Source organism: Modestobacter sp. I12A-02662 (genome assembly GCF_041028325.1).
In the GTDB taxonomy this organism is placed as follows: domain Bacteria; phylum Actinomycetota; class Actinomycetes; order Mycobacteriales; family Geodermatophilaceae; genus Modestobacter.
In genome coordinates, this window is sequence record NZ_JABGDE010000007.1 from 167,612 (window position 1) to 225,282 (window position 57,671).

Consider the following 57,671-nt stretch of genomic DNA (forward strand, 5'->3'; position numbering starts at 1 on the left):
CCGGCGGGGACGGCGTTGGTCGCGCACGACCGTCGAGGAGCGGGTGCTCGGCGTCCTGCGGTGGGTCGTGATCGCCGGGCTGATGGTCTTCACCCTGTTCCCCTTCTACTACATGGTCCTGCTGTCCTTCCGTGACCTCGGCTCGCTGCTGCAGGAACCGGAGCGGGTGTGGCCGGCCGTCTCGGAGCTCACGACCAGCACGTACCGCAACGTGCTCGCCTCCACCGGTTCCGGCGGGCAGGGTTTCCTGCGCTTCATGGGCAACAGCGGTCTGATCGCGCTGGGCACCGTCGCCGTCACGCTGGCCTTCGCGATCCCCGGCGCGTACGCCGTCGCCCGGCTGCAGTTCCCGGGACGGCGCCAGGTCAGCGTGCTGTTCCTGTCGGTCTACCTGTTCCCGAGCATCCTGCTCGCCGTTCCGCTGTTCGTGTTCTTCACGCGGATCGGGCTGCGCGGCTCGCTGGCCGCGCTGGTCCTGGTCTACGTGTCCCAGACGGTGGCGGTCTCCATCTACATGCTCCGCAACTACTTCCAGACGGTGCCGGCCAGCATCGAGGAGGCCGCGGCGGTCGACGGCGCCGGCCGCGCGACGGTCATGCTCCGGATCACCCTGCCGCTGGCGATGCCCTCGATCCTGGCCAACGCCCTGTTCGTGCTCATGATCGCCTGGAACGAGTTCCTGTTCGCCCTGCTGTTCCTCGTGGAGAACCGGCCCCGCTGGACGGTCTCGCTGGGCCTGTCCCAGCTCGCGGGCAGCATCGAGATCCCCACCACCGTGCTGATGGCGGGATCGGTCGTGCTGACCCTGCCGATCGTCGTGCTGTTCTTCGCCAGCGAGCGCCTGCTCACCGGTGGCCTGACCGCCGGGGCGGAGAAGGGCTGAGCGGCCGGGTGCCCGGGGTCAGGCCCCGACCAGCGTGCGGACCGAGTAGAGCTCCGGGAAGAAGGTCAGGTCCAGCGCCCGCTTGAGGAAGTCCACCCCCGAGCTGCCGCCGGTGCCGGTCTTGAAGCCGATGGTCCGCTGCACCGTGCGCAGGTGCCGGAACCGCCAGAGCTGGACCGCGTCCTCGAGGTCGACGAGGTCCTCGCAGGTGGCGTACTCGGCCCAGTTGCCCGCGGTGTCCTCGTAGATCGCCTTGTACACCGGGAGCAAGGACGCGTCCTCCGTCCAGGCCCTCCGCACGTCGCGGTCCAGGACGTGCCGCGGGACCGGGTGCCCCCGGCGGGCCAGGAAGTGCAGGAACGCGTCGTAGACCGTCGGCGAGTCCAGCATCCCGGCCAGCACGTGGTGGGCCTCCGGCCGGGACGCGAAGACCGGGAGCATGCGCTCGTTTTTGTTGCCGAGGATGAACTCGACGGCGCGGTACTGGTGGGACTGGAACCCCGACGAGGTGCCCAGGACGCCGCGGAACTCGGCGTACTCGCTCGGCGTGAGGGTGGCCATCACCGACCACTGGTCGGTGATGGTGCGGAACACGTGCTTGACCCGGGCCAGCCCCTTGCGCGCCCGGGCGACGTCGTCGGCGTCCAGGCAGGCGCGGACGGCGCGCAACTCGTGCAGGGCGAGCTTCAGCCACAGCTCGGTGGTCTGGTGCTGGATGATGAACAGCGGCTCGTCGTGGTGGTCGCTGATCGGGCGTTGCGCCGACAGCAGCGTGTCGAGCGCGAGGTAGCCCGCGTAGTCCATCCTCGCGCTGAAGTCCGTGGTCACCCCGTCCTCGAGGGGACGGACGCCGTCCTCGATCGCCATGCCGCGGCTCCTCCCGTTCCCCGCGCACGCTATCCCGCGACGCCGAGCCGGTGGACTCGCCGTCGTCCGGTGCGGCCGCGCGTGAACCTGGTGACATCCGGATCGGCTCGGTACAGCATCGGGTCCAGCTTCGTGCGGGGCACGGCCCAGTCAGAGGCGGTTGGGCGGGGGTGGCGGCCGGTGACGGACCTGACGACCGAACGGGCGACCGACCGCGACGAGCACGGTCCCGCACCCGACCTCCCCGGACCTCCCGACCGGGCCGAGCGGCCGTCCGCCGGACCGCCGTCGGTCGCCGCGGGCGGCGTGGAGCTGACCCGGCTGGTCGGCCTGGCCCGGCTCACTCCCCAGCAGGCCCTCGAGCTCACCGCGAGCCTGCTGGCGGACCTGGCGGACCTGGCGGGCCGACCGGAGCCGGACACCGCGGCCCCCGGCAGCGATCCGGTGGCGAGCGGCCGGGTCGTCGTCGGCGCCGACGGGCGGGTGCGGCTCGTCCCCGCAGCGGGAGGCAGCCCCGCAGGCAGACCACTGGCGCTGGCTCCGCTCCTCGCCGACATCGCCGGTGCCGCCCGGCTCCGCGGTCGCCGCCCGGACCTCCGGGCCGAACAGCTGCTCGACGAGCTGGACCGGGCGAGGACGGCGCTGCCGGTCGCCGGCGTCCCGGCAGTCGCGCGGACGCTGCGCGCAGCGGCCGCGGGCATCGACCGCGGGGCCGTCCGCGCCGAGCTCGCCGCGCTGGTGCGGGCGGTCGGTGAGGGCGCGGCCCGGGTGGCCGGCAGCGCACCGGCCGGGAGCCCGCGCCCCGCGGCCCGGGCCGCCGGGGCTGCGGCCCGTGGCGCCGGGGCGGGGTCCCCCGCCGGCGGGGCGAAGAGCGCGGGGCGGCGGGCCGGCGCCTGGCTGCTGTCGGTCCTGGCCCTCGCCGCGGTCGTCGCGCTCGAGGTGGCCCTGCTGCGGGACGACATCAGCACCGACATCGACCTGCTCCTGGACGCCGGGCGCGGGGGGACGACGCCGTCCGCGGCGCCGGAGCCCGACGGCCTGCCCGTCCCGGCCCCCGCGCCCGCGGCGGCCGGGAACGTGGCCGCGGTCGACCTGCGTCCGCTGGCGGCGTGCGCGCCGGGCGCGCCGTGCACCGTGCGCCTCCTGGTGCGGCTCGTCCCGGCAGCCGAGCCGCAGGTGGTGACCTGGTCCTACCGGGTCGTGGACCGCTGCACGGGCGCCGCGGAGACCGCGCCGGGCGGCACGGTCACCGTGCCGCCCCAGGGCGAGCGGGCCGTGGCCGTCGGCAGCGTGCCGCTCCCGGCGGCGCCGGGCCTGGCGGTGCTCGCGGTCACCGACCTCCCGGCGGCCGCGGCGTCCGCCCCGGTGCTCATCGGCTCGTGCCTGTCCGACCGACAGGCGGGGTGAACCGGACCGAGGCGGAGGAGGACATGCCGATCGCCGGACCGGCCGCGTCGCCGACGGATGCGCGCAGGAGCTCCCGACGGACCCGGCAACAGCGCAGGAACCGGCGCAGCGCCGCGTTCGACCTGCTCGCCGTCGTCGCCGCGCTGGCGCTGGTCGCGCTGGGACTGGCGAACCTGTACCTGGTCGGCGCCGTCGAGCTCGCCACGCGGCAGGGCGCGATCGCCGCCGGCGGGCTGCTCGGCCTCGCGGTCTTCTGGCGGGTCCGGGTCCGGTATCTCGGCGCCCTCGGCTGGGGCGCCTACGGAGCGGCCGTCGTGCTGCTCGTCGGCGTCCTCACCGTCGGCCTGTCCGCGAACGGCGCCACCCGGTGGATCGCGATCGGCTCCCTGACCTTCCAGCCCTCCGAGCTCGCCAAGCTGGGGCTGCTGCTGGCCCTCGCCGCCGTCCTCGGCTCGGCCCGGCCGGCGTGGCAGCGCTTCACCGCGGCCGTGCTGCTCGCGGTCGTGCCGATCGGCCTCACCCTGCTCCAGCCGGACCTCAGCACCACGATGCTGCTCGTCGTCCTGGCCGGGACCATGCTGGTCCTCGGCCGGGTGCCCGCGCGGTTCCTGCTGCCCCTGGCCGCCGCCGCGGCGGTCACCGCGCCGCTGCTGATCGGCCTCCTGCGCCCCTACCAGCTCACCCGCCTGGGCAGCTTCCTGGTGGGTGCCTCCGAGTCCCCGACCGGCTCGGGCTGGGCCGTGCGGCAGGCGCACATCGCGGTGGGCTCCGGTGGGCTGTTCGGGCGGACCGACGACCCGCTCCGGGTCCTGCGCGCGCAGTACCTGCCCGAGCGGGAGACGGACCTGGCCCTGGCCAGCCTGGTCGGGCAGTGGGGCCTGGTCGCCGGCGCCGGGGTGGTGCTCGCCGCGATCGTCCTCGTGTGGCGGCTCGCGCTCGCCGGCCGGGCGTCGCGCACGCCGCACGGCGCCCTCGTCGGCGGGGGGCTGGCGGTCCTCCTGGGGACCGAGACCGTGGTGTCGGTGGGGGCCAACCTCGGGCTGCTCCCCCTGGCCGGCGTCCCGTTCCCCCTGCTCAGCTACGGCGGCACGGCACTGGTCGTGCACCTGGCCGCGATCGGGGTCGTGCTGGCCGTCCGCCGGGACGGCGCCAAGCGGCGGTTGTGGGCGTCGCCGGGTCGGCGCAACCCGCGGCCGCGGCTGGTCCGGTCGGCCGCGCTCGCGATCTCGGTGCTGCTGATCTCGTTCGGGGTCTACGGATGGCGGCTGCAGACCACCCAGGGGGAGGCCCTGCAGGTCGTGGGGCAGGAGCAGATGACCCGCTGCTTCCGGCTGCCCGCACCCCGCGGCGCGATCACCGACCGGCACGACGCGCCCCTCGCCGTGAACGCCGCGGACGTCGGCACCGGCGTGGACCGGGTGCTCGTGGTGCCCGCGCTGCTGCGCGCCCGGCCCGCCGGCATCGACCGGCTCGCCGATCTGACCGGTCGGCCGCGCGAGGAGCTGCACGCCGCGATCGCCGCGGCGGAGGGCCCGGTGCTGTCGCTGCCGGTGGCCGAGGTGCCCCGCGTCATCAGCGACGCGGTCGTCGCGGCCGGGATCACCGGGGTGTTCGTGGTGCCGGAGCCGCGTCGTGCCTATCCGCAGGGGGCGCTGCTCGGGCCGGTGCTCGGGTTCGTGGGGATCGCCACGCCCGAGGACGAGGAACGCTGGCCCGACCTGCCCTCCGGCGAGGTCGTCGGCCGCGCCGGCCTCGAACGGCAGTACGACGCGGCGCTGCGGGGGATCAACGGGCGGCAGTGCCTGTACGTCGACCCGCGCGGCGTGCCGGTCGCCCTCGGCGAGCGGGTGGACCCCGTGCGCGGCGCCGACCTGCGGCTCACGCTCGACCTGGGGCTGCAGCAGCGGCTGGACGCCAGCCTCGCCGCGGCCGTGCGCGCGCAGCCCCGGCCGGCCGGCCGGATCGGCGCCGCCGTCGCCATGGACCCGAGATCGGGGCAGGTCCTCGCCATCGCGAGCCACCCCTCGTTCGACAACAACCTCTACGGACCGCCGGTCGACGCCGGAGCGCTGCAGGCCGTGGCCGAGGCGCCGGGGTCGCCGATGCTCGAGCACGTGACCCAGGCGGTCGCGCCCCCCGGGTCGACGTTCAAGCTCGTCGTGGCCGCGGCCAACCAGGCCCACCGGGTCTTCGCGCCCCACCGGGCCATCCCCACCGGGGCGGACTTCACCTACGGCGGCCACACGTTCGGCAACTGGAAGCCGATGGGGCCGATGGACATGGTGGAGTCGATCGCGATCTCCAACGACGTCTACTTCTACAAGCTCGCCGTCGCCCTGGGGGCCGACGCGATGATCGACACCGCGCGGGCGCTCGGCGTGGGTCAGCCCACCGGCATCGACCTGCCCGCCGAGTCCGCCGGCCACCTGGGCACACCGGACTCCGCCCGGGCCGAGGGTGGCGCCTGGTACGGCGGGTCCACCGTCATCCTCGGCATCGGCCAGGGCGACCTGCAGGTCACCCCGCTGCAGAACGCCCGGTGGACGGCCGCCGTCGCCACCGGGGAGCTGGTCACCCCGCGGCTCGGCCTGGCGATCGGGACCGGCCCGGACGCGTACACCGCGCTCCCCGCGCCGGCCGCGACGCCGCTGCCGTTCGCCGCCGAGCTGGGGCCGGTCCGCGAGGGGATGCGCGCGGCCGTGACGGCCGGCACCGCGGTCCGGCTCGCCGACCTGCCCGTGCCGGTCGGCGGCAAGACGGGTACGGCGCAGGACGGCGGCCTCCCCGAGGGGCAGTACGACAACTGGATGTCGGCCGTGGCCCCGGTGGACGCCCCCGAGATCGTGATGACCGCGATGGTGCAGGGGCCGGGGACCGGCGGGAACAACGCGCGGAACGTGGTGGCCGACGGCCTGCGGCACTACCTGGAGCACCAGCCGGACGTCGTCGGCACCGGCCCGCTGCAGACGCCCTGAGGGTCAGCCGCGGCCGTAGGCGGCGAGCAGCGGGCGGTTGCGCAGCGCCCGGGCGGCCCCCTCGGCCACGCACGTCAGGGGCTGCTCGGCGAGCTTGACCGGCAGGCCGAGGGTCCGTTCCAGCTCCTGCGGGAAGCCGCTGACCAGCGAGGACCCGCCGAACACCAGCACGCCCTCCGCCATGACGTCGGCGATGGCCTGCGGAGGGAGGTCGTCCAGGGACGCGGAGAGCGTCCGGACGATCTCGTCGACGATCGGCCGCACGGCGTCGGCCACCTCGGCGGCCTGCACCGTCGCCAGCCGTGGCCGGCCGGTGGCGGCGTCACGGCCCTGCAGGACCAGCGGGCCGCTGCCGTCCGAACCGGAGCGGATCTTGAGGCTCTCCGCCTCGTGCTCGCCGACGAACAGCTGGTGCTGCTCGCGGAGGTACCTCGCGACGGCCACGGTCATCTCGTCCCCGCCCAGCTTGCTGGTCCGGGAGGCGAGGACCCCGCCGTAGCAGAACGCCACCGCCTCCGCCGTGCCACCTCCGACGTCGACCACCATGTGCACGCGGCGCTCCAGCGGGTCGAGGCCGCAGCCGACCGCGCCCGCGACCGCCTCGTCCAGCGTCGTCACCGGGCGGAGGCCCGCCTCGTCCGCGGCCTCGAGCAGCGCGCGGTGCTCCAGCGCGGTCGAGCCGACCGGGACCCCGATCACGGCGCGGACGGGGGCCCACACCCGGCGTCCGGCCTTGCGCAGGACCGAGCGGAGGTACACCCGGGCGGTCTCCAGATCGGTGACCACGCCGTCCTGCAGCGGCCGGACCGCGACGAACCTGGACGGGGTGCGCCCGAGCAGGTCGGCGGCCTCCTGCCCGACGGCGAGGACCCGATCCCGGCGGGAGCCGCCGCGGCGCAGCAGCATGACGGTCGGTTCGTCGAACACGATGCCGCGGCGGACGTCGCTGACGACGGTGTTGGCGGTGCCCAGATCGATGCCGAGTTCCACCCGTGGGCCTCCTGACCGGCGGCGGCCGGACCAGTCTGGGGCCGGGCCCAGCTCCGGTCCAGATCCGTCCGCGCGGTCCGCCGGTCAGCCGGTGGCCACCTCGTCGGCGGACGCCGGTGCCGGCGTCCCGGCCCGGCTGCGGTCGCGAGGCATGAGGAACACCGCGGCCAGCATCGCGGCGGCGAGGACCACGGTCCCCACGAACACCTGGTGCACCGCGGCGGTGAGCGCCTCCGGCGTCACCCGGTCGCTCTCCGCCCCGGCCGTGCCGAGGCTCGCGTTGACGATCGCGCCGAACACGGCGATCCCCACGGCGCTGCCGGTCGAGCGGGAGAACATGTTGAGGCCGGTGACCACCCCCCGCTCCTGCCACCGGACCGCCGACTGCGCGGCGATCAGGGTCGGCGCGGCGGTGAAGCCCATGCCCAGGCCGATCACGAACGACGTCCCGCCGACCAGGTACACGCTCGAGGACTCGTCGAGCAGGAGCAGCAGGGCCGCGCCGAGGACGACGACGGTGGCGCCGATCAGCGCGGTGGACCGGATGCCGATCCGCAGGTACACCCGGCCGGCCTGGGACGCCGAGATCGGCCAGCCCAGCGTGAGGGCGGCCAGCGCGAACCCGGCGACCAGGGGGCCGGTGCCCAGCACCTCCTGCACGTAGGTGGGCACGTAGGAGGTGAGGCCCAGCAGGGCGGCGCCCACGCAGGCGGAGACCAGGTTGGTCGCCACGAGCAGCCGCCGCCGGAGCAGCCGCAGCGGGACGACGGGATCGGCCGCCCGGCGCTCGATCGCGACGAACACCCCGAGCAGGACCGCCCCCGCGGCGAGGATGCCGGTGCCCTGCGGCGACCCCCAGGCCCAGGCCTGGCCACCCTCCAGCAGGCCGAGGACGAGCAACGTCAGCGCGACGGTGAGCACCCCGGCCCCGGCGTAGTCGATCCGCGGCCGGCGCCGGTCGACGTCCTCGGCGAACCGCAGACCGATCATGGCGGCGGCGATCAGGCAGAGCGGGATGTTGACCAGGAAGATCCACCGCCAGCTGACGTACTCGGCGAGGACCCCGCCCAGCGTCGGCCCCACGACCGAGGAGATCCCCCAGACGCTGGCGATGTAGCCCTGCACCTTCGCCCGCTCCTGCAGCGAGTACAGGTCGCCGACGATCGTCATCGACATCGGCTGCACCGCGCCGGCGCCGAGGCCCTGCACCGCACGGAAGGCGATGAGCGCGCCCATGTCCCAGGCGAGGCCGCAGAGGATGGAGCCGACGAGGAACAGCCCGATGCCGAAGAGCATCACCGGCTTGCGGCCGAAGACGTCGGCGAGCTTGCCGTAGACGGGCACGGTCACCGCCTGCGCCAGCAGGTAGACCGAGAACAGCCACGGGAACTCGGCGAAGCCACCGATGCTGGCCACGATGGACGGGACGGCGGTGGCGATGACGGTCGCGTCGATGGCCACCAGGGCCGTGGACAGCATCACCCCGATGAGGACCGGTCCACGCTCGGACCGGAACCCCACACCCGACGACGCCGCGACCCGCTCCCCGCTCACCGCCCCGAGGTTAGTTGCGCTTCGAGATCACCACCGGGTCGAGGTCCAGCGTCCGCACGAGCGGCACCCCGGGGCGGTAGGCGAGGTGCCGGTACGACGGCGCGTCGATCACGGCGAGGTCCGCCCGCGCCCCCGGCCGCAGGTGGCCGACGTCGGTGCGGCGCAGCGCCGCGGCGCCGCCGGCAGTCGCCGCCTCCACCGCCTCGGCCGGCGTCATGTGCATCTCCCGGACGGCGAGGGCCACGCAGAACGCCATGGACGAGGTGAAGCACGAGCCGGGGTTGCAGTCCGTGGCCAGTGCGACCGGGACCCCGGCCGCGAGCAGCCGGCGGGCGTCCGGATAGGGGGACCGGGTCGAGAACTCCACCCCGGGCAGCAGCGTCGCGACCGTGCTCCCGCCGGCGAGCGCGTCGACGTCCGCCCCGGTGAGGTGCGTGCAGTGGTCCGCGCTGGCGGCACCGAGCTCCACCGCCAGCCGCACGCCCGGGCCCGCGGTGAGCTGGTTGGCGTGCACGCGCAGGCCCAGCCCCGCGGCCCGGCCCGCCTCCAGCACGGCCCGTGCCTCGTCGCCGTCGAAGGCGTGCGGGGAGCCGGGCTCGCAGAACACGTCGATCCACCGGGCGTACGGGGCGCAGGCCGCCAGCATGGGGCCGGTCACCAGGGCGAGGTAGTCCGCCCGGTCGGCGCCGGGTGGGACGACGTGCGCGCCGAGGAACGTCGTCTCCGGCGTGACCTCACCGGCCAGGCGCAGGCAGCGGACCTCGTCGGCGACGGTGAGCCCGTAGCCGCTCTTGACCTCGACCGTGGTGGTGCCCTGGGCCCTCATCTCGGCCACCAGCGCGGCGAGCGCGGCTCTGAGCTGCTCGTCGGACGCCGCCCGGGTGGCCGCGACGGTCGCGGCGATGCCGCCGCCGTCGTAGGCCGCTCCGGTCATGCGGGCCTCGAACTCCGCCGCCCGGTCACCGGCGAACACGAGGTGCGCGTGGCTGTCCACGAAGCCGGGGACGACGGCGCGTCCGCCGACGTCGATCCGGGCGTCGGCGTCCGGGGCCGCGCCGCGCGACCCGGTCCAGGCGACCACGCCGTCGTCCACCACCAGGGCGGCGTCGGCGATGGTGCGCAGCGGCCCGGCGCCGCGGTCGGGGTCGTTGGTGACCAGCTCGGCGATGCCGGTGACCAGGGTGCTCATGCGTCGGCCCAGAGGGGCTCGATCGCCGCGGTGAGCAGCCGGCCGACGTCGCCGAGCACGTGCCGCCCGTCGTCCACCACCACCCGGCCGTCCACGATCACCGTCGACACGTCCGCCGCTCCCGCGACCAGCACCACCGAGCCCGGCGTCGCGCCGGCGGTGGCCGGGGTGGCCGGCCGGACGGCGACCAGGTCCGCGCGCATCCCCGGGGCGATCCGGCCCGCGTCCGGCCAGCCCAGCGCCCGGTGCCCGCCGACGGTGAGCGCGTCGAGCAGCTGGGCCGGCCGGAACCGCCCGCGTCGGCCGGTGGCCAGGCGCTGGTGCGCCTCGAGCAGCCGGGCCTCGCTGAGCAGGTCGGTGGTGACGTGCTGGTCGGTGCCCAGGCAGAGCGGTGAGCCGGCGTCGCGGAGCCGGCGGAACGGGCCGATCCCGTCGGCCAGGTCCGCCTCGGTGCTCGGGCACGCGCAGACGGTGGTGCCGGTCGCGCCCAGCGCGGTCACGTCGTCGTCGGTGAGGTGGGTGGCGTGGACGGCGGTGGTGGCCGGTCCCAGGACGCCGTGCTCCCGCAGCAGCAGGGTCGGGGTGGTGCCGGAGTGCGCTCGGCAGGCCTCGTTCTCGGCCGGCTGCTCGGACACGTGCACGTGCAGCGGCCGGCCCGCCGCCGCGGCCACCACCACGGGGAGCTGGTCGGCGGGCACGGCCCGGACCGAGTGCACCGCGGCCCCCACCCGCAGGCCGGGCCGCTCGGGCAACGCGGCGACCCGGGCGGCCCACGCGTCGGCGTCGCCGTCGGAGAAGCGGACCTGCACGGGGTCCAGCGGCAGGTGCCCGGTGGGCTCGAGGCCGCCGGCGAGGTAGCAGGCGTCCAGCAGCGTCAGCCGCACGCCGGCGTCGGCCGCCGCGGACACCAGGGCCACGGACATGGCGTTCGGGTCCGCGTACCGGCCACCGCCGGGCGGGTGGTGCAGGTAGTGGAACTCGCCGACGCAGGTGGTGCCGGCCAGCGCCATCTCCGCGTACACGGCCCGGGCCAGCGCGAGGAACGTGTCGGGGTCGAGCCGCCCGGCCAGCTCGTACATCCGCTGCCGCCACGTCCAGAAGGTGCCGCCGTCGTCGGCGGAGCGACCGCGCAGGGCCCGGTGGAACGCGTGCGAGTGGGCGTTCGCGAACCCCGGCAGGACCACGCCGTCCAGCCGGGGCTTGCCCGCCGCGGGGCAGGGGTCGCGGTCGACGGCGGTGATCCGGCCGCCGTCCACGCTGATCCGGACGCCGGCCACCGGGCCCTCCGGGAGCACCGCGGTCTCGCACCACCAGCCGGTCACGCCGGCCCCCGTGACCGGCCGGAGTCGCGACTTCGGCCGCTCATGGGAGCTCGGACATCGGGATGCGCACCCCGTGCTGCTCGGCGACCTGCGCGGCTAGGTCGTAGCCGGCGTCCACGTGACGGATCACGCCGGTCGCGGGGTCGTTGCGCAGCACCCGTTCGAGCTTCTGCGCGGCCAGCGGCGTGCCGTCGGCGACGCACACCTGGCCCGCGTGCAGCGAGCGGCCGATGCCCACGCCGCCGCCGTGGTGGATCGACACCCAGCTGGCCCCGGAGGCGGTGGCGACCAGCGCGTTGAGCAGCGGCCAGTCGGCGATCGCGTCGGAACCGTCGGCCATCCCCTCGGTCTCCCGGTACGGCGAGGCCACCGATCCGGAGTCGAGGTGGTCGCGGCCGATGACGACGGGTGCGCCGAGCTCCCCGGCGGCGACCATCTCGTTGAAGCGAAGGCCCGCGACGTCGCGCTCGCCGTGGCCCAACCAGCAGATGCGGGCCGGCAGCCCCTGGAACGCGACCTTCTCCTGCGCCGCGCGGATCCAGCGCTGCAGGTGGTCGTCGTCCGGGAACAGGTCGAGCACGGCGCGGTCGGTGGCGGCGATGTCGGCGGGGTCGCCGGAGAGCGCGACCCAGCGGAAAGGTCCCTTGCCCGCGCAGAACAGCGGGCGGATGTAGGCGGGCACGAAGCCGGGGAACGCGAAGGCCCGGTCGAAGCCGCCCTGCCGCGCCTCGTCGCGGATGGAGTTGCCGTAGTCGAACACCTCCGCGCCGGCGTCGAGGAAGCCGACCATGGCCTCGACGTGCCGGGCCATCGAGGCGCGGGCCCGCTCGGTGAACTCCTCGGGCTTCGCCTCCGCGTAGTCGTGCCAGTCGCCGACGTCCACGCCCTCGGGCAGGTAGCTCAGCGGGTCGTGCGCCGAGGTCTGGTCGGTGACGACGTCGACCTCCACGCCCCGGCGCAGCACCTCGGGGAACACCGTGGCGGCGTTGCCGACGAGCCCGACGCTCAGCGGCCGGCGGTCGCGCCGCGCGACGCTGCACCGCTCCACCGCCTCGTCCAGGTCGTCGGCCACCTCGTCGAGGTACCGGTGCTCCACACGCCGGCGCAGCCGGGCCTCGTCGACGTCGACCACCAGGCAGACGCCGCCGTTGAGCGTCACCGCCAGCGGCTGCGCCCCGCCCATGCCGCCGCAGCCGCCGGTCAGCGTCAGGGTGCCGGCGAGGGTCCCGCCGAACCGCTTGGCCGCCACCGCGGCGAACGTCTCGTAAGTGCCCTGCAGGATCCCCTGGGTGCCGATGTAGATCCACGACCCCGCGGTCATCTGGCCGTACATGGTCAGGCCCAGGTGCTCCAGGCGGCGGAACTCCGGCCAGGTGGCCCAGTCGCCGACCAGGTTGGAGTTGGCGATCAGCACCCGGGGAGCCCACTCGGAGGTGCGCAGCACGCCGACCGGCCGGCCGGACTGCACGAGCATGGTCTCGTCGTCGGCCAGCGTGGTCAGGGTGCGGACCATCGCGTCGAAGCTGCGCCAGTCCCGGGCCGCGCGGCCGGTGCCGCCGTAGACGACCAGGTCGTCGGGACGCTCGGCGACCTCGGGGTCGAGGTTGTTCTGCAGCATGCGCAGCGGCGCCTCGGTCTGCCAGCTCCGGGCGGTCAGCGTCGTGCCGCGCGGGGACCTGACCGGTCGTGCTCCGTCCACGGGGCGCTCCTCTCGCGGTGGTGGGTCAGCTCAGGTCGATCCCGGTCGCGGTGAGCAGGCTGCCGGCGGTGACCAGCCCGACGACGGTCTCGATCTCCGGGGCCAGGTGGCGGTCCGGTCCGGGGCCGGCGACCCCGGCCGCGCGGACGGCGTCGCGCACGGCCGCGGTGGGGACGGCGGGCGTCAGCGGTGCGCGGAGGTCCAGGGCGCGCGCGGCGGTGAGGACCTCGACGGCGAGCACGCGGGTCAGGCCGTCCAGGGCCCGGCGCAGCTTGCGGGCCGCCGCCCACCCCATGGACACGTGGTCCTCCTGCATCGCCGAGGAGGGGATCGAGTCGGCGCTCGCCGGCACGGCCAGGCGCTTGAGCTCGGCGACGATCCCGGCCGCGGTGTACTGCGCGATCATCAGGCCGGAGTCGACGCCGGGGTCGGCGGCCAGGAACGGCGGCAGCCCGTTGCTGCGGGCGGGGTCGAGGAACCGGTCGGTGCGCCGCTCGCTCATGCTCGCCACGTCGGCCACCGCGACCGCCAGGAAGTCCAGCACGTAGCCGACCGGGGCGCCGTGGAAGTTGCCGTTGGACTCCACCCGCCCGTCGAGGGTGATCACCGGGTTGTCGATGGCCGCGGCGAGCTCCCGGTCGGCGACCGCCGCGGCGTGCGCCAGGGTGTCCCGGGCCGCGCCGTGCACCTGCGGCGCGCAGCGCAGCGAGTAGGCGTCCTGCACCCGGGTGCACGCCGGGCCCCGGTGGCTGGCCATGATCCCGCTGCCGCTCAGCAGGTTCCGCAGGTTGGCGGCCGACGCGGCCTGCCCCGGGTGCGGGCGCAGCGCGGCGAGGTCCGCGGCGAACACGGCGTCGGTGCCGAGCAGGGCCTCGACGCTCATCGCCGCGGCGACGTCCGCCGTGGTCAGCAGCCGGCGCAGGTCGGCGAGCGCCAGCACCAGCATGCCGAGCATGCCGTCGGTGCCGTTGACCAGCGCGAGGCCCTCCTTCTCGGTCAGCACGACCGGCCGGATGCCGGAGCCGGCCAGCGCGTCCACGGCCGGGCGGAGCGCGCCGGTGGCGTCGCGGACCTGCCCCTCGCCCATGAGCGCCAGGGCCACCGCGGACAGCGGGGCGAGGTCGCCCGAGCAGCCCAGCGACCCGTGCTCGTGGACGACCGGCGTCAGCCCGGCGTCGAGCAGCCCGGCGTAGGTCCGTGCGGTCTCCACCCGGACCCCGGTGCGGCCGGTGGCCAGCGTGGACAACCGCAGCAGCATCAGCGCACGCACGACCTCGCGCTCGACCTCGGGCCCGGACCCGGCGGCATGGGACCGGATCAGGCTGCGCTGCAGCTGCGCCCGCCGCTGGACCGGGATGTGCCGGGTGGCCAGGGCGCCGAAGCCCGTCGAGACGCCGTAGTGCGGCCGGTCGTCCCCGGCCAGCCGGTCGACCACCTCCCGGGCGCGCGCGATCTCGGCCAGCGCCTCGTCCGCCAGCCGCACACCGGCGTCCTCGCGGGCGACGCGCACGACGTCCCCGGCCCCCACCGGGCCGATCCCGACGACCACCTGGTCCGGAGCCATGGGGTCATCGCACACGGTGCCCGGCCGGTCGCCTAGGTGTTTGCGCCCCGCTCCTGCCCGGGGACCCGTTCCGCCCGTCCGGCCGGGGTGACCCGTGCGGGCGCTCAGATGCCGGTCTCGGCCGGCAGGTCGCCGTGCCGGACGGCGCGGACCAGCGCGGCGTGGTCCTGCTCGGTCTGGTCGGCGTAGGCCCGGGCGAAGCGGCAGAACGCCTGCCGCACCTTGGGGCCGTCGCCCAGGTAGCCGGCGATCATCGACGCGCCGCTGGTCCGGGCGTGCCCCTTGGCGAGCAGGTAGCCGCAGATCCCCGCGTAGTCGGTCAGCGCGGAGGAGTCGATCCCGTCGACGGTGATCGCGCCCTTCATGTCGCGGAACTGGCGGACGTAGTACTGGACGTCGCCCACGCTCGTCCAGCCGAGCAGCGGATCGCTCACCGTCTGCACCGCCTGCTGGTACTCCACGACCCGCTGCCCCTGGTGGGCGTGCCAGGCCCGGTCGCCGTGCACGAACGGTGCGATCACCGACCGCCGGGCCTGCTTGAGCTGGAGGAACAGCACGTCGTCGGGGCTGCTGCCCTCGCACAGCGCGACCCACGCGCGCAGCCCCACGGAGCCGACGCCGACCACCTTGTGCGCGATGTCGACGAGGCGGTAGCCACCCACCAGCCGCGCCCAGTGCGGGGGCAGCGTGGTCAGGTAGCCGTCCAGCGCCGCGGCCAGCCGGTCGGCCTCGGCCGGCTCCGGCCGGGTGATCAGCGGCGGCTCGTTCACGATGCGGCGCAGCCCGTCGGCCTGCTGCTCGGTGATCCGGGGGAGCGCCCGGTCGCCGGTGCGCTTGCGGGCCCGCCGGGACGACGCCTCGATCTCGGCCCGCAGCGCGGTGCGGGGGCCGGTGCTCAGCATCCGGTCGACGTCCAGCCGGTCGTAGGAGCGGGCGAGCAGCGGCTGCTCGGCCAGCGCCGCGATCTGCAGCTGGTACTCCTCGACGCAGCGTTCCACCGCCTCGCCGCACGCGGACTCCGGGGACCCGTTCTGCCGTCCGGCCACCCAGACGCTCGTGGTGAGCCGCCGCAGGTCCCACTCCCACGCCCCCGGGTGGGCCTCGTCGAAGTCGTTCAGGTCGAACACCAGCTCGCGCTCCGGGGAGGCGTAGAACCCGAAGTTGCCCAGGTGGGCGTCGCCGCAGACGACCGGGGTGATCCCGGTGGCCGGCAGGTCGGCGAAGTCCGCGGCGTGCACGTTGGCCGCGCCGCGGAGGAAGGCGTACGGGGAGGCGATCATCCGCCCGATCCGCACCGGGACAAGCCAGTCCAGTCGCCCGTCGTGCGACTGGACCACCGTGGCGACCGCGTCGGCGCGGCCCGGGGGAGGGGTCCAGTCGCCGAGTGCCGTGCGCGGCACCCGCTCGCGCAACCGGCGGCCGAGCGCGTACCGCTCCGCGCGCGTCGGCGCGCTGCGCCGCAGGGACGAGTACGCCTGGTCGTCGTCGGCGGAGGCCACCACCGTGTGCGATCGCCGGTCCCGCTGCTGTCCGGTCACCTGCCGGAGCTTCGCAGCTCCCACGCCGATCCGGCCACCCGCCGGTGCCCCGGCCGCGGCGGCGGCCGGGGCACCGGCGAGGAGCGTCAGGCGACGCGGCGGGCCGAGGAGTAGGGCATGTAGTCCATGTTGATCACGTTGACCGGCTTGCCGGCGGTCGCCGCGTGGACCACCTGGTTGTTGCCGACGTAGATGGAGGCGTGCCCGCCCCCGTAGAAGAAGACCAGGTCACCGGGCTGCAGGGCACCGCGGGAAACCGGGGTGCCGGCGCTCCGCTGGCCGCTCGTCGTGCGCGGCAGGTTGATCCCGGCCGCCTTGTAGGCGAAGGAGGTCAGCCCCGAGCAGTCGAACGCGTCCGGGCCGGCGGCACCGTACCGGTAGGGCTTGCCGACCTGGGCGAGGGCGACGTTGACGGCGTTCTGGGCGGTCGCCGAGGACGCCGCCGCGGCGGTCGTGGTGGCGGCCTGCGCGTTGCTGGCCTCGGCCACGGCGGGGGCCAGGACGATGCCGGCGCCGGCCAGGGCGGCGAACGCGCCGCGCTGCAGTCGGCGGGCAGGACGAGCGGACGTGGACGTGCGAATGCGCGCCATGGGCGGCGGGTTCTCCTGTTCTCCACAGCCGCCTACCGAGTTAGCTGACGGGTTCGGGCGGGGAACTCGCCCGGCCGCCCTCGTCGTCGTGCGGACGAGGGCGCGCTTCACCCCAGTACTGCGGTGGGTCCCCGGTCCAGGTGGTCGCGTCGTGCGACGGCACCCGGTTCGGCGGCGTCCGGGGGAGGTGTCACCAGGGGTAGGCGACGTGGGGCCTCACTCGGACCGGGACGACGCTAGGTACGGGCCTGAAGCGCTGCAAACGACGGAATCCGTTCCACAGCGGCACCGAGAACAGGGGCTTGACAGCCGAGCCGGATCCGACTCGCCGCCGGTGACCTCCCCATACGGCCGACCGGACCTGCGCGCCCCGCTGTGGGACACCCGTCACTCGACACGACAGGGGCAACATCACAGGCGGCGTGTCCTGACGCAGCGTGCTCGGCAACGTGGCTTGTGATTCGTTGCGTCCTGCCACACTGCAGGCGCGCCCCTGACTCGCAGGCCGCCTCCGCCGTCCGAACGGTGGCGACGGAACGACCGGTCCTGGCCCGGACGCGGTCATGAGGAGGCTGGCGATGGAGTCGGGGAACGTCGTGTCTGGAGCCGAGCGGGTCGTCACGGATCTCCGGGCCCGCGGGCACTTCCTGTGCCTCGCGTACGCCGACGTGGTCCTCGCCTTGTGTTGCCAGGACGCGGCGGTGACGGAGTGGGTCGAGCGGTTCTGCGAGGGCTACTTCACGCCGTCCGCCGGGAGGGTGGAGGACGTCGGGATCTACGCCACGGCGGATCCCGCGCTGCTCGCCGTCCTGCGGTGCTCGACGTCGCACCGGCCCGCAGGGGGGAAGTACGGGTACGTGGAGACCCCGCTGACGGACTCGGTCACCCTGGTGCGCAAGAGCGCCGGGAAGTCCGAGGACGACGACGTGTACCTCCTGCTGTTCCGGGAACGGCGCCAGATCCTGCTCATCGCGCCCGACGACGTCGAGGTGCAGCGCGAGGAGGTCATGCAGGTCCTCCGCGCAGCCGGCAAGTGGCTGCTGATCGAGCGCGGCTGGATCCCCATGCACTCCGCGTGCGCGGCGAAGAACGGCCGAGCCGTCTGCGTCGCCGGGGAGAAGGCATCGGGCAAGACCAGCACGCTGCTCAACCTGCTGGCGCGGAACGGCTGCGACCTGGTCGCGCCCGACAAGTTCCTGCTGCGCGAGGACGCCCAGCGCCGCCTCGAGGTCTGCGGCGTGCCGGGCAAGATCGGCGTCCGCGTCGGCTCAGTCGTCGTGCAGCCCCGGCTGCTGGACTGGCTGGCCCGGGAGGAGGCGCCGTTCTTCCCGCACCTCAGCCCGCAGGAAGTGCAGCGCATCGCCGAGACCAACACCCCGGAGCAGCTGCGGGACCGCAAGGAGAAGGTCCCGCTGCTGCCGACCGAGCTGGCCGGGCTGTTCGGCGGGTCGATCGTGCCCACCGCCCCGCTCGGACTGCTCCTCCTCCCGGTCTTCGACCCGAGCCTCGACGAGTCACGGCTCGTCCGCGTCGACCCGGACCAGGCGATCGCCGTGCTCAGCAAGAGCTATGTCAGCCTGCTGAGCAAGGCCGAGGGCTTCCTGCTGACCTTCTTCGACCTCCAGGACACCCTCCTCGAGGAGCGGCTGGCTGCGCTGCTCGACGAGCACCTGCCCGGGGCGCCCGCCTACGAGGTGCACCAGAGCCACACCACCAACGAGCAGACGGCGGAACTGGTGGAGGCCCTGCTGTAGCCGGGGCGGGGGAGCGGTCTGCCGGTGGGGTCAGCCGTCAACCGAGGGGGGCGGCGAGTCCGGCGAGCCACTCCGCCGGCTCGGGGCTGCTCAGGAGGGCCGTCCCGCTCACCAGCCAGGTGGCCCCGGCCGCCCGGCTGAGCCGGCCAGACTCGTGGTCCACCCCACCGTCGACGCCGAGCAGGCGGCGGCCGGCCAGGGCCCGCAACCGGTCGTACGTCGCGGGCCGGAAGCCCGAGCCGCCGTGGCCGGGCGCGACCGACATCACCAGCGTGGCGAGCTCGCCGGAGGGGACCGTGTCGGTCGGTGTGCCAGGGGAGAGGGCGACCGCCGGCCTGGCGCCACGGCGCTCGATGCGGCGCAGCGCCTCCGACCAGCCCCGCGCCTCGACGTGGACCACCACGAGGTCGCAGAGGTCGGTCCAGGCGTCGACGTGGGCGAGCGGGTCGGTGACCATGAGGTGCACCTCCGCGTCGACCCCGGCCGCCGCCGTCAGCCGCGACGCCGTGTCCGGGTCGAAGCCGCCGGTCCGGGCGAACTCGCCGTCCGTGACGTCCCAGTGCAGGTGCTCGACCCCGGCCGCCGCGAGGCGCTGGGCCTCGGCCGGCTGTTCCGGCGGCGGCACCGACCAGAGGGACGCGGCCGTGCGCAGCGTCACGACGACCTCCGCGTGTGCGGGTGCGGGTCCACGGGGGGCTCGGCGAGGGCCGCCTCGGCCAGCGCACGGTCGGTGACCAGGGACGTGACCAGCCCGGACCGGGCCACCGCGAGGACCGCGGCCGTCTTGGCGGCCCCGCCGGCGACAGCGACGACCCGGGGCACCATGCGCAGCTGATCGGCGGAGATGGACAGGCAGCGCTCGGCGAAGTCCTGCCCCACCAACTGGCCGTCCGCGTCCAGGAGTATGCCGGCGACCTCGGCCTGCACGCCGCGCTCGGCCAGCACGGCCCGGTCGTCCGGGCGCATCACCTCCCGCAGCTGCGATATCGGGGGGTCCCACGAGCCGACCGCGACGACGGCGACGGTGACCTCGTCGAGGAGCTGCAGCGCCTGGGCGACGTCGGGTTGGCGACGCAGCGCCGCGGCGGTCTCCGCGTTCTCCACGAGCAGCGGCGCGAAGATCGCCCGTGCCGACCCGCCGGCCCGCTGCGACGCCCTGCGGACGACCTCGACCGGCGACTCGGTCAGGTCGGACCCGACCGCGCCGGTCAGCTGGACGACGATCACCGGTGGGAGGCTCGCCAGCGACTCCGTCATCGCCGTGAGGGTCCGCCCCCAGGCGAGGCCCAGCACGTCGCCGGCGTGGAGCGTGTCACTGAGCAGATCGGCCGCTGCGCTGCCCACGGAGCGACGGACGGCCGGACCGTCGCCGGTCGCCTCGACGACCAGGACCTCGTCGAGGCCGAGGTGGGCGGCGAGCTCGGCGGAGAGCTGCTGGTCGACGGTGCCCTCGTCGTGGATGGTGATGGTCACGATGCCGGTCTCCCGTGCGCGCTCCAGGAGTCGGGCCACCTTGAACCGCGAGAGGCCCAGCTCCTTGGCCAGGTCGACCTTGCTGACGTCGTCCAGGTAGAAGCGGCGCGCCACCGTCACCAGCTGTGCACGCTCGGACCGCGACAGCCCGGTCCCGCTCAGGCGAGCGCTCTGCTCGATCATCGTGTCCCTTCTGTGACCCGAGTCACTTGCCGAGACCTCTTCCGGCAACTTAACGTACACCGCTGAGCAGCAGCGTTGCTCATATGAGCACCCACATGGGGGAGGTTCCATGGCCGGACGACGCCGTCGGCTCCCGGAGGAGGTCGGGATCCTGGGGATCCTGGTCCTGGTGGCCCTCGTCATGAGTGCGCTGTCCGAGAACTTCCGGACGTTCAGCAACCTGCAGATCCTGCTGCTCAACGGAGCAGTGATCGCGTTCCTGGCGCTGGGGCAGACCTTCGTCCTGCTGACCGGCGGCATCGACCTCTCCACCGGTTCCAACGTCGCCCTGACGGGGATGCTGGCCGCCATCGCCATGCGCGAGGGGATGTCCTGGCTGGTGGCGTCGCTCATCGCCATCGCCGCGGGGATCCTCGTCGGGCTCTTCAACGGCGCGGTGATCCACTACGCGAAGCTGCCGCCGTTCATCGTCACCTTCTCGACGTTCGGCATCGCGGCCAGCGTGCCGCAGATCCTCACCGGCGCGAGCTCCGTGTCCGTGGCCGACCGGATGTTCGCGGTCATCGGCCGGGGGTCGATCTTCGGCGTGCCGATGCCCGTCGTCCTGGTCGTGGTGGCGGCCCTGGTGCTGACGTTCGTGCTCCGCCGCACCGCCGTGGGTGTGCACATCTACGCCGTCGGCGGCAACGCCGAGACCAGCCGGCTCGCCGGCATCCGGATCGGCCGCACGACCATGCTGGTCTATGCCATCAGCGGTCTGTGCGCCGCCTTCGGCGGGCTGATCGTCACCAGCCGGCTCATGGTCGGCTACCCGACCGCGGGCGCCGGCAACGAGCTCTTCTTCTCCATCGCCGCCGCCGTGGTCGGCGGGGTGAGCCTCTTCGGGGGGATCGGCAGCATCCCCGGCGCCTTCCTGGGGGCACTGCTGATCGGCACGGTGTCCAACGGCATGAACGTCATCGGCGTCGAGAGCTTCTGGCAGCCCCTGGTCATCGGCGTGATCATCCTGCTCGGCGTCATCCTCGACACCTACCGCCGACAGCTCTCCCTCACGGACATCGGCCGGCTCTTCTCCCGGTCCGGTCCTGCGAGCGGCCCCCCGGACGGTCCACCCGCCCCTGGCGTGCCAGCCGGTGCGGCGCCGTCCGGCCAGACCCCCAGCACGTCCACCACCCGGAGGTAGTCCCATGCAACGACGCAAGGTCCTGACCGTCGGCATGGCCGTCATGGCCGTGGCCCTCACCGGCTGCGGCGACGCCATCGACACCGGCACCGGCAGCGGCGGGTCGAACGAGGACGCCGCAGGCGCCGGCGAGGTCAGCCGCCCGGCCGCGTGCGACGAGGAGAACCCCTACCTCGCCGTCGCGCTGCCCAACCTGACCAATCCCTACTACGTGGCGATGCAGCGGGGCTTCCAGGAGGCGGGAGCGGAAGCCGGCTTCGAGGTGGAGGTGCAGATCGCCAACGACGACGACGCGGCCCAGCTCGCGCAGGTGCAGGCGATGCTCCAGAAGAGCCCCTGCGCACTCGCCCTCAACGCCGTGAAGTCCGAGCCCGCGGCAGCGATCGTGCGGGCGGCGAACGACGCCGGCGTCCCGGTCTTCACCGTCAACGTCATCGTCGACCCGGCTGCGCTGGAGAGCCAGGGCGCCACGATCGTGCAGTACCTCGGCGCGGACAACGAGGCCGGCGGTGCGCAGATCGGCGAGCAGGTGCTGACCGACATGGGCGCTGACGCGGCGCTGCAGGTGGGGCTGATCACCGAGCCGGACGAGGTCCCGGTGGTCCAGCGCGACGCCGGCTTCCAGGACGCGCTGAGCGCCAACCCGAACGCCCAGGTGGTCGCCGAGGTCGACGGCAACGTCCAGCCCGACGACAGCCTGGCCGCCACCGGCGAGCTGCTGCAGGGCAACCCGGATGTCAACGTGCTGTTCGCCAGCACGGGCCCGGCCGCCTTCGGCGCCCTGCAGGCCGTCCAGGGCAGCGGCCGGGACGTCAAGGTGTACGGCTTCTGCGCCTCCGAGGAGCCCTTGACCGAGCAGTACCCCGCGTGCGTCGCCCAGGAGCCGGAGGACTACGGCCGGCGCGTGGTGGAGCAGGTGCGCACCTGGGTCGACGGTGGGACGGTCGAGGAGGAGATCCTCCGCCCGCTGAAGATGTTCACCGTCGGCCAGACGCCTGGTGAGGGCGAGGTCGGCTGACCATGACCGGGCCGGAGGCGGCGGCCACGCCCCGCGGAGCGGGAGGGCTGGAGGCCGTCGACATCGTCAAGCGGTACGCCGGTGTCCCCGCGCTCGCGGGCGTGTCCGTCGCCCTCCGACCCGGCGAGGTCGTCGGCCTCGTCGGGCACAACGGGGCGGGCAAGTCCACCCTGCTGAAGACCCTGGCCGGCGCCATCCGGCCGGACGAGGGCCAGCTGCTCATCGACGGGCAGCCGGTCGCCCTCGGGTCGCCGGCCGACGCCCTGCGGTCGGGCATCTCGACCGTCTACCAGGAGCTGTCGCTGCTGCCCAACCTCACGGTCACCCAGAACGTGTTCCTCGGCAAGGAGCTGCGCGGGCGCACCGGCCTGGCCCTCGAGCGGATGCGGGTGGCGGCCCGGGAGCTCGTCGAGCGCTTCGACCTGCCCGTCGACGTGGACCGGCCGCTGGGGGACTACCCGGTGGCCACCCGGCAGCTCCTGGAGATCGCCGTCGCCACGCACCGCGACGCGCGGTTCCTGCTGCTCGACGAGCCCACCACGAGCCTGGAGGGTGAGCAGATCGAGCGACTGCTCGAGCAGGTGCGCTCGCTGGCCGGCACCAACGGCCTGGGCGTGCTGCTGGTCGACCACAAGCTGGACGAGCTGTACGCCGTCGCCGACCGCGTCGTCGCGCTCGTCGACGGCCGGGTCCGCATCGACGCGGCGGCCGACACCGTCAGCCGGGCCGAGGTCGTGCGTGCCATCGCCGGCGACGAGGCCGTGGAGCACCTCAAGGACGACGCCGACGTGACCGGTCACCACGGGCGTCGACCCGACCGTGCCCGGCCGGTGACCTCCTCGGCGGTCCCCGCGGACGCACGCCCGGTCCTCCAGGTCACCGGCCTGCGGACGCCGGTCCTCCACGGCGTCGACCTGCAGGCCCACGCCGGCCGGGTCCTGGGGATCTACGGCCTCGTCGGCTCCGGCCGGACGGAGTTCCTCCGTGCGCTCGTGGGACTGGAGCCGGTGCACGGCGGGGTGGTGGTGCTCGACGGGCGGCCCTACCGGCCCCGCAACCCCCGCTCGGCCGAGCGTGCGGGGCTGGTGTACCTCACCGAGGAACGCAAGATCGACGGCATCGTGCCGCAGCTGGACTCGCTGTCGAACGTGGCCCTGCCCGTGCTCCGGCGCTACACCCGGCTGGGCGTGCTGGACCGCCGGGCGATGGCCAAGGAGTCCTCGGCGCTGCTCGAGCAACTCAAGCTGCGCGGTGATCGGCACGCCCCCGTCGTCGGGCTGTCCGGGGGCAACCAGCAGAAGGTGCTCCTGGCCCGGGCGCTCGCGCAGCGGCCCCGGGTCCTGCTCCTCGACGAGCCGACGAAGGGCGTCGACATCGGCGTGAAGAGCGAGATCCACCGGATCATGCGGTCCCTCGCCGAGCGGGAGGGGATGGCGTTGATCGTCGTGTCCAGCGAGGAGGACGAGATCCTCGAGGTGGCAGACGACGTGGCCGTCTTCAAGGCCGGGACGTGCGACGGCGCGACGCAGCCGGCCGCCGGCCTGAGCCTCGCCGGGCTGCGCCACGCCGCCTGGTCCGCGGCCTGATGCCCCGCGACGCCACCATCCAGACCCAGGAGGGGACCGCATGACCGACCGTGGCAACGCGCAGCTGCTCGAGGAGGCCCGGGACGCGGTGCGCCGTGAGGCGAGCGGGGTCCTGGCCGTCGCCGACCAGCTGGACGACAGCTTCACCGCGGTCGTCCGGATGCTCCTCGAGTGCCGGGGCAAGGTCTTCGTCACCGGGTCCGGGACGTCGGCAGCGATGGCCCGCCGCATGGCGCACCTCCTCGCGGTCTGCGGCACGCCGGCCGTCTTCATCCCGGCCATGGACGCGCTGCACGGGACGATGGGAGCGGTGACGGCAGGCGACGTCCTCATCGCCATCTCCCGCGGCGGCGGCTCCGCCGAGATCAACGACCTCGCCCGCCGGGTGCAGGCCCGGGGTGCGGCGGTCATCGCGGTCACCGCCGCCCCCGAGTCGGACCTGGGCGCCCTGGCGGACCAGGTGGTCACCCTCACGACCCCGCCCGGGGCCGACCCGGGCGAGGTCATCGCCATGGGGAGCACCCTCGTCGTGGGCGTCTGGGGTGACGCGCTCGCCTACGTCCTCATGCGACTGCGCCGGTACGGCTGGGACGAGTTCTTGGACACGCACCCCGCCGGTGCGGTCGGTCAGGCCGCTCGGACACCGGAGGCGCTGCCCGCCCTGTCGCTGGACGACGCGACCACCGAGCCGGGGAACGACTGACCATGGGCGTGGTGGCGGGGGTGGACAGCAGCACGCAGTCCTGCACCGTCGAGCTCCGGGACGCCGACGACGGTCGCCTGCTGGGGACCGGCCGGGCACCGCACCCGGTCACCTACCCGCCGCGGAGCGAGCAGCACCCGTCGGCCTGGTGGGAGGCCTTGCGGCTGGCCCTCGCCGCCGCGACGGACCAGGCGCGGGTCCCGGTCACCGACATCGACGCGATGAGCGTGGCAGCGCAGTGCCATGGTCTCGTGGCGCTGGACGCCGCCGACGAGGTGATCCGGCCGGCGAAGCTGTGGAACGACACCACGTCCGCCGACGAGGCCCGCGAGCTCGTCGCACGGCTGGGAGCTCCCGCCTGGGTCCGGAGCATCGGCCTCACGCCGACGGCCGCGCTCACCATCAGCAAGCTCAGGTGGCTGGCGCGGCACGAGCCGGAGAACCTGCGACGGCTGCGCTCGGTGATGGTCCCGCACGACTGGCTGACCTCCCGGCTCACCGGCCGCCGGACCACCGACCGGTCCGACGCGTCGGGGACCGGCTACTACTCGGCCGCCGAGTCGCGGTGGCGTACCGACCTGCTCGAGGAGTTCGTCAGCGACGAGGTGGACTGGGCCGCCGCCCTCCCGGACGTGCTCGGCCCCAGCGAACCGTCCGGCACGGTCACGTCGGCCGCTGCGGCCGAGCTGGGCCTGCGTCCGGACGTGGTCGTCGGCCCCGGAGGCGGGGACCAGCACCTGGGCGCCGTCGGCCTGGGACTGCGGACCGGTGATGTCACCTACAGCCTCGGCACCTCCGGGGTCGTGCTGGCGCTGTCGGAGGCCCCCGTCCTCGACGAGCGGGGCTGGGTGGACGGCGTGGCCGACGCGACCGGCGCCTACCTGCCCCTCGTGTGCACCCTGAACGCCACCAAGGTCACCGACACCGTCGCCCGCTGGCTCGGGGTCCCGGTGACCGAGCTGTCGGAGCTGGCCCTGCAGGCCGACCGGTCCGGTCCGCGGCCGGTCCTCGTGGCCTACCTCGACGGCGAGCGCAGCCCCAGCCTGCCCGGTGCCCGGGGGCTGCTGGGCGGGCTCACCACGTCGACGACCCGTGAGCAGATCGCGCTCAGCGCCTTCGAGGGGGTCCTGCTCGGGCTGGTGCGCGGAGAGGAGGCGCTCCGGGCCTGCGGTGTCCCGGTGGACGGGACCGTCGTCGTGGCCGGCGGCGGAGGCCGCTCGCCGGCCTACCGCCAGGTCCTCGCCGACCTCACCGGGCGACCGGTGCACACCGTCGACGCGCCGGAGGCCACCGCCCGGGGTGCCTGCGTGCAGGCCGCCGCCGTCCTCTCCGGGGCCGACGTCCGGGACGTCCGGGACGACTGGCGACCGCCGGTGACCTCGGCGACCGAGCCGAGCCGGACACCCGTCCGGAGCGTGCGCGACGACTACACCGATCTCGCGCGGTGGCAGGTCGGCTGAGCCGGCCCGGCACCCGTCCCCCTTCACCGAGAGGCTCCACCGTGGCCCTGTACATCGACTCCGCCGACCGCAGCGTCGTGGAGCCGTTGCTGTCCACCGGGCTGTTCCGTGGCATCGCGACCAACCCGACGCTGCTGTCCCGGGCCGGCCTGCGCCAGGACGACCTGCCCGACCTCCACCGCTGGGCCGTCGACCGGGGCGCGGAGACCGTCTTCCTGCAGACCCTGGGCACGACGCCGGAGACCATCGTGGGCAGCGGGCGCGCCCTGAGGGACCTCGGCGAGGGCGTGGTGGTGAAGGTCCCGGCGACCCGAGCGGGGCTGACGGCGGCGCGGACGCTCGCCGACGACGGGGTCCCCGTCCTCGTCACCGCCGTCTACCACCCGGCGCAGGCGCTCGTCGCCCTCGCGGTCGGGGCGGCGTTCATCGCCCCCTACGTCGGACGGATGGACGACCACGGCAGGGACGGCGTGCGGTCGGCGCTCACCATCCAGCAGGTGGTGGACGGCACGGGGACCCGGGTCCTGGTCGCCAGCCTCCGCAGCCTGGACGACGTCGCCGCCCTGGCCGCCGGCGGGGTGTCCGACTTCGCGCTCAACCCGGACCTCGCGGCGGCGCTCCTCGCCGACGAGCTCACCGACGCCGCGGCCGCCGACTTCGAGGCGGCCGCGACGCGGGACGCCCCGCCGAGCTGAGCGCGTCCGTGCGGGCAGCCATCGGCCACGGTCTCCGACGTCGCGGTGGATCAGGCGGTGCGGTCCGCCTCGGCGGAGACGACGGCCTCCTCGCGGGACTCGAACGGGCCGGCGGTGCGGCTGTCGGCGCGGCGCGTCCACCGGTAGCCGCCGGGGGTCCGCTCGATGAGATAGCCCTCCGGGTCGGCCGGACCGTGTCCCGGGCACTCGTACGGGTCGGTCATGCGACCTCCACGTTCCTGAAGCGGACCCCGGCGCGGACGCTGCCGAGGTGGACGACCGGCACGGGCCGGGAACTGACGCCCGCCACGGTCACGGTCCCGCCGACGGTGCCGGCGCGGACGGCGAGGCCCGAGCCGGTCACGGTGATCCGGAGCGGCACGTAGGTGCCCTCCCGCGGCGGCGTTCCCCCCGTCGAGGACGCCAGCACGGTGCCCACACCGTCGGTCACCCGGTGGACCTCCAGGTTGCCGTCTCCCCGGAGGAGGACGAGGCAGCCGTGAGCGCCGGGTGAGGTGCCGGGCGGTCGGTACGGGTGGTCGTCGGTGCTCAGCAGCACCCACCCGCCGCACCCGGCGGGTTCCGCACCGATCTCGTCCATGCGCAGCTCGAGGTCCAGCGTGAAGGCGGCCGGGTCCGGCGGGGCCAGGAAGCCCATGAGGGTGGAGCTGATCGCGTCGGAGGCGTCGCAGCCCCACGAGGAGTCGTCCGGGTGGAACCGGCCGCGGCCGTTGTCCGGCAGCATCCCGGGCAGCCACACCTGACGGGCGAACAGGTCCGAGGTGAGGAGCCCCGCGTCCCCGGCGATGTACACCGGGTCGTCGGAGAAGAGCGCGTCCACGCCGTCGGCGAACAGCGCATCGCGCTGGTGCCGTCGGTTGACCGTGTGACACGCCACCTCGATCCCCACCGCGTGCGCCCGTGCGCACACCGTCGCGGTCACGCGGTCCGCCGTCGGGCCGATCCACCGGATGCCCTCGGCGGTGGCCCGGTCGACGTCGGTGCTCCCGAGCCAGATGACCTCCCATCCCCGTGCGCGTGCCAGTCGGCAGTCGGCGAGCGCGTAGGACTGGAGGAGGACCGATGCCGGGCTGACGCCGCGACGGTCCAGCGCGTCGATCATCGGACCCATCGCGTCGCTGCTCTTGGCCTCGGCGCACAGGAGGACGCGGTTGCCGAACTCGGTGAGCACCTCGTCGAACAGCGGGGGGCGGAGCCCGTCGGGCCACCCGCCGCCGAGGGTGGCGGAGGCGTCGATGTCCAACTGCTTCCAGGACACCGACGTGTGGTCGGCGACGTTGCCGCTGGAGGTGGTCATGCGGTCGACGGTGCCGTCGTGCATGACGCCGAGGCCGCCGTCGGCGAGCGTGGACACGTCCTGCTCGATGACCGGCAGGCCCTGGCCCACCGCGACCCGGTAGCCCTCCATCGTGTGCTCGGGGACCTGCAGGATCCCGCCGCGGTGGGCGATGACGAACGGCCGGCTCAGATCGGCGAAGTCCACGGGCGACCCTACGTCCGCGCAGCCGGCCCGGGCTGCCGCGCGGCGACGTCAGCCTGCCTGCAGGACCGCGGCCCCGTCCGCGGAACGGCGGCCGCGCCGTGCCCGGACCGCGTCCGCCAGCTCGTCCAGCAGAGCCGCGGTGGTGTCCGGGTCGACGCAGGCGTCGGTGACGCTGAGCCCGTACGCCAGGGCGTCGGGGTGCTGCTGGTCGAGGTCCTGCCGACCGGCGACGAGGTTGCTCTCCACCATCACGCCGCGGATCGCGCGCTCGCCGGAGGCGATCTGGCCCGCCAGGTCCCGCACGACGTCGATCTGGCGCAGGTGGTCCTTCTGGCTGTTGCCGTGGGAGGCGTCGACCACGACCACCTCCGGCAGCCCGCGCTCACGCAGCTTGGCGGTCGTCCGGGCGATGTGGTCGGCGGAGTAGTTCGGGCCGTGCTTGTCACCGCGCAGGATGACGTGGCCCGTCTCGTTGCCGGTCGTGGACAGCTGGGCGGTCATCCCGTGGCTGTCGACGCCCAGGAACTCGTGCGGCGCCCGGGCCGCGATGACGGCCTGGACGGCGGCGTCGATGCTCCCCTCCGGCGAGTTCTTGAAGCCGACCACCGAGGAGAACCCGGACACCCGCTCGCGGGCGGTCTGGTCGGTGACGTTGCGCGCGCCGACGCCGTTGTAGGTCACCAGGCCGTTCACGTACTGCGGCGTCAGGGCGTTGAGCGGTTCGGCGGCCACCGGCACGCCCATCGCCGTGATGCGGCACATGAGCATCCGGGTGGCGATCAGGCCGACGCTGATGCGGTTGGAGCCGTCGAGGTACGGGTCGTAGGCGAAGCCCTTCCAGTCGACCTCCGTCCGGGGCTTCTCCGTGTACGTGCGCATCACGATCTCCAGGTCGGCGCCGTGCCTGGCGCGCATCCGGCGGAGGAAGTCGGCGTACTCGACGGTGGCGGCGGGATCGTGGATCGAGCACGGGCCGGCGATGACGGTCAGCCGGCCGTCGTCACCGCGGACGATGTCGGTGACCGCTCGGCGGCCGGCCCGGGTGGTGGCGACGGAGGCCGCCGACAGCGGCAGCACGCTCGCCACCGCCTCCGGGGTGACCACGATCGTCAGGGCGGCGATCCTGGCGTTGACCAGGTCGGACAGGTCGGCGCCGGCCGCATCGTGGAGACCGAGCCGTTGCTGGACGCCGGGCAGCAGGTCGGCCTGCGTGGCGTCGATCTGCCGGTTCACCTGACGCTGCACGTCCAGCAGGTGGTCGGCGATGCCTGCGGCGACCTCCAGCACGCGGTCGGCCGGGATGTCCTCGTGCTGTGCCATCGTGCGGGTTCCTCCTGGGTGGTCGGTGCCGTCGCGGTGCCGTTCCGCCCCCGCGGGGCGGCGGACCGGCGAGCACCGGACCTGCAGTCTCCCACCGCCCCATCGGGCGTCCGCAGACGGACCGTCGACGGCGCCGCCACCCCCGCAGGTCAGCCGACGGTCGAGCCCTCAGCGCGGAGCGTTCGTCGGGTTCACCGCGGTGGCTCCGCAGTGCCGACCTGCGACGGTCGGTCCGCCCCGGCCCTCGGCTGAGGCACCGTGCCGGCTCCGGTGTCGGACGAGGTCAGTCCCAGTTGGGTCAGGAGGTCGAGCTGGTCGTAGTAGAAGCGGTGCGCCACTGCCAAGCCGTTCGCCACGGTGAGGACGTCGCACTCCCGGAGCCGGAGGGTCCTGCCGGTGGGCTCGATGTCCCCTTCGGGGGCGCTCAGCACCCCGGTGTGGGTGCCGACGAAGTAGCCCTCGTCGATCGCGGTGTTCCCGGCCTCGTGTTTCGCCGTGGACTCGAAGGACGCGTCGGGGAACGCGCGGGTGAACCCCAGCAGGTAGTCGGCCATCGCCTCGGCGCCCGAGAGCCGAGGCGCATCGGGCGTCTCACCCTCCGCGTCCGGCGCGTACGACTGCCGCAGCGCTTCCCGGTCGCCTGCCATGACGGCAGCGGTGATGCGGTCCATGATCTCGCGGGCCTGGCCCATGACGACCTCCTCAGTCGTCCGTCGGCTCGCCGCCTGCGCCGGACTCGAGCACGCCTCCGCGTCGTTCCGGGCAACCGGGCACCCCGCCGTGAGCAGCGCGTCCCGGGCCGGGCCCGCGCCAACAGCAGGGCCGACGTCCCACTGTGACCCCCGCGCCGACCGCCGGACAAGGGGCGGACGGCGCGTCGCCGTCCGCCCCAGGTCTGCCTGCCGTCACCGGTCGACGAATGGCGTAGGGCCCGGTGACGGCGGTCCGCTCACACGCTGGCGGCCTGGGAGGCCTGCCCGGCGATCTGGGTGAACTCGTCGGACACGGCGAAGCAGTCGTTGACGGCGAACTGCCCCGCCAGTTGGTCGAGGGTGGACTGGAGCTGCTCGACACCCGGAGCGCGCCACAGGCAGATCGCCCGGTCGACGTCCGCGGACGTCGCGGTCGCGAGCAGCTCGAGGCCCGCCGGGAAACTGTCCGGCGCAACGCTGCGCATCATCCCTGCCCAGGCGTCGGCGTCCCTGATCGTGTGGATGACACCCACGTACATGACGACCCCTCCTTGCTGATGCACACCGGGAACTCCGGCAGACAGCAGGGTCCTCGGAAGCGGGGGACCCGACCAGAGCCCTGAGTGCCGTCGACGCGCCGGCCGCCCGGGCGGGTCGGCGCCGAGGACCGTTGCGGGACGGCGCAGCCAGGGCCGATCCTCGGGCATGGCGTCGAACCCGTCGTACGAGCAGTCGAAGCAGGTCGCCGAGGGCAGTCGCGAGACCGAGTGGAGCAGGCCGTCGTTCGGCAAGGAGCTGTTCCTCGGCAACTTCCGTCTCGACCTGATCCACCCCCAGCCCGAGCCCGACCCCGCCGCGGTGCGCAAGGGCGAGGCGTTCCTCGAGCGCCTGCGCGGCTTCCTCACCGAGCGGGTCGACCCGCAGCAGATCGAGCGCGAGGCGAAGATCCCCGACGACGTCCTCACCGGCCTCGGGGAGCTCGGCGCCCTCGGCATGAAGATCCCCGAGGAGTACGGGGGGCTCGGGCTCAGCCAGGTCTACTACAACAAGGCGCTGGCCACGGCCGGCACGTGGCACTCGTCGATCGCGGTGCTGCTGTCCGCCCACCAGTCGATCGGCCTGCCCGAGCCGCTGCGGGGTTTCGGCTCGGAGGAGCAGAAGCGCGAGTGGCTCCCCAAGCTCGCCCGGGACCACGTCTCGGCGTTCCTGCTCACCGAGCCGGACGTCGGCTCCGACCCGGCGCGCATGAGCACGACCGCGGTGCCGACAGCGGACGGCACCGGCTACCGGATCAACGGGACGAAGCTGTGGGCGACCAACGGCGTGATCGCCGCGGTGGTCGTGGTCATGGCCGTCGTGCCCAGGTCCGAGGGCCACCCGGGCGGCATCACCGCCTTCATCTGCCCCGCCGACCGCGAGGGCGTCACGGTGCTGCACCGCAACTCCTTCATGGGCCTGCGGGGCATCGAGAACTCGGTGACACGCTTCGACGACGTCTTCGTCCCCACCGCCGACGTCATCGGTGCCGAGGGCAAGGGCTTGCGGATCGCGCTCACCACGCTCAACACCGGCCGGCTGTCGCTGCCGGCGATCTGCCTGGCGACGGCCAAGTACTCGCTCAAGATCGCCCGCGAGTGGTCGGCCGAGCGCACGCAGTGGGGCCGGCCCATCGGCGAGCACGACCCGATCGCGCAGAAGCTCGCCCGGCTCGCGGGCACGGCCTTCGGTCTGGAGGCGATGCTGGACGTCTCGAGCCGGCTGGCCGACGACAAGCGCAACGACATCCGGATCGAGGCAGCACTCGCGAAGCTCTACGCGTCGGAGCTCGGCTGGGCCGCCGTCGACGACATGGTCCAGATCCGCGGCGGCCGGGCCTTCGAGACCGCCGAGTCGCTCGCCCGGCGAGGGGAGAAGCCGGTGCCGGCGGAGCAGCTGCTCCGCGACATGCGCATCAACCGCATCTTCGAGGGCTCGACGGAGATCATGCACCTGCTGATCGCCCGTGAGGCCGTCGACCAGCACCTGCAGGTGGCGGGGGACGTGCTGCTCGACGACCTCGGCCTGGCCGACCGGGCGAGGGCGGCCGCGCGAGCGGGTGCGTTCTACGCCCGGTGGTTCCCCGCCCTCACGACCGGCGCCGGGCAGCGTCCCAGCTCCTTCGGGGAGTTCGGCGACCTGGCCGGGCACCTCCGCTACGTCGAGCGGTCCGCGCGCAAGCTCGCGCGCTCGACCTTCTACGCGATGGGCCGCTACCAGGCCCGCCTCGAGCGGAAGGGCCAGCTGCTCGGCCGGATCGTCGACATCGGCGCCGAGCTCTACGCGATGGCGTGCGCGTGCGTCTACGCGGACACCCTCGCCCGCCAGCAGCCCGGCCGGCAGCAGGAGGCGTTCGAAATGGCCGACCTGTTCTGCCGGCAGGCCCGCCGGCGCGCCGACCGGCTGTTCACCGAGCTGTGGGCCAACGACGACGAGAGCCAGTACGCGGTCGCGCAGCAGGTGCTCGCCGGCCGCCACCGGTGGTTCGAGCAGGACGTGCTGGACCCGGCCGGCGACGGTCCGATGATGCCGACGCACGCCCGGCCCGCCGCCGAGCCGGTCCCCGGGTCCACGGTGGACGCCGGGGCCGCCCGGTAGCGCCGCCGCGGCGGCCGGTCACTGCAGCGTGGTCACTGCGGCGTGGTCGCCGCCCGGCGGCGGGCGATCAGGTGGTCCAGGCCGAGACGGCCCGACCCGGTCACCGCCAGCACCAGGCTGAGCAGGCCGAGCGCGATGACCAGCTCGGGGCCGTTGTGGTCCATGGCGAACAGCCCGCTGGTGTGCACGAAGATCCAGGCGCCGACCATGTTCAGCGCCATCAGGACGCCGACCAGCCGGACCGCGGCGCCGAGGATCACCGCGAGGCCGCCGACGACCTCGAACAGGACGTTCGCCGGGCCGGCGATGGTGCCCAGCGGGACACCCGACTCCGCGAACATCCGCCCGACCCCGGGAAGGCTGCCACCGAAGTCGTACTCAAGCTTGGCGTGCGCCAGCATGATCACGCCGAGGCCGATCCGGGCGACGAGCAGCACCACGTCGCGGGCGGTCCGGACGAGCGCGGTGTCCCGGGGGTGCGTGATCCGGTCGATGGTGGTCATGGTCGCGTTCCTCTCCTGCGCCGGTGGGCCGGTCGGGACGTCCCACCGGTATGACTCCGTCGGGAACGCGGAGTCGTCGGTGCCGGCCGGCCGACCTCAGAGGCCCAGGCCGGCCGCGATCCGGGACTCGGGGACGTGCACGACGGCGTCGAAGGCGTCGGCCACCGGCGCGGGGAGGTAGGCGGTGTCCAGGCGGATGCGGTCCGGGCCGGTGCCGTCGCCGCGCGCGGGACGCAGGTCGGCGAGGACGAGACCGGCCCCGGCCAGGGCCGCCTCGACGCTGCCCGGCTCCGGGGGCTCCAGTGCCGCGTCCTCGACCCGGAAGCCGTACGGGCCCACGTCGGCGGCGGGGTACAGCGCCGCGGTCCGGCCGCCGCCGCTGGTCAGCGCGACGGCGGCGTAGTCGGCGCCCAGCGCCCGGTCCAGGTGCAGCCCCATGGGCAGCACCTGCACCTCCCCGGCGTAGACGACCGGCGTGCGCTGGATGTGGGCGTTGTGGGCCAGGAGGACCAGGCGGGCGCCGGGGTCGAGCCGGTCGAGCCACCAGCGGACGGTCGCGGCCATGTACCGCTCGCGCGAGGTCGCGGCCGCGGGCAGGGCGGTGCCGGTGGTCGCCGCAGCGATGGCGCGGAGCTGGTGGTCGGCGACCCGAGCCCCCTCGAGCCGCCACCGGGCGGTGTCGAAGGCCGCCTGGCCGGCGGCGTCGAGGTAGGTGGGTGCCAGGGCGTCGAAGCGGTCGGCCAGCCGGCTCAGGGAGGCGGTCAGCGCGTCGGCCCGGGGCGGGTCCAGGGCCAGGTAACCGGGTGCCGCCTGCGCCTGGGTCGGACCGGCGATGCCGGTCGCGATGCCGACGGCGGCGTCCAGCAGCTGCCGGGCGGCGGGGTCCACCGTGTCCAGGTAGCCGGCGAGCGGGGACAGCGAGGGCAGCAGGGAGCCGGCCGCGCTGGGGACGTCGATGCCGGCGAAGCGGACCGGCGGGGTGCTCGCCGAGTTGCGCGCGCGCAGCCACCGGAACATGTCCCGCACCTCGGCCGGCCGGGCCAGGCCCGAGGGGATGCAGTCCTCGGCGAGCCGGTGCAGCTCGTCGTCCGGACGGTCGCCCTGCAGCCACTCGTCCAGGGCGTGCCCCTCGCTGAACCCGGACTCGTAGGACAGCACGGTGAACCCGCACCGTTCCACCAGGAACCGCAGGATGCGGTGGCGCAGCCGGGCGAACTCGCTGATGAAGTGCGCGTTCTCGCCGAGGGCGACCACCCGCGCCGAGCCGATGACCCCGCGCAGCGGCTCGAGGTCGTCGAGCGGGGAGTCCGGATCGAGCCCGGTGAGCTCGTGGACGCGGAACGTCATGGACCCGGCGCCAGGGAACCGCTGTCGGGAGCGCAGGCTCCTTCCGTGACCGGCTCGGCCCGGAGCCGGATCGGACGTCCCGCCACCTCAACTCCGTCGGGGCCGGCCGGCGTCGTCCGCCCCGGGCGACGGCCGGACGTCGACCGGGGTGGGAACCGACGGGGTCCGCGCGGCGGGACCGGCTGCCGGGTCGACACGCCAGGCGACGCGCCGGGCGTTCAGGCAGTCGTCCGGCATCCGGGCGCTGCGACGAATCCGCTCCGAGATGAGGCGTGCGACGGTGGATCGGCGCCAGCGCCGTCCGGTGGGAGTGCGGAAGCCCTCGGCGTTCAGGGCGGCCGTGATCGTGGCGATGTCCGCTCCGTTCCGGTGCAGCTGGAGCAGTCGTTGCAGACCGTCCGCGATGCCGGCGTCGCGGACGACGGTCCCCGTCGCCCCGGCCCGCGGGCCTTTCTTCCCGCCGCCAGTGGCGAGCGGACTGCTCCACTCGCGTCCGCTCAGCAGCGCCGTCATGGGTCGGGCCGGACCCCAGAGCCAGCCCTGCGCGGTGACGCAGCCCAGCTGCTGGAGGAGCGCGACGTGCTCCTCGGTCTCCACACCCTCGGCGATGACGGCGACCCCCACGGTCCGGGCGAGGTCGACAACCCACCCGACGATGGCCAGGGCATCTTGCTGCTCGGTGATGTCGGCGACGAAGCTGCGGTCGAGCTTCAGGGTGGAGATGGGGAGGTCCCGGAGGTAGGCCAACGAGCTGTACCCCGTGCCGAAGTCGTCCATCGCCACCCGGAAACCGTGCTCGCGGAGCTGCCGGAGCAGCGCCACGGCGAGATCGGTGTTCCGCATGATCGCCGTCTCGGTGATCTCGACGACCAGTTGCGTGGCCGGCAGGCCGAAGTCCTCGGTACAGCTGACCAGGTGGTCCAGCACCGAGGCGTCGGACAAGCTGGCGGCCGACAGGTTCACCGCGACGTAGGCGTCCTCCGGCACGACGCCCGCCTGGCGCAGGCGGGCCATGTCCTGGACGGCTCGCTGTACGACCCACCGGTCGAGCTCGGGAGCCAGCCCGCTGAACTCCGCGACGGTGACGAAGTTGCTGGGCGGCACCGGACCGCGTTCCGGGTGGGTCCAGCGGGCCAGGGCCTCCATGCCGACGACCGCCCCCGACCGCAGGTCAACGATCGGCTGGTACTCGAGACGGAGCGCCGCGTCCGCCAGCGCTGCCCGGAGGTCGATCGCCAGCGCATACCGGTGCGCCACGTCCTCGCCCAGCGTCTGGTCGAAGAGGTGGACCCGGCCGCGGCCGGCGTTCTTGCCGGCGTGCACCGCGGTGTCAGCCCGACGGAGCAGGTCGTAGGCGGGGACCACCGGCTCAGCGGGCGCGACGGCGACGCCGATGGAGGCCGTCACCTGCACCGCGGTGTCGCCGAGGAGAAAGGGCTCGGACACCGTGTCCAGCAGGTGGCGGGCCAGCGCGCGCGCCTGGTGCTCGTCGGTGTCCTCGCAGATCACCGCGAACTCGTCGTCCCCGCACCGGGCGACGGTCTGGCGGTGGGACACGGCCGCTCGGAGTCGCGCGCCGACCCCGGCCAGGAGCCGGTCGCCGACGTCGTGCCCGCGGGAGGCGTTGACCATCCGGAAGTGGTCCAGGTCGACCACCAGGAGGGCGGTCGGGTGCTCGGCTCGGGCCAGGGCGCACGTCAGCCGGGCGAGGAGCTGCCTGCGGTCCGGTTGCTGCCCCGGTACGTCCGGGTGCGGTCGCTCCTCGCCCAGCCGGCCGTCGACGCGGAGGAACACGAGCTGCGTGGAGTCCTCGCCCGGGCCGGCGAGCACCGACCAGGACGTGGGCAGCTCGACGTCGGAGCCGTCGGCGTGCCGCAGCAGCCGGAGGGGGACCGTTCCGGAGGTGGCCCCGTTCCGGGCCGCCCCCAGGACCTGCTGCAGCCGGTCCTGGGAGGAGGGGTGCAGCAGTTCGTGCGCCGGGATGCCGGACACCTCGCGGAGGGGCCGGCCCGAGAGCCGGGCGATCGCTGCCCCGGCGCTCGTCACCGTGCCGGACAGCGAGCACGAGAAGAGGGCCGCCGCAGTGGTGGGCAGGTCGCCGATCGGAACCGGCGCATCCGCTCCGTACTGACCCCTGGCCACGTAGCTGCTCCTGTACTGCGGCGACCCGGTACGCAGCTGCGCACCGGCCGCCCACCAGCCTGTTCGAGGCGGCGGCGTCCCGACCAGATGCACCCGTGCCAACCGTCTGGTGCGCTTGCACTAGGGACTCGCGTCCGCCCAGGCGCTGGGCCCCAGGTCGCCGGCGTCAGACGGCGTCGACGAGGCCCTCCCGGACGGCGATCGACAGGACCTCGAGCTTGGAGTGCGCACCGAGCTTGGCCGACATGTTCGCCACGTGGTTCCGGACGGTGTGCACGCTGATGGTCAGCTGCCCGGCGATGTCGGCGTTGGACAGCCCCTTCGCCAGCAGGTCGAGGATCTCGCGCTCCCGCTCGGTCAGTTCGGTCGCGCCGCCGCCCTGCCGCTGCAGACGCGGCAGGAGCCGGGTGAGCAGCTTGGCGCTGACCACGGATTCCCCCTGCGCGGCGGCCCGCACGCCGTCGATCACGTCGTCCAGCCGCTGGGTCTTGGCGATGAACCCGGCCGCGCCGGACTCCATGGCGGCGACGAGGAGTCGATCGGATGTCGTGGCGGTGAGCACCACGATCTTCGCCGAGGGACGGATGCGGTGCAGGTCCGCGATCGCGCCCACCCCGTCGCCGTCGGGCAGGCGGTGGTCCAGGAGGACGACGTCCGGAGCCGTCGACGCCAGGAGGTCCCGTGCCCCGGAGATCGACGCTCCCTGCCCGACGACGAGCAGGTCGGACTCCGACTGCAGGGCCTGCGCCAGGCTGGCCGCGAACATCTGGTGGTCGTCCACGATCAGGACCCGGACCATGACGGCTGCGGGCCCGCTCGGTGTGCAGGACCCGATCACGGTCCGAGTCTGACACGCACCGCACGGGCGGCGTCTGGTGCACGTGCACTAGACGTTCGGTGCGCGTGTATCACGACAACTCCGGCTGCCGTGGGCAAGCGTGTCGTCGTGGCGTCCCCAGTACGCGGTGAGACCACCGTCGTCATCGCGGATGACGACCACCGCGTCGGGACCGCCCTGGCCGCGCTGCTGGACCAGGAGCAGGACTTCCGTGTCGTCGGAACGGCGGCCAACGGCGACGACGCGGTGGCGGCCGCTCGGGAGCTCCGGGCGGCACTCGTCCTGACCGACGTGCGGATGCCGGGAGGCGGGCCGGGCCTGGTCCGGCGACTGGTCGCGCTGCCGCATCGGCCGGTCGTCGTCGGGGTGTCAGCGCAGGCGGACCCCGCGACGTGGACGGGCGTGCTGGCTGCTGGTGGATCTGCCTACCTGCTCAAGGGGACCGTCGCCGGCGACCTCCCCGTGCTGCTGCGCTCGTGCCTGCAGGGCCATCTCGTCGTAGGCGTACCCGGCGCGCCCGACCTCGTCCGCCGTCTGCTCTCCTGCTGACGGGAAGGCCGTCCGCGGCACGCCGGCGGCTCCCGCGCCGGACACGGGGAGGAAGAAGGACACGGCGGTGCCGGCACCGTCCGGACCGGGCTCGGACCGCCACCAGCCGCCCGACGCCAGTGCACGGTCGCGCATCGCGACCACCCCGGAGTGGCGACGCCCCGGACGCGCGGATGCCGTGGAGCCGACCCCCCTGCCGTCGTCCAGGACGTGCACCTCCACGCCTCCCCCCGTCGCGTCGACGGTGACGGTCACGCGGCGCGCCTCGGCGTGCTTGCGGGCATTGACCATGGCCTCGCGGGCGATCCGGTACGCGGACACCCGCACCTGCTGGGGGAGAGGGGCCTGCCGACGGTCCTGGACCGACCATGCGACGTCGCTGTCGTCGAAGACCTGGGCTGCCGCGTCACGCAGCCCGTCGGTCAGGGAGGCGTCGAGGACGGGCGTCTCCAACTCGAAGAGCAGGGAGCGGAGCCGGACGCTCGCGCCGTGGACGGTGTCCATCACGGTCTCGACCCCGGCGGCCTCCTCGGGTGCACGCCGGCGCAACCGATTCCGGAGGGCGCCCAGGCGCAGGTCCACGGCCGCCAGCGCCTGGATCGAGTCGTCGTGGACGTCGGCGGCGATACGGGCGCGCTCGTCGTCCTGGATCTCGACCAGGCGTTCGCTCAGTGCGCGCTCGCGGGCCTGGGTGAGCACGCAGAGCTCCTGGAACGTCAGGGCGGTGCGGCCGACCATGAGCACCCCGGCACTCAGCGCCATGACCGCGGCGAGGGCGCTGATGTCCGCCCTGGCCCCGTGGAACAACAGCGCCAGGACGCCCAGCCCGCAGACGCCGGGCAGGGCCAGGACGCTGGCCCCCTCGAGATCCACGCGCCGCGCTTCCGTCCGGCGCAGGGAGGCGAGCGCCGCGCCGGCCAGCAGCAGGCGCGCGATGAGCCACCCGAGGTCGACAGGCTGGCCGCCGGCGTAGGCGTCCTCGGCCACCAGGCCCGCGTAGACGGCATCGGTCACGAAGAAGGTCACGAACGACGCGCACAGCAGCCACCAGGACCAGCCGGCGCCCACACCGAGCATCGCGAGCGCTGCGACGGCCAGGGCCAGGAGCAGCAGGTCGGCGATCGGGTAGGCCGCGGTCAGCGTCGCGACGCCGTCGTCGCCGAGCGGGACCTGCGCTCCGTCGACGTAGGTCTCGGCCAGCGCCGCGGCGGTCAGGCCCGCGATCAGCCCGTCGAGCGAGAGGCTGGACGGCATCCTGTGCGCTCGGGCGCGCAACCTGAGCACCAGCCCGATCGCGAGCAGTGCGTAGAACAGCACCCAGCCCGCGTCAGCCCACGAGGGGCTCGGGATCGGGTCGAGGTGCCGGTAGTACGCGAAGTACGCGGTGCTCGCACCGAAGGCCGTGACGAGCCCCGCGGTCATGAACAGCCAGGCCGGCCGGTCCGTGCGGTCGAGCGCGCAGCGGAGCGCGAGCACGAGGACGACCAGGCCGTCGACGGTCATGTTGAGCCACCAGTCGATGCCCGCCTGGTAGCCCGGCGTAGGACGGACCCCCGGCACGAGGGTGATCGCGTAGACCGTCCCGAGCACCAGCGTGACCCACGTGGTCGCCCGCATCAGCGAGGTGGTCGAGTGCGGCACGTCGCCTCCGCATGTCGCCGCTGGCCGGGCTACAGGCAGGACCTGGGCGACTTCCGCCGCGCTGCCGCCGGGCTGGTGCACCAGGCTCTCACACGCCGTGGCTGTGCACCGGGACCATCACGGACGAGAAGAAGGGCGAGTAGGCGAGGTCGGCCGGCAACCAGGACCATCCCCGCTGCTGACCGTGACCGTCACGGCATCGTCTCGAGATGAGCCTGCTGCGCCTTCCTCGGAAGTCCTCGCCCGAACGTGCCGGTGCGGGGACAGGACGTCGCTCCGGGCCCCGTCAGAGCGTCAGCCCCCGGGTGACCCACAGCTCCGGCACCACGAGCAGCCGCTCGCGCGGCGGGGTGGCGCCCGGAACGGACAGGGAATCGCTGCGGTCACCGACGTGCAGTGCGACCGCCTCCGCGCGCTGCTCCAGGAGGAGGCGCACCTCCGTCCCCTCCGGAGGCGTCCCCTCGAGGGTGAAGCCGAAGTCCCAGCGTCCCCACGGTCCGTTCGTCGGCAGCCGTTGCCCGGCGACGCTGACCTCGTGCACGGCGGCTGTGCCGGTGTCCACCCACAGGCCCACGGCAGGCGCGCCGCGGGGCGAGGAGAGCCGCAGCACGAGCTCGCGCCGGCCATCCCGGCCCGGGCCGTCGGAGATGACGGTGACCTCCGGCGGGGGCAGGTCGATCACCGGCGCGGGCCCCCGCGCCAGGACCTCGCTGTCCGCGTGGGGGAGGTCGTCGGCCGGCGCCGGGGGCTCCGTGAGCAGCGAGGCGCTCCACGCGCTGGGCGGGCGCCGCCAGGAGGTCCACAGTGCCTGGCCGATGTCGGCGTCGAGGCTGTAGGAGACCTGCTCCTGCCGCGGGGGCGTCGCGCCCTCGCGGTTGGTGACCAGGCCCGCGCCGGTGAGGACCACGGCGAGGGCGAGCGCGACCACCGGCACCGCGGCCGCGCGTCCGGCGCCCCGGCGCCCGGTCGCGGTCGGCGCCGGCCAGGCGAGATCGACCACGGGGAGCACCAGCAGCACGAGCAGCCCGACGAGCACCGCGCTGGACGGTCCGCCCAGCGACAGGCCGATGTCGAAGCCGAGCCAGGCGCCCGGTCCCAGCAGCAGGGTGACGGCCGCTGACGCGCAGAGCACGACCGCCACGCGCGCGCCCGCCCACCGCCGCGGCAGCAGGTCGGCGGTGACGGCACCGGCAACGGCGCAGAGGACCGGCAGCACCAGCACCCCGGAGACGCCGGGGAGCGTGAGGCCGACGACGGTCCCGGCGAGCGCGAGGACGGCGATGGCCCCGACGGCCAGGGCGTCGACTCCCAGGCGCCGGCGCGCCAGCCCGACGACGGCCAGCACCGCGCCGGCCGCGGCCAGCAGCACCGCCACCTGGTACGGCACCGGGTGGTAGGGCTCCCCGACCACCGCCGAGGCCTGCCCGGGATCGACCGCGAGCGCCGCCTGCCACACGCCCCACCCGGCGAGGCCGGCCGCGGCGAGCGCCAGCACGGCCACCACGCCACCCAGGGCGGTGCGCGGGAGGGGCAGTGCCCGCCGTCGGCGGCGCAGCGCGACGAGCGCGGCGGCGAGGACGAGGGGAGCGAGGGCGAGCGGCACCTCGAGGTCCTGGGGGTAGCGGAGCAGCCCCCACGGCAGGGTGGTCACGATCTGCTCGTCGCCGTCGGTGACCGCGGTCAGGTCCGCGGCGGCGAACTGGCCGGTCACCGCCAGGCTGTCCTCGCCCATCTGCTGCAGCGACGCCGCGCTCAGGTGCTCGAGGTCGTCGACGGGGGAGTGGTAGTGCGCCCCTCCGGCGGCGATCGCGGTGTCCAGCACGTGCATCCCCGCCGCGGCGAAGTGCGTGAAGTCCGAGCCGTTGGGCAGCGCCTCGAAGACCGCCTCGGAGAGGGACTCCGCCTGCGCCCCGGGCGCCCGCGCCAGGGCCTCGAGCAGCGGACCGTTGGGGGAGGTCGTCCGGAAGGTCATCGGAGCGCCGCGCGCTCCGCGGGCCTCGTGGTTGAGCACCACGGTGGGCCCGAGGGCGGAGGAGCGGTCCCGGGCGAAGGCCTCGGCCCCCAGCAGGCCGGCCTCCTCTGCGTCGGTGAACAGCAGCACGACGTCGTTGCGCGGCGCGTCAGCAGCGGTCAGGGCCCGGGCCACCTCCAGCAGGACGCCCATCCCCAGGCCGTCGTCGCCGGCGCCCGGTGACCCGGCCACGGTGTCGTAGTGGGCGGCGAGCAGCACCGTGCCGGTGTGGTCCGTGCCCGGCAGGGTCGCCACGACGTTCCGCACGACCGCCACCGGTACCGTCCCGGCCTCGCCGAAGTCGGTGACACCGACGCCCTCGTGCACCTCGGTGCGCCAGCCCAGATCGCCGAGGACGGCGAGGAGGTGCCCGCGCACGCGGGCGTGCTCGGCGGACCCCACCGGTCGCGGCGCGGTGGCCACCTCCCCGAGCTGATCCAGGGCGCGGGCGGCGCTGAACTCCCCGGGGGGCGCGCCGGCCTCGCGCGGGGCCGCGGGCAAGAGGGCCAGCACCGAGACGACGGCGACGAGCAGCAGGACGGCGAGCCCTGCGACGCCGACCCACGTCCGGGTGGCTGGGGAGGGCTCGCCGAGGATCTCGGGAGCAGGGTCGTCGCTGATGATCATCGCAGCCTAGGAGCACGGCCCCCCGCCATGGTCCAGGTGCGTCGCGGGTTCCGTCCGTCGAGGGGACGGTGCCGGCGGCCTGCGGCACCGGGGACGGGGAGCCCGGCCGGCGCCGACCGGTGCTCACCCGCTCCGCGCGGTCTCGGCGACGAGGTCGACGGCGAGGTCCAGCGCCCTGGCCAGGCGCTCGCTCGTCGTGCCAAGGTCGCCGAGGATGCCGGAGGCCCGGTCGGCGAAGCCCGGTGGCGCGCCGTCGAGCAGGGCCGCCGCGACGGCCCCCTTCTCGTTGATCAGCCACCGTCCCGCCCGGGCGTGCAGGGCGTGGCAGCACAGTCCGATGGCCCGGAACAGGCAGCCGGCGACGTAGGCGGTGTCCTGCCGGGGGAGCGCCTTGCGGGCGATGTCGACGGTGAACGACGCCTCCCAGAGGGTCCGGGTCGTCACCGTCTCCCGCAGCGCGGGTGGGAAGCGGCCGGCGGCCTCGTGCAGCTCGCCGAGCTCGCCGGAGGGGTCGGCCAGCACCCGGCCCCGCGCGATCTCGCCGGCGTAGGCGAAGTCCGGCCAGCCCAGCGGGTGTCCCACCTGGGCGTGGAATGCGAAGCGCCCCGCCTGGGCGTCCCGCCAGCAGCTGCCCACGCGGTCGACGTCCCGGTACATCCAGTCGACCGCCGTGCCCTCGACGTGCAGCCAGGCGCCGCCGTCCACCCACGGTCCCCACGCACCCGGGCCGGCGACGTCGAGCGGGTGCCGGTAGTAGCGGCCCAGGTCCACGTCGGACGTCGCCGTGTGGGTGCCGCGGGCCCGGCTGCCGCCGAGGACCACGCCGACCACCCCGCCGACGGCGGTCAGCCGGTGGGCGAGGTCGGCGAGCTGCTGCTCTCCGATCACCCCCGCAGGATGCAGCTCGCGGAGCTACCGGGCGTCCAGCAGGACGCCGGAGAGGAACTCGCCGAGCTCGTCGTGCGCGTCGAGCGGCAGCACGTGCGCGACGTGCTGGTCCGGGCGGACGACGACCAGGCATCCCTGGTCCCGGTCGATGCCGCGCAGGTCGAAGAGGTCGCCCGACCGCGGGTCCGGGCAGAACGCCTTCTCGAAGTCCACCAGGCCCAACCGGCCCTTCCTGGGCAGCAGCACCGACGGCAGCGCGTCGACGGCCAGCTCACGGTGCTCCTGCTGGAAGACCGCCCGGACGTCGATCACCGCGTCGGGCGCGGCGCCGGCGGGGGTGGACCGCGCCAGCGGGGACTTCTCCCAGGCCAGGAAGTCGCACAGCTCCCGGGCCCGGGAGTCCGGGCCGGCGGGGTCGGCCCGGTCGGCGAAGACGTACAGCCGCCACGCCCCGTCGGCCCGGGCGACGTGGCCGAGCTGCATCGGCTTGGCGTCGGCCAGCCGGATCACCGGCGCCGAGTGGAAGCGCATCCCGACCGGGAACCCCTCCGCGAGGTGCTGGTGCGTCGCCGGGCCGGTGATCATCGACGGGGTGTACCGGGTCGCGACGCCGGCGGTGAAGCGACCCTGCTGGATGAAGTAGCGCTGGAACTCCTCGGGGTCGACGCCGGGCGCGTCGTCGTCGTCCGATTCCCGGGGCGGTGCGCTGAACATCCGGGCGAACTCGCGGTCGAAGTCGATCAGCTCCTGGGCGACCACCTGCCGCTCGGCGGAGTAGGTGTCCAGCAGCTGCGTCCGGGCCGTCCCGCCCAGGACCGTGGCCAGCTTCCAGCCGAGGTTCCAGGCGTCGGCCATCGACACGTTCATCCCCTGGCCGGCCTTGGCGCTGTGCGTGTGGCAGGCGTCGCCGGCGATGAAGACGCGGGGGTGGCGGGTGCCGGTCTCCTCGGCGGGGACGTCGTCGAACTTGTCGGTCAGCCGCTGGCCGATCTCGTAGACCGACCACCAGCCGACGTCCTTCACGTCGATCGAGTACGGGTGCAGCACCCGGTTGGCGACCGCGGTCAACTTCTCCGGGGTGACGCTCCGGTTGTCGAGCATGTCCTTGTCGTTCACCGCGTCCAGCTCGATGTAGAGCCGGACCAGGTGGCCGCCCTCGCGCGGGATGATGAGGAGGTTGCCCTGGTTCGCCGAGTGGATCGCGCACTTGAGCCGGATGTCGGGGAAGTCGGTGGTGGCCAGCACGTCCATCACGCCCCAGGACTGGTTCATCGCGTCCCCGGTCAGCTCCCGCCCGATGGCGGTGCGGGTGCTGCTGCGGGAGCCGTCGCAGCCGATGACGTACCTCGCCCGGACGGTGGACGTGGCCCCGGTGGGCTGGAAGCCGGCCAGGTGCTCCAGGGTGACCGTCACCGGGTGGTCGGCCGCGCCGCTGGGGTCCACCCGGACGTCGGTGACGTGCAGGCCGTAGTGCGGTCGCAGCCGGCTGGGGGACCGCTCCATCGAGTCGCGGAGGTAGGCGAGCATCCGCGCCTGGTTGACGATGACGTGCGGGAACTCCGACAGGCCCTCCTCGGTGTCCTCGACCCGGCCGGTCCGCACGATCCTGCCGCGGTCGGCCGGGTCGGGGCGCCAGAAGGCGACCTCGTTGACCCAGTACGCCTCGGCGAGCAGCTGGTCGGCCAGCCCGAAGGTCTCGAACACCTCCACGGTCCGGCAGGCGACGCCGTCGGCCTGGCCGATCTCCAGCGGGCCGTCCCGGCGGTCGACGATCGCGGTCCGGATCTCCGGGAACTGGGCCAGCTGGGCGGCGAGCAGCAGCCCCGCCGGGCCGCAGCCCACGATGAGGACGTCGACCTCCTCGGGCAGGCCCGCCGGCCGGTCCGCCACCGACGGGTGCGCCGGCGCGATGGTCGGGTCACCGGTCTGGTAGCCGTCGAGGTGGAACTGCATCGGGGAAGGCCTCTCTCGTCGTCGAGCGTGCACCTTCGACGGTGACTGCTTTCTGCTCGACGGGATAGGCTTTTCTGCTGTGAAGAACAAGCCGCCCTACGCGATCGCCTCGGTCGATGCCGCCCTGCTGCTGGCCACCCTGCTGCAGCAGGAGGGACCGCTGCGGGTCACCGACGCGGCCGACCGGCTGGGCGTCTCCGGGTCCACGGCGCACCGCCTGCTGGGGATGCTGGTCTACCGGGACTTCGCCGAGCAGCTGCCGGACCGGCGGTACGGGCCGGGGAGGCTGATGCAGGGCCCCGGGGTGCCCCGCGCGACCGTCGCCCGGCTGCGGGAGATCGCGCTCCCGCACCTGCACGGCCTGGTCGACCGGCTGGGGGAGACGGTGAACCTCATGGTGCTGGCCGGGACCGACGTCCGGTTCGTCGCCACCGTCGAGTGCGGGCACGTGCTGCGGGTCGGCGACCGCACCGGGCGCACGCTGCCGGCCCGGCTCAGCTCCGGCGGCAAGGCGCTGCTGGCCGCGTTGCCCGCCGACGAGCTGACGGCCGCCGTCGGCACCGTCGACGACGCGGAGGCCGCCCGCCTGCAGCGCGAGCTGCGCACCGTGCGCCGCCGGGGATTCGCGGTGAACGACCAGGCCACCGAGGCCGGCCTGACCGCCGTCGGCGTCGCCGTCCCCCCGGGCGCGGGCGTGCCCCCGGCCGCCCTCTCGGTCGCGATGCCGAGCGTCCGGTTCTCCCGCGACGCCCTGCCGGGGTGGGGCGCGGCGCTGACCGCGGCCGCCGCCGCCATCGCCGAGGACACCGCCGCCTGCTGAAGGACCTCCTCAGCCCAGCCCGAGGGCGCGCACGGCGTTGTCCTTCATGATCAGCGGTCGCACCTCGTCCCTGATGTCCAGCTGGGCGAAGTCCTCGAGCCAGCGCTCGGGCGACAGCAGCGGGAAGTCCGAGCCGAACAGCACCTGGCTCCGCAGCTGCCTGTTGGCCGCGCGGACGAGCTGCGGCGGGAAGTACTTCGGCGACCAGCCGGACAGGTCGATGTACACGTTGGCCTTGTGCTGGGCGACGGCGATCGCGGCGTCCTGCCAGGGCACCGAGGGGTGGGCCATGATGATCGTCAGCCCCGGGAAGTCGGCGGCGACGTCGTCGAGCAGCATGGGGTCGGAGTACCGCAGCTTGATCCCGCGGCCGCCCGGCAGCCCCGAGCCGATGCCGGTCTGGCCGGTGTGGAACAGCGCCGGCACACCGAGGCTCTCCAGCTCCGCCCACAGCGGGTAGTGCCGCCGGTCGTTGGGCTCGAACGCCTGCAGCGACGGGTGGAACTTGAACCCGCGCACACCGTGCGACTCGACCAGCCGCCGGGCGGACCGGATGCCGGCCGCCCCGCGGGCCGGGTCGATCGACGCGAACGGGATCAGCACGTCCGGGTGCCGCGCCGCGGCGTCGGCGATCTCCTCGTTGGACAGCGTCGGGTGCCCGGTGGCCAGCTCGGTGTCGACGGTGAAGACGACGGCGGCCATGTCCAGCCCGCGGTAGTGCTCGGCGATCTCCGGCACCGTCGGGTGGTGCGGCTCGCCCTTGAAGTACTTCGCGGCGGCGACGAGCAGCTCGTCGTCCATGGACAGGTGGCCGTGCAGGTCCTGCTCGACGTGCACGTGCACGTCGATGGCGGCGATCGAGGTCAGGTCGATCCCGGGCGCATCGGTCATGGGCGACCGGTCTCCTCGCGGACGTAGGTGAGCGCGTTCTTGTACTCGCCGACCGGGATGGACCCGCGGTCGAGCAGCTCGACGGCGACCCGGACCCGCAGCCGCTCGCGGATCGACTCCTCGATCCGCTGCCGCAGTGCCCCCGCGTCGGACGGCGGCCGGGCCAGCTCTACCTCGAGGGGCAGCGGGTCGTCGAACCGGACCTGGGTGGCCGACTGCTTGCGGATGCGCATCGGCCCGGCCACGTGGGCGGCGTACTCGTCGAGCACGACCTCCCGGATCGCGCTGGGGAACACGTTCATCGCCTTGTAGATCAGCATGTCGTCGGTGCGGCCCACGCAGCGGATCCGCGGCGAGGTGCGGCCGCACGGGCAGCGCCTGGACTGCACGCGCAGGTGGTCCCGCGACCGGAACCGCACGACGGGCGTGGCCTGCCGGGTGAAGGGCGTGTAGACCGCCTCGCCGTGGGCGTCGTCCTCCCACGGCACGCTGGAGCCGTCGGCCGGGTCGATGAGCTCGACGAAGACGTGCCGCCCGCCGGTGAAGTGCATGCCACCGCCCTCGGGGCACTCGGCCCAGAGCCCCGGCATGACGTCGCCGAGCCCCATGATCTCGCTGATCCGGGCGGCTCCCCACTCCCGGGCCAGCTGGTCGCGGATGGTCGCCTCGCCGAGGCCCGGCTCGCCGCCGGCGATGATCGTGCGCATCGCCGTCCCCGCCGCGGGCCGGCCGAGCGCCTCGCCGAACCGCGCGGCGGCGAAGGTGGCGTAGGACGCGGTACCGATGAACGTGTCCACCCCGAGCCGGTCGAGGATCGTCGCCGTCCGCGCCGGGGTCTGGCCGCCCACCCACACCAGGGTGGCCCCGATGTGCCGGACCGCGTCGGCGTAGGGCAGCCCGCCCGCCACCAGCGGCATGCCGGTGGTCAACGCCACCCGGCTGGTGGGCCGGACGCCGGCGGTGAAGAACATCGTGGCGATGCTGTGCAGCCAGGCCTGCCGGTCGGGCTCGGTGAGACCGAAGAACACCGGCGTCCCGGTCGTGCCGGAGGACGCGAGCACCTGGACGACGTCGGCCATCGGGACGGCCTGCAGCGCGCCCAGCGGCTGCTCCGGGCCGGCGTCGGCCTGCGCGGCCCGCAGGTCGTCCTTGGTGGTGAACGGCACCGCGGACCAGGCCCCGGGCGAGCCGGCCTGGCCGATGTCGAGGCCGGCCAGCCGCTCCTGGAACAACGGCACGGTCTCCGCCAGCCGGCTCAGCTGGCCCGGCAACCGGTCCCGCTGCCAGGTGAGCAGCTCGGGCCAGGGGCGGGTCTCGATCTCGGGGTCGAAGCACTGGTCAGCCACGGGAGTGCCCGCTCTTCGTCGGAGCCGTGTGGTGGGTGTCCGCGCCGCTGACGCTGGCCGCCACCATCGACAGCAGGCCGGCGGAGGGGTCGAAGGCGGGCTTCCGCGCCTTCGCCGACCAGATGGTCTCCGGGCGGCACTGCAGCAGGACGACGTCGGCGCCCGCGGGGAGGTCCTCGTCCACGGCGAACTCGATGTCCTGGGGGCACCGCTGCAGCCGCTCCAGCGACTTGCCCAGCCGCGCCAGCGCCAGCACCTGCTCGTCGGACAGGCACAGCTGCGACCAGCGGTCCTCCGGGACGCTGACCGGTGCGTCGCCGCGGCGGTACTCGATCCGCTTGTCGCCGGGCACGCGCTCGCACACGGTCAGGCGGACCTTGTCCACGGTGTAGCGGTCGGGGGTCACCTCGCCGCCGACCACGGACAGTCCCAGCCCCCAGCTGGCCTCCAGCACGATCCGCGACCGGTCGCCGGTCACCGGGCTGAGGGTGAACATCACCCCGGCCGCCCGGGCGCGGACCGTCTTCTGGACCACGACGGCCATCTCGATGTCCAGCGGCGAGATGCCCTTGTCCAGGGCGTAGGCCAACGCCCGGCCGGTGAACACGCTGTCCCAGCAGCGGCGCACGTGCGCCAGCACCTCGGCGGCGCCGCTGACGTCGACGTAGGTCTCGAACTCGCCGGCGAAGCTGGCCCCCGCGGAGTCCTCCGCTGTCGCGCTGGACCGGACCGCGACGCTCAGGTCGGGGACGCCGACCTGGGCGCACAGCGCCTCGTACCCGCCGGTCACCTCGGCTGCGACGTCGGCGGGCACCTGCGCCGAGGTCAGGGCCTCGGCGATGGTGCGCTCGGCGGCCGCCACCGACCCGGGGGAGCCGGACGAGGCGCCGGCGAGCGCCGTCTCGATCGCCGCCCGCAGCCCGGACTCCTGGAGGTAGGTGCGGTAGGCGGCCGTGCAGACCGCGAAGCCGGGGGCCACCGGCAGCCCGGCGGTGGTCATCTCGGCGAGGCCGAGGGCCTTGCCGCCGACCGCGCCGACGTCCTGGCAGAGCTGCTCGTCGAACAGGGTCGTGTACATCAGGCCACCTCGGTCCCGAGGAGGGTCACGACGCCGGAGTCGCCGTCGACCCGGACGCGCTGACCGGTCTGCAGGGACGTCGTCGCGTACCCGGTGCCGACCACGGCGGGCAGGCCGTACTCCCGGCACACGATCGCGGCGTGGCTCATCATCCCGCCGATGTCGGTGACCACCCCGGCGGCGACCGAGAAGGCCGACGCCCAGGACGGCGCGGTGATCGCGCAGACGAGGACCTCGCCGGGCTGCAGGTCGGCGAGGTCCTTCTCCGAACGCAGCACCCGCACCGGCCCCTCGATGACGCCGGGGGAGCCGGGGATGCCGCTGATCGCGTCGGCCGACGTGGTGCCCCGGCCCAGCCAGGCCTGGATGCGCTCGGTGGTGACCCCGTAGTTCATGATCGCGAACGGGTCGGTGACCTGGTCCGGAGCGGGACCGTAGGCCGGCGCGGCCGGCTCGGTGGCCAGCGCGGCCAGGATCCCGCGGCGCTTCCGGATCTCCGCCGCCCAGCGGCGCTTCCCCCGGGCGGGCACGCCGATGGCCCAGGACTCGACGACGTCGAACAGCACCTGGTCCAGCTCGAAGCGGTTGAGGTGGAACAGGTCGTCGCGCTGCTCGGTGAAGCCCGCCGCGAGCAGGAAGTCGGCCAGCTCCCAGGCCTTCTGCCAGAACACCGAGTGGGTCCAGTGCTCGACGTAGATGTTGTGCTCCTCGATGTAGGGGAACACCTTGCGGGCCAGGGCCAGCAGGTCGTCGAACTGCGCGGCCTCCTCCTCGGTCAGCAGGCTGCGGTAGTCCTCGACGATCTCGTCGCGCTCGGCGCGCAGCCGCTCCACCGGGCGGGAGATGTCCTCACCGGCGCGCAGCTTGGTGGCGTAGCGGGCGATGCCCGACAGCGGGATGTCCGGGTCGGACACCCAGGTGGCCTGGTCGTGGGTGAAGCCGTACTCGGCGAAGTAGTTGAACCACGGGTCCTTCGCGGCGTCGTAGGCCTTGAGCCAGGTCTGCCCGCTCTCGGAGCCCTCGAGGGTGGCGAACACCGCCGCTGCGGCGTCGCCGCGGGTCAGCACGTCGTCGACCTGCAGGTCGATGGACAGCTGGGCGAGCTTGCGCAGCTCGTCGTCGGGCCGGAAGGCCAGCACGTCGACGCCGGCGACCATGCGGGCGATCGACTGCTCGGCGATCTCGGGGAAGGCCTGCTTGCAGAACTGGAAGAAGACGATGTAGCCGCCGTAGCCCAGGTTGAGGAACTCGAAGTGGTACTGCCAGACGAGGAAGAAGTCGTCGATGAGCTGGTGGTAGTTGGCGATGACGTCCCAGGAGGTGGACCGGCCGCGGCCCTCGGTGACGACCTCGATGGGGTCGAGCTCGCCCAGCGGGGGGAACGCGATCCCCTTCATCCGGTCGATGACCGCGGTGACCTTGTCCTTCCAGGCCGCGTACAGCTCGTCCCAGTGCGCGTAGTAGTGGCCCGCGCGCTCCTGGAACAGGGCTGCCCGGCGGCCGATCTCCTCGGGGTCGGTGACCGGGATGGGGGAGATGTAGACGTAGCCGTTCTGCATCCGGACGTCGAGGCCGAGCGAGGCCGGGAGCACGAAGATCCGGGTGCTGTTCTGGCCGGCGCCCAGGTACACGGCCTCCGCGCCGATGCTGTCGAACGGCAGGGCGCCGCGCGACCAGTGCATCGTGTCGGCGAACCAGAGCCGCGCGTCCTCCTCCTCCCGGGTCTCCTCGGAGGGCACCAGGTAGTAGGGGTACATGTCCTGCCAGCCCTCGGCGCCGACCGGCGTGCTGGCCTCGGAGAAGTAGGGGAACCGGGGTCGATCCTGCGTCATTGCGGGACTCCTGCTGCGGGGGTGAGGGAGGGGGTGAGGGCGTCGCGGACGGCGCCCACGTCGGGGAAGACCAGGTCGGGAGCGGGCTGGAGGCCGGCCACGGCCGACTCCGGGACGGCGCCGCTCAGCACGAGCAGGCTGCGCGCCCCCATGGCGCGGGCGAGGTCGAGCTCCGCGGTGGAGTCGCCGACGACCACGAGCCCGGCGCCGTCGTCGGTGCCGAACCGGGCGCGCAGCCGGTGGGCGAGGGCCGCCGACGGTTTGCCGGTGACCACGGGCTCCACCCCGGTCACCCAGGCGACCGCGGCTGCCATCGCGCGGGACACGCAGACGGAGCGGCCGACGCCGCCGTGGAACCACCGGGCGGCCACGGTCGTGTAGAGCGGCGCGCCGGCGTCCACCGCCTGGCAGGCGGCGTCGAGCTCCGCCGCGGTGTACCCGTCGGTCGCGCCGACCACGACGACGTCGGCTCGCGCGCCGTCCCCGTCGGCGGCCACGTCGAGCAGTTCGATGCCGAGCCGGCGCATCGGGTCGGTGATCCCCGCGCCGCCCAGCACCAGCACCCGCGCGCCCGGGTGCTCGGCGTGCACGTGGTCGGCCGCGGCGCTGCCGGCGGTGACGAACTCGTCGTCGGCGACGTCGAACCCGAGCTGCCGCAGGTGCGCGGCGTACTGCCCGGGCGGCTCCCCCGAGGCGTTGGTGCAGAGGAGCACCTCCCGTCCGGCGGCCTTGAGCGCGGCCACCAGCTCCACCGCGCCGGGGTACGCCGTCCCGCCGGCGCCGCCGGCGCGGGAGGTGCGCATCAGGCAGCCGTCGACGTCGAACACCCAGCCGCGGGCCGCGAGGAGCACGTCCGCGGCGCTCATCGGGACGCCGCCCGGTCCACGGAGACCCGGGTCCCGCCGTTGGACACGGCGAAGGACGTCACGTCGGGACGCTCGTCGAGCATGCTCAGCACCCGGCCGACCACGTCCCGCGTGCTCGTCCCGCGCGCGGCGACCATGGCGTCCACCTGCTCGGCCGGCATGACCGCACGCAGCAGCAGCTCCTCGTCGGGCAGGTGCCGGCCGAAGCGGTCGCGCAGCTGGTCGATGGTCACGTCGTCGTCGCCCGGCAGCGGCTGCTGAGCCCGCCGGGTGGACATCGCGCGGTCGAGCAGGTCGGCGTCGACCGGCCCGGGGAGCGGGCCGAAGTCGCCGCGGAGCAGGTCCACCACCTCGTCGGCGACCTGCGCGTACCGCTCGCCGGCCATCACGTTGAGGGTCGCCTGGGTGACGATGTACTGCGCGAACGGCGTGACGACGATCGGCCAGCCGAGGTCCGCCCGGACCCGCACCGCCTCCTCCTTGACCGCGGGCAGCAGCTCAGGACGCCGGAGCTCGCCGAGCTGGCGGGCGAGGGTGGACAGCACGCCCCCGGGGATGTTGTGCCGGTAGTAGTCCTCGTCGTACTCGGCCGGGACGCCGCGCGGCAGGCGCTTGATCCTGGCCTGCCGGTCCAGGTAGGCCGACGCCTCGGCCATCGCGGTCGTGTCGACGTCCACCGTGTGGCCCCGGGCCCGCAGGTTCGCGACCAGCCGCTCGGCGGCCGGGTGGGAGTTGCCGTTGGCGAGCGGCGGGAGCGCGCAGTGCACCGTCGTCATGCCGAGGTCGGCCGCCTCGAGCACCGTCAGCGGCGCCAGCCCCGTGGTGCAGTGGGAGTGGATCTCGTCGAACGGGGTCGTGGTCAGCCGGTCGCGGAGCGCCGGCACCAGCGTGCGGATGCGGTCGGGGGTCAGCAGCCCGGCCGGGTCCTTGAGGTAGACGCTGTCGATGGCCGGGCTGTCGTCGAGCTCGGCGATCCGGTCGGCGAAGTACGCGTCGGTGTGCACCGGGCTGGTCGTGTAGCAGATGCCGCCCACGATCTCCTCGAAGCCCGCCGCCCGCGCCATCGTCGCCATCCGCTTCGCGGCGGCCATGTCGTGCATCGGGTCGATCACCCACAGCCGGGTCACCCCGTTGCGCACCAGCAGCTCGAAGGCCAGCCGGAACACCGACTCGGGGGTCCGGTAGAAGGTGATGAAGCGCTTCCCGGTCGTGAGGAAGCCGAGCCGGGTGTGCGGCATGCGGTCGCGGGCGGCGCGCAGCCGAGCCCACGGGTCCTCCCGGTGGAACCGGACGGCGGTGGCGAGCATGGTGCTGGTCGCCGCCTCCACCGCCCGGTAGCCGACCCGGTCCAGCGACGGGGCGATCCCCTCGACCATCCGGGTGGTGATCCCGGTGGCACCCCAGATGCTCTGGTTGCCGTCGCGCAGCGTGGTGTCGACCAGACGGACGTCGCTCATGCCGCCTCCTCCAGCAGATCGGTGAGCCAGTGGGTGGTGACCTCGCCGGTCAGGAACGCGGGCTCGCGGACGATCCGCTCGAGCAGGTCCTTCGACGTCGGCAGCCCGGCGATCTCGAACTCGGCGAGCCCGGTGCCGAGCCGGTCGATCGCCTGGGCCCGGTCGTCGCCGAAGGCGATGAGCTTGCCCATCAGCGCGTCGTAGAACGGGGGGAACGCGTAGTCCTCCACGACGTGGCTGTCGAACCGCAGGCCGCCGCGGGCCGGCGGGCGCCAGCGCTTGACCGGCCCCGGCGAGGGCCGCAGACCCTGCGCCGGGTCCTGGGCGGTCACCCGCGCCTCGATCGCGTGCCCCCGGACGTGGACGTCGTCCTGGCGGAAGGACAGCGGCTCGCCGAGCGCGACGAGCAGCTGCTCGCGGACCAGGTCGACGCCGGTCACCGCCTCGGTGACCGGGTGCTCCACCTGCAGCCGCGGGTTGACCTCGAGGAAGCTCAGCTGCCCGCGCTCGACGTCGTAGAGGAACTCGACCGTGCCCAGGCTGCGGTAGTCCAGCGCGTCGGCGATCCGCAGCGCGCTGTCGTGCAGCAGCCGGCGGGCGTCGTCCGGCAGCGCCACGCAGGGCGCCTCCTCGACCACCTTCTGGTAGCGGTACTGCACCGAGCACTCCCGCTCGCCCAGGTGCACCCGGTGGCCGTGCCCGTCGCCGAGGACCTGGACCTCCACGTGCTTGGCGTCGCGGACGTACCGCTCGAGGAACACGGTGCCGTCGCCGAACGCCGCCAGCGCCTCGGAGGAGGCCACGGCCCAGGCCGCGGCGAGCTCGGCGGGGGAGTCGACCAGCTTCATGCCGCGCCCGCCACCGCCGTGCGCCGCCTTGATGAGCACCGGGTACCCGATCCGCTGCGCGAGGGCGGTTACCTCGGCAAGTGAGTCCGCCGTCCCACCGGGGGAGACCGGCACCCCGAGCGACTCGGCCAGCTCCCGGGCCCGCAGCTTGTCGCCGAGGGCCTCCATGGCCGACGGGTCGGGGCCGACGAAGGTGAGGCCGTTGTCCGCGCACAGCCGGGCGAAGGACGGTCGCTCGGACAGGAAGCCGTAGCCGGGGTGGACCGCGGTGCAGCCGGTCGACAGCGCGGCCTGCACCACCGTCTCCTGGGCCAGGTAGCTGTCGGCGGGGCGGGGACCGCCGAGGACGACGACCCGGTCGGCCCGGCGGGCTCCCAGCGTGTCCCGGTCGGCGGTGGAGACGCCCAGCACGGTCTCCAGTCCGAGCCGAGCGCAGGCCTCGATGATCCGGACGGCGATCTCGCCCCGGTTGGCGACGAACACCCGGCCGGTCATGCGATCGGTCGCACCGAGATGAGGGGCTGGTCGAACTCGACGAGGTCGCCGTTCTGCGCGTGCACCGCGGTGACCTCCCCGGCCACGCCGGCGGCGACCGAGTTCATCAGCTTCATGACCTCGACGATGCCGACGACCGAGTCGGTCTCGACCTTGTCGCCGATCTCGACGAACGGCGGGTCGCCCGGCTTCGGCGACCGGTAGAAGGTGCCGAGCATCCCCGACCGGATGAGCACCGTCCCGTCCTCCGGCGCGGTCGGCGCGACGGCGGACCGGGCGGGGGCGACCTGCGGCGACGGCACGACCGGGGTGGACGCGACGGCGGACCGGGCGGGGGCGACCTGCCGCGGCGTGGCGTCGTCGGCCAGCGGTGGGCCGCCGCGGCGCACCGCGATGCGGAGGTCGCCCTTCTCGTAGCGGAAGTCCGTGAAGTCGGCCTTGTCCAGCAGCTCGATCACGGCTGCCAGCTCCTCGAGGTCGAGGTCCATCGCTTCTCCTCCTGGCCGCGGGGCGGAGCACCGTCGAGGGCATCGACGGCCGCGGCGGCTGCCGGGGCACGGGCGCCGGTGTGACGCCGTTCACCTGTGGCCGACGGTAGGGACGGCGCAGGCAAGGGGCAATGAACCGGAGTGACATTCCCACATGCGGAACGGCGGTGCGGTGCCGGCGCGCGCTTGGGCCGGAGTGGAGCCCGGACACCGCCCGGCCGGGAGCGGCGGCCGGCTCGATCTGGTTCCGCCCGGGAGTGTGCAGGATTCCTCTTCCCGGAATCGCTGTGTCATGCTCCGGGCATGCCGGAGCCCCGCGACGACGCGCCCCTGCAGTCGGTCGACCGTGCGCTGCAGCTCACCCTGCTGCTGCGCGGTGGGCGGCAGCTGTCGGTGCAGGAGGCCGCGGCGGTGCTGGGCACGGCGCCGTCCACGGCGCACCGCCTGCTCAACGCTCTCGTGCACCGCGGCTTCGCCGCCCAGGACCGGCAGCGGCGGTACGTGGCCGGGCCGGTGTTCGTCCCCCAGGCGCCGGAGGTCAACGCCGGGCTCCTCCGGCAGCTGGCCTACCCGGTGCTGCAGACCCTGCACGAGCGGCTGGGGGAGACCGTCCAGGTGATGGTCCTGAAGGGGAACCACATCCTGTTCGTCGACGGCATCGAGAACGTCCAGCGGAGCCTGCGGGTCGGCATGCGGATCGGTGACGAGATGCCGGCCTACTGCTCGGCCGGCGGCAAGGCGATCCTGGCCGAGATGGGCAACCAGGAGGTGGAGCTGCTGTACCGCGGCGGGCTCACCCCCTGGCCCACGGCGCGGTTCACGACGGTGAACGCCCTCAAGCGCCATCTGGCCACGGTGCGCAGGCTCGGCTACGGCACCTCCGCGGAGGAGACCGAGCGGGGCGTGCACGGGGCGGGGGTGAGCGTGCGCGGACCTTCCGGCGAGGTCATCGCGGCGCTCACCACGGCGGTGCCCAGCGTGCGGTTCCGGCGGCACGACGTCCCCCGGTACGTCGAGGGCCTGACCGCTGCGCGCGACGCGCTGCAGCAGGCGGTCGTCGCGGAGGTCCACGCCCGCTGACGACCCCCGCCGCCACCCGGTCGCGGCCACCCCGCCGCCGTCCGGGTCGTGAACCGCAGCACCGGTCGGAATCGGCCAACCGGTCGCGCTGATCGCCGTCCTGCGGCTGCTGCTCGGTCGCTGGCCGGCCGGGAACGGGCGGACCAGGCACTAGCGTCGGGCGGGTGGCCAGGGCCGAGGGCGCTCCCCCGTTCACGATGAACCAGCTCGCCGCCTTCGTCGCCGTGGCGGAGGCCGGGACCATCTCCGCGGCCGCGGAGAAGCTGCACGCCTCGCCGTCCGCGCTGTCGGCGGCGGTGACCGAGCTGGAACGCGCCCTGCAGGCCCAGCTGCTCCGCCGCCGCAAGGCCAAGGGGGTGAGCCTGACCCCCACCGGGGAGGCGGTGCTGGCCCGGGCGAGGGCACTGCTGCACCAGGCCGCCGAGCTCCAGGCCGACGCCCGGGGCGAGGAGCGCGGGGTCATCGGGCTGGTCCGCCTCGGCTGCTACCCCTCGCTGGCCCCGACCGTGCTGCCGGCCCTGCTGAGCGACTTCACCCGCACCCATCCGGACGCGCGGCTGGAGGTCCACGAGAACAACCAGGACCAGCTCAGCAAGGGCCTCGACAGCGGCGAGCTCGACCTCGCGATCGTCTACGACATCGACCTCGACCCGTCCTGGCGGTCGGCCGCCCTCGCCGAGCTGACCCCGCGGGTCGTCCTGCCCGCGGACCACCGCCTGGCCGAGGTCCCCGGGCCGCTCGACCTCGCCGACCTGCGGGACGACCCGATGGTGCTGCTGGACGCCCCACCCAGCTCGGCGCACGCCTTCGCGTGCTGCGCCCGCGCCGGCTTCAGCCCGCACGTGGTCTACCGCGCCCGCACCTACGAGACGGCGCGCGCCTTCGTCGGCCGCGGTCTGGGCTGGACGCTGCTGCTCCAGCGCCCCAGCGCCTCGGTGACGTACGAGGGCCGGCCGGTGGTGGTCAAGGACGTCGCCCGGCCGCCGCTGCCGCACGTCCCGGTCGCGGTGGTCTGGCCGCCGGACTCGCTGCTCAGCCGCGCGTCGCGGGCGTTCATCAACCACGCCGTCCGGATGGCCTCCGACGGCACCCTCGGCCTACCCCGGAAAAGCTGAGGTAGCTCGTCCGAAACGGCCGCTTTTCAGCCGAGGTGACCGCCCCCACCCTGGGATGCGAGACGGCGACGCG

At 74.3% G+C, this 57,671-nt stretch carries 46 protein-coding genes, 1 pseudogene and 1 riboswitch (1 of these 48 cut by a window edge); of the genes and pseudogenes, 15 read left to right on the forward strand and 32 right to left on the reverse strand.

Annotation, left to right across the window (positions count from 1 at the left end):
* A protein-coding gene (locus HL189_RS12155) for a carbohydrate ABC transporter permease (protein ID WP_369133960.1) crosses the window boundary here: on the forward strand, window positions 1-883 show its 3' portion. It extends 65 nt beyond the left edge of the window; the window shows 883 of its 948 coding nt (coding positions 66-948); its start codon lies beyond the left edge, outside the window; the stop codon is at window positions 881-883.
* A gap of 18 nt (window positions 884-901) precedes the next feature.
* Here HL189_RS12155 and HL189_RS12160 read toward each other — a convergent pair whose 3' ends face one another.
* Window positions 902-1,750, reverse strand: coding sequence for a tryptophan 2,3-dioxygenase (locus HL189_RS12160; protein WP_369133961.1), 849 nt, complete (start codon window positions 1,748-1,750; stop codon window positions 902-904).
* 180 nt (window positions 1,751-1,930) lie between these two features.
* On the opposite strand from HL189_RS12160, the gene HL189_RS12165 reads away from it, so the two are divergent.
* Window positions 1,931-3,157: a hypothetical protein gene (locus HL189_RS12165; RefSeq protein WP_369133962.1), complete on the forward strand. Its 1,227-nt coding sequence runs from the start codon at window positions 1,931-1,933 to the stop codon at window positions 3,155-3,157.
* Between the two features lie 23 nt (window positions 3,158-3,180).
* The gene (locus tag HL189_RS12170) at window positions 3,181-6,132 is read left to right on the forward strand and encodes an FtsW/RodA/SpoVE family cell cycle protein (protein WP_369133963.1); all 2,952 of its coding nucleotides are present in this window, start codon (window positions 3,181-3,183) and stop codon (window positions 6,130-6,132) included.
* 3 nt (window positions 6,133-6,135) lie between these two features.
* Here HL189_RS12170 and HL189_RS12175 read toward each other — a convergent pair whose 3' ends face one another.
* From HL189_RS12175 to HL189_RS12210, 8 genes are all read right to left on the reverse strand, one after another.
* Entirely contained in the window at window positions 6,136-7,122 is a 987-nt protein-coding gene (locus HL189_RS12175) for a rod shape-determining protein (RefSeq protein ID WP_369133964.1), read from the reverse strand.
* A gap of 84 nt (window positions 7,123-7,206) precedes the next feature.
* Complete coding sequence (locus tag HL189_RS12180; protein ID WP_369133965.1) at window positions 7,207-8,676, reverse strand: MDR family MFS transporter; 1,470 nt, start codon at window positions 8,674-8,676, stop codon at window positions 7,207-7,209.
* Between the two features lie 10 nt (window positions 8,677-8,686).
* A complete protein-coding gene (hutI, locus tag HL189_RS12185; protein WP_369133966.1) occupies window positions 8,687-9,865 on the reverse strand; it encodes an imidazolonepropionase in 1,179 nt (392 codons plus the stop codon).
* Window positions 9,862-11,187, reverse strand: a complete 1,326-nt coding sequence (locus HL189_RS12190; RefSeq protein WP_369133967.1) for a formimidoylglutamate deiminase — start codon at window positions 11,185-11,187, stop codon at window positions 9,862-9,864. Before HL189_RS12190 ends, hutI begins: the two co-directional genes overlap by 4 nt.
* 40 nt (window positions 11,188-11,227) lie before the next feature.
* Complete coding sequence (gene hutU / locus HL189_RS12195) at window positions 11,228-12,886, reverse strand: urocanate hydratase (RefSeq protein ID WP_369133968.1); 1,659 nt, start codon at window positions 12,884-12,886, stop codon at window positions 11,228-11,230.
* A gap of 25 nt (window positions 12,887-12,911) precedes the next feature.
* Complete coding sequence (gene hutH / locus HL189_RS12200) at window positions 12,912-14,450, reverse strand: histidine ammonia-lyase (RefSeq protein WP_369133969.1); 1,539 nt, start codon at window positions 14,448-14,450, stop codon at window positions 12,912-12,914.
* 104 nt (window positions 14,451-14,554) lie between these two features.
* The gene (locus tag HL189_RS12205) at window positions 14,555-15,988 is read right to left on the reverse strand and encodes a DUF2252 domain-containing protein (RefSeq protein WP_369133970.1); all 1,434 of its coding nucleotides are present in this window, start codon (window positions 15,986-15,988) and stop codon (window positions 14,555-14,557) included.
* An 86-nt stretch (window positions 15,989-16,074) separates the two neighbouring features.
* On the reverse strand, window positions 16,075-16,578 hold the full coding sequence (locus HL189_RS12210) for a C40 family peptidase (RefSeq protein ID WP_369133971.1): 504 nt from the start codon (window positions 16,576-16,578) through the stop codon (window positions 16,075-16,077).
* A gap of 13 nt (window positions 16,579-16,591) precedes the next feature.
* Window positions 16,592-16,747: riboswitch (cyclic di-AMP (ydaO/yuaA leader) on the reverse strand.
* 427 nt (window positions 16,748-17,174) lie between these two features.
* Here HL189_RS12210 and HL189_RS12215 point away from each other — a divergent pair.
* Window positions 17,175-18,332: a hypothetical protein gene (locus HL189_RS12215; protein ID WP_369133972.1), complete on the forward strand. Its 1,158-nt coding sequence runs from the start codon at window positions 17,175-17,177 to the stop codon at window positions 18,330-18,332.
* A gap of 37 nt (window positions 18,333-18,369) precedes the next feature.
* On the opposite strand, the gene HL189_RS12220 is transcribed toward HL189_RS12215, so the two are convergent.
* On the reverse strand, window positions 18,370-18,990 hold the full coding sequence (locus HL189_RS12220; RefSeq protein ID WP_369133973.1) for a ribulose-phosphate 3-epimerase: 621 nt from the start codon (window positions 18,988-18,990) through the stop codon (window positions 18,370-18,372).
* Window positions 18,987-19,988 carry a sugar-binding transcriptional regulator gene (locus HL189_RS12225; RefSeq protein WP_369133974.1) on the reverse strand — a complete coding sequence of 334 codons (1,002 nt, stop codon included), beginning with the start codon at window positions 19,986-19,988 and terminating at the stop codon, window positions 18,987-18,989. Before HL189_RS12225 ends, HL189_RS12220 begins: the two co-directional genes overlap by 4 nt.
* Window positions 19,989-20,097: 109 nt before the next feature.
* On the opposite strand from HL189_RS12225, the gene HL189_RS12230 reads away from it, so the two are divergent.
* The 6 genes from HL189_RS12230 to HL189_RS12255 are packed head-to-tail and all read left to right on the forward strand — an operon-like array spanning window position 20,098 to window position 26,633.
* A complete protein-coding gene (locus HL189_RS12230) occupies window positions 20,098-21,171 on the forward strand; it encodes an ABC transporter permease (RefSeq protein ID WP_369133975.1) in 1,074 nt (357 codons plus the stop codon).
* 4 nt (window positions 21,172-21,175) lie between these two features.
* Window positions 21,176-22,189 (forward strand): substrate-binding domain-containing protein, encoded by a 1,014-nt coding sequence (locus HL189_RS12235; protein WP_369133976.1) that lies wholly within the window; start codon window positions 21,176-21,178, stop codon window positions 22,187-22,189.
* Between the two features lie 2 nt (window positions 22,190-22,191).
* Window positions 22,192-23,775 (forward strand): sugar ABC transporter ATP-binding protein, encoded by a 1,584-nt coding sequence (locus tag HL189_RS12240; RefSeq protein ID WP_369133977.1) that lies wholly within the window; start codon window positions 22,192-22,194, stop codon window positions 23,773-23,775.
* Window positions 23,776-23,815: 40 nt separating this feature from the next.
* Entirely contained in the window at window positions 23,816-24,478 is a 663-nt protein-coding gene (locus HL189_RS12245) for an SIS domain-containing protein (protein WP_369133978.1), read from the forward strand.
* 20 nt (window positions 24,479-24,498) lie between these two features.
* A complete protein-coding gene (xylB, locus tag HL189_RS12250; protein WP_369133979.1) occupies window positions 24,499-25,938 on the forward strand; it encodes a xylulokinase in 1,440 nt (479 codons plus the stop codon).
* 41 nt (window positions 25,939-25,979) lie between these two features.
* Window positions 25,980-26,633 carry a transaldolase family protein gene (locus HL189_RS12255; protein WP_369133980.1) on the forward strand — a complete coding sequence of 218 codons (654 nt, stop codon included), beginning with the start codon at window positions 25,980-25,982 and terminating at the stop codon, window positions 26,631-26,633.
* Window positions 26,634-26,683: 50 nt separating this feature from the next.
* Here the strand turns inward: HL189_RS12255 and HL189_RS12260 are convergent, their stop codons facing one another.
* The 5 genes from HL189_RS12260 to HL189_RS12280 form a co-directional block, all read right to left on the reverse strand.
* Window positions 26,684-26,857: a hypothetical protein gene (locus HL189_RS12260; protein ID WP_369133981.1), complete on the reverse strand. Its 174-nt coding sequence runs from the start codon at window positions 26,855-26,857 to the stop codon at window positions 26,684-26,686.
* Window positions 26,854-28,137 (reverse strand): glycerophosphodiester phosphodiesterase, encoded by a 1,284-nt coding sequence (locus HL189_RS12265; protein WP_369133982.1) that lies wholly within the window; start codon window positions 28,135-28,137, stop codon window positions 26,854-26,856. The genes HL189_RS12260 and HL189_RS12265 overlap by 4 nt, the downstream gene beginning before the upstream one ends.
* A gap of 48 nt (window positions 28,138-28,185) precedes the next feature.
* Entirely contained in the window at window positions 28,186-29,457 is a 1,272-nt protein-coding gene (locus HL189_RS12270) for a 3-deoxy-7-phosphoheptulonate synthase (protein WP_369133983.1), read from the reverse strand.
* A 191-nt stretch (window positions 29,458-29,648) separates the two neighbouring features.
* A complete protein-coding gene (locus HL189_RS12275; protein ID WP_369133984.1) occupies window positions 29,649-30,149 on the reverse strand; it encodes an ester cyclase in 501 nt (166 codons plus the stop codon).
* 257 nt (window positions 30,150-30,406) lie between these two features.
* The gene (locus HL189_RS12280; RefSeq protein WP_369133985.1) at window positions 30,407-30,688 is read right to left on the reverse strand and encodes a hypothetical protein; all 282 of its coding nucleotides are present in this window, start codon (window positions 30,686-30,688) and stop codon (window positions 30,407-30,409) included.
* A gap of 166 nt (window positions 30,689-30,854) precedes the next feature.
* Here HL189_RS12280 and HL189_RS12285 point away from each other — a divergent pair, with 166 nt between their 5' ends.
* Entirely contained in the window at window positions 30,855-32,783 is a 1,929-nt protein-coding gene (locus tag HL189_RS12285; protein WP_369133986.1) for an acyl-CoA dehydrogenase family protein, read from the forward strand.
* Window positions 32,784-32,815: 32 nt separating this feature from the next.
* Here HL189_RS12285 and HL189_RS12290 read toward each other — a convergent pair whose 3' ends face one another.
* The 4 genes from HL189_RS12290 to HL189_RS12305 all read right to left on the reverse strand — a co-directional run bounded on the left by HL189_RS12290 (window position 32,816) and on the right by HL189_RS12305 (window position 37,613).
* Window positions 32,816-33,286, reverse strand: a complete 471-nt coding sequence (locus tag HL189_RS12290) for a DoxX family protein (RefSeq protein WP_369133987.1) — start codon at window positions 33,284-33,286, stop codon at window positions 32,816-32,818.
* A gap of 96 nt (window positions 33,287-33,382) precedes the next feature.
* Entirely contained in the window at window positions 33,383-34,633 is a 1,251-nt protein-coding gene (locus HL189_RS12295) for an erythromycin esterase family protein (RefSeq protein WP_369133988.1), read from the reverse strand.
* An 87-nt stretch (window positions 34,634-34,720) separates the two neighbouring features.
* Complete coding sequence (locus HL189_RS12300) at window positions 34,721-36,775, reverse strand: EAL domain-containing protein (RefSeq protein WP_369133989.1); 2,055 nt, start codon at window positions 36,773-36,775, stop codon at window positions 34,721-34,723.
* A 166-nt stretch (window positions 36,776-36,941) separates the two neighbouring features.
* Window positions 36,942-37,613 carry a response regulator gene (locus HL189_RS12305; RefSeq protein ID WP_369133990.1) on the reverse strand — a complete coding sequence of 224 codons (672 nt, stop codon included), beginning with the start codon at window positions 37,611-37,613 and terminating at the stop codon, window positions 36,942-36,944.
* A gap of 108 nt (window positions 37,614-37,721) precedes the next feature.
* Here HL189_RS12305 and HL189_RS12310 point away from each other — a divergent pair, with 108 nt between their 5' ends.
* The gene (locus HL189_RS12310; RefSeq protein ID WP_369134096.1) at window positions 37,722-38,162 is read left to right on the forward strand and encodes a response regulator transcription factor; all 441 of its coding nucleotides are present in this window, start codon (window positions 37,722-37,724) and stop codon (window positions 38,160-38,162) included.
* A gap of 54 nt (window positions 38,163-38,216) precedes the next feature.
* Here the strand turns inward: HL189_RS12310 and HL189_RS12315 are convergent.
* The 4 genes and pseudogenes from HL189_RS12315 to HL189_RS12330 all read right to left on the reverse strand — a co-directional run.
* A pseudogene (locus HL189_RS12315) lies at window positions 38,217-39,779 on the reverse strand (sensor histidine kinase); the annotation flags it as partial.
* Window positions 39,780-40,089: 310 nt separating this feature from the next.
* Window positions 40,090-42,441 (reverse strand): M28 family peptidase, encoded by a 2,352-nt coding sequence (locus HL189_RS12320; protein ID WP_369133991.1) that lies wholly within the window; start codon window positions 42,439-42,441, stop codon window positions 40,090-40,092.
* Window positions 42,442-42,564: 123 nt separating this feature from the next.
* Window positions 42,565-43,329, reverse strand: coding sequence for a nucleotidyltransferase domain-containing protein (locus HL189_RS12325; protein ID WP_369133992.1), 765 nt, complete (start codon window positions 43,327-43,329; stop codon window positions 42,565-42,567).
* A gap of 24 nt (window positions 43,330-43,353) precedes the next feature.
* A complete protein-coding gene (locus HL189_RS12330; protein ID WP_369133993.1) occupies window positions 43,354-45,282 on the reverse strand; it encodes an FAD-binding monooxygenase in 1,929 nt (642 codons plus the stop codon).
* A 79-nt stretch (window positions 45,283-45,361) separates the two neighbouring features.
* Between HL189_RS12330 and HL189_RS12335 the strand changes: the two genes are divergently transcribed.
* Window positions 45,362-46,102, forward strand: coding sequence for an IclR family transcriptional regulator (locus HL189_RS12335; RefSeq protein WP_369133994.1), 741 nt, complete (start codon window positions 45,362-45,364; stop codon window positions 46,100-46,102).
* A gap of 9 nt (window positions 46,103-46,111) precedes the next feature.
* Here HL189_RS12335 and HL189_RS12340 read toward each other — a convergent pair whose 3' ends face one another.
* Genes HL189_RS12340 through accB form a run of 8 tightly spaced genes read right to left on the reverse strand, consistent with a single transcriptional unit; the run spans window position 46,112 to window position 55,403 of the window.
* Window positions 46,112-46,975: an amidohydrolase family protein gene (locus tag HL189_RS12340; RefSeq protein ID WP_369134097.1), complete on the reverse strand. Its 864-nt coding sequence runs from the start codon at window positions 46,973-46,975 to the stop codon at window positions 46,112-46,114.
* 14 nt (window positions 46,976-46,989) lie between these two features.
* Window positions 46,990-48,339 carry a phenylacetate--CoA ligase family protein gene (locus HL189_RS12345; RefSeq protein ID WP_369133995.1) on the reverse strand — a complete coding sequence of 450 codons (1,350 nt, stop codon included), beginning with the start codon at window positions 48,337-48,339 and terminating at the stop codon, window positions 46,990-46,992.
* Window positions 48,332-49,417, reverse strand: a complete 1,086-nt coding sequence (locus HL189_RS12350) for a PEP/pyruvate-binding domain-containing protein (protein WP_369133996.1) — start codon at window positions 49,415-49,417, stop codon at window positions 48,332-48,334. Before HL189_RS12350 ends, HL189_RS12345 begins: the two co-directional genes overlap by 8 nt.
* Window positions 49,417-51,249 carry a PEP-utilizing enzyme gene (locus HL189_RS12355; protein ID WP_369133997.1) on the reverse strand — a complete coding sequence of 611 codons (1,833 nt, stop codon included), beginning with the start codon at window positions 51,247-51,249 and terminating at the stop codon, window positions 49,417-49,419. Before HL189_RS12355 ends, HL189_RS12350 begins: the two co-directional genes overlap by 1 nt.
* Entirely contained in the window at window positions 51,246-52,115 is an 870-nt protein-coding gene (locus HL189_RS12360; RefSeq protein ID WP_369133998.1) for an HAD-IIA family hydrolase, read from the reverse strand. The genes HL189_RS12355 and HL189_RS12360 overlap by 4 nt, the downstream gene beginning before the upstream one ends.
* Window positions 52,112-53,572: a biotin carboxyl carrier protein gene (locus tag HL189_RS12365; protein ID WP_369133999.1), complete on the reverse strand. Its 1,461-nt coding sequence runs from the start codon at window positions 53,570-53,572 to the stop codon at window positions 52,112-52,114. Before HL189_RS12365 ends, HL189_RS12360 begins: the two co-directional genes overlap by 4 nt.
* Window positions 53,569-54,915 (reverse strand): acetyl/propionyl/methylcrotonyl-CoA carboxylase subunit alpha, encoded by a 1,347-nt coding sequence (locus HL189_RS12370; protein ID WP_369134000.1) that lies wholly within the window; start codon window positions 54,913-54,915, stop codon window positions 53,569-53,571. The genes HL189_RS12365 and HL189_RS12370 overlap by 4 nt, the downstream gene beginning before the upstream one ends.
* A complete protein-coding gene (accB, locus tag HL189_RS12375; RefSeq protein WP_369134001.1) occupies window positions 54,912-55,403 on the reverse strand; it encodes an acetyl-CoA carboxylase biotin carboxyl carrier protein in 492 nt (163 codons plus the stop codon). Before accB ends, HL189_RS12370 begins: the two co-directional genes overlap by 4 nt.
* Before the next feature lie 303 nt (window positions 55,404-55,706).
* Here accB and HL189_RS12380 point away from each other — a divergent pair, with 303 nt between their 5' ends.
* On the forward strand, window positions 55,707-56,483 hold the full coding sequence (locus tag HL189_RS12380; protein ID WP_369134002.1) for an IclR family transcriptional regulator: 777 nt from the start codon (window positions 55,707-55,709) through the stop codon (window positions 56,481-56,483).
* 164 nt (window positions 56,484-56,647) lie between these two features.
* Entirely contained in the window at window positions 56,648-57,598 is a 951-nt protein-coding gene (locus HL189_RS12385) for a LysR family transcriptional regulator (RefSeq protein ID WP_369134003.1), read from the forward strand.
* Window positions 57,599-57,671 lie beyond the last annotated feature (73 nt).

Excerpts from the sequence above, each read along its gene's own strand:
- HL189_RS12230 (WP_369133975.1), top strand. The coding sequence starts at position 20,098 with ATGGCCGGACGACGCCGTCGGCTCCCGGAGGAGGTCGGGATCCTGGGG.
- HL189_RS12260 (WP_369133981.1), bottom strand. The coding sequence starts at position 26,857 with ATGACCGACCCGTACGAGTGCCCGGGACACGGTCCGGCCGACCCGGAG.
- hutI (WP_369133966.1), bottom strand. The coding sequence starts at position 9,865 with ATGAGCACCCTGGTCACCGGCATCGCCGAGCTGGTCACCAACGACCCC.
- HL189_RS12285 (WP_369133986.1), top strand. The coding sequence starts at position 30,855 with ATGGCGTCGAACCCGTCGTACGAGCAGTCGAAGCAGGTCGCCGAGGGC.
- HL189_RS12270 (WP_369133983.1), bottom strand. The coding sequence starts at position 29,457 with ATGGCACAGCACGAGGACATCCCGGCCGACCGCGTGCTGGAGGTCGCC.
- HL189_RS12355 (WP_369133997.1), bottom strand. The coding sequence starts at position 51,249 with ATGACGCAGGATCGACCCCGGTTCCCCTACTTCTCCGAGGCCAGCACG.
- HL189_RS12350 (WP_369133996.1), bottom strand. The coding sequence starts at position 49,417 with ATGTACACGACCCTGTTCGACGAGCAGCTCTGCCAGGACGTCGGCGCG.
- HL189_RS12275 (WP_369133984.1), bottom strand. The coding sequence starts at position 30,149 with ATGGGCCAGGCCCGCGAGATCATGGACCGCATCACCGCTGCCGTCATG.
- HL189_RS12170 (WP_369133963.1), top strand. The coding sequence starts at position 3,181 with ATGCCGATCGCCGGACCGGCCGCGTCGCCGACGGATGCGCGCAGGAGC.
- HL189_RS12290 (WP_369133987.1), bottom strand. The coding sequence starts at position 33,286 with ATGACCACCATCGACCGGATCACGCACCCCCGGGACACCGCGCTCGTC.
- HL189_RS12210 (WP_369133971.1), bottom strand. The coding sequence starts at position 16,578 with ATGGCGCGCATTCGCACGTCCACGTCCGCTCGTCCTGCCCGCCGACTG.
- HL189_RS12235 (WP_369133976.1), top strand. The coding sequence starts at position 21,176 with ATGCAACGACGCAAGGTCCTGACCGTCGGCATGGCCGTCATGGCCGTG.
- HL189_RS12295 (WP_369133988.1), bottom strand. The coding sequence starts at position 34,633 with ATGACGTTCCGCGTCCACGAGCTCACCGGGCTCGATCCGGACTCCCCG.
- HL189_RS12320 (WP_369133991.1), bottom strand. The coding sequence starts at position 42,441 with ATGATCATCAGCGACGACCCTGCTCCCGAGATCCTCGGCGAGCCCTCC.
- HL189_RS12330 (WP_369133993.1), bottom strand. The coding sequence starts at position 45,282 with ATGCAGTTCCACCTCGACGGCTACCAGACCGGTGACCCGACCATCGCG.
- hutH (WP_369133969.1), bottom strand. The coding sequence starts at position 14,450 with ATGGCTCCGGACCAGGTGGTCGTCGGGATCGGCCCGGTGGGGGCCGGG.
- accB (WP_369134001.1), bottom strand. The coding sequence starts at position 55,403 with ATGGACCTCGACCTCGAGGAGCTGGCAGCCGTGATCGAGCTGCTGGAC.
- HL189_RS12160 (WP_369133961.1), bottom strand. The coding sequence starts at position 1,750 with ATGGCGATCGAGGACGGCGTCCGTCCCCTCGAGGACGGGGTGACCACG.
- HL189_RS12370 (WP_369134000.1), bottom strand. The coding sequence starts at position 54,915 with ATGACCGGCCGGGTGTTCGTCGCCAACCGGGGCGAGATCGCCGTCCGG.
- HL189_RS12225 (WP_369133974.1), bottom strand. The coding sequence starts at position 19,988 with ATGATCGAGCAGAGCGCTCGCCTGAGCGGGACCGGGCTGTCGCGGTCC.
- HL189_RS12380 (WP_369134002.1), top strand. The coding sequence starts at position 55,707 with ATGCCGGAGCCCCGCGACGACGCGCCCCTGCAGTCGGTCGACCGTGCG.
- HL189_RS12365 (WP_369133999.1), bottom strand. The coding sequence starts at position 53,572 with ATGAGCGACGTCCGTCTGGTCGACACCACGCTGCGCGACGGCAACCAG.
- HL189_RS12360 (WP_369133998.1), bottom strand. The coding sequence starts at position 52,115 with ATGAGCGCCGCGGACGTGCTCCTCGCGGCCCGCGGCTGGGTGTTCGAC.
- HL189_RS12240 (WP_369133977.1), top strand. The coding sequence starts at position 22,192 with ATGACCGGGCCGGAGGCGGCGGCCACGCCCCGCGGAGCGGGAGGGCTG.
- HL189_RS12280 (WP_369133985.1), bottom strand. The coding sequence starts at position 30,688 with ATGTACGTGGGTGTCATCCACACGATCAGGGACGCCGACGCCTGGGCA.
- HL189_RS12245 (WP_369133978.1), top strand. The coding sequence starts at position 23,816 with ATGACCGACCGTGGCAACGCGCAGCTGCTCGAGGAGGCCCGGGACGCG.